Genomic DNA, 56116 nt, shown 5'->3' on the forward strand with positions numbered 1-56116 from the left:
GCAGGGATTTGATAAAGCTCGATCAGGAAGGTGTCATTAGCCGCACCCATGGCGGTGTTACCCTTAACCGGTTTATTCCTTCCCAGCCCACAACGCATGAAAAAATGCAGCGCAGTCTGGCAGAAAAACACGCCATCGCCAGCGCGGCGGCAAGCTTTGTTAAAGCGGGCGACGCCATTGTTCTTGATGCTGGCACCACGATGATTGAACTCGCTCGCCAACTTACGCATCTGCCGCTTCGCGTCATCACCAGCGACTTGCACATCGCGCTGTTTCTCTCGGAATTCCGTCAGATTGAAGTGACGATAATTGGCGGGCGTATTGATGATTCAAGTCAGTCCTGCATCGGTGAGCACGGGCGCCGCTTGCTGCAGAACGTGTGGCCAGACGTGGCTTTCGTTAGCTGTAACGGATGGGATATCACCCGCGGCATTACCTCACCAACGGAAGAGAAGGCTGCCTTAAAGCGGGATCTGATTGCCAATGCAAAACGTCGCGTGCTGCTGGCGGACAGTTCCAAGTACGGAGCCTGGTCGTTGTTTAACGTGGCGCATCTTAATACCCTGACGGATATCGTCACGGACAGCAGGCTGGACGAAGCGACACAGGCCGGGTTGAGGGCGTTAGATGTCCAGTTGACGCTGGCGTCATGACATAAGTTAATACTATGAAGCACCCTGGCAGGCCTGCGCTATGTTGAAATTTAGCCTCATAAAAAAGCAAGGAGCCTGCCATGTATTCCATTACCTCTGAATCTGCACGTCACCCGGACATTCTTAGCCTGATCGCGGCGCTTGACCGCTATCAGAGCGAACTCTATCCCGCTGAAAGTAATCATCTGCTCGATCTGGCTGCGCTGCCGGAAGCCTCGCTGATCCTGATGATCATTCGCGACCAGCAGCTTCAGGCCGTTGGCTGTGGCGCTATCGTGCTCAACGGCGACGGTACGGGCGAGATGAAGCGGGTCTATATTGATCCGGCCCATCGTGGCCAGCATCTGGGAGAGACGCTGCTGGCCGCCCTGGAAGATGAAGCTCTGAGCCGTCATTGCCATACGGTACGGCTGGAGACGGGCATCAAGCAGCATGCCGCGGTGCGTCTTTATGAACAGTGCGGATACGATTTGCGCCCGGCGTTTGCCCCGTACGTTGACGACCCGCTCAGCCTGTTTATGGAGAAGGCGCTGGTTGAAGACGTTCGTTTAGCAGCGCTATAAAGGCCTCCAGCTGGCGGGTCATCGCCCCGCGTCGCCACACCAGCCAGGTGGTGAGCCAGCGCCAGTTTTCTGCCAGCGGCCAGGCTTCCACCTGATGATGCCCAGGCATACTTTCCAGCATCGAGCGCGGCATCAGCGCGATGCCCGCGCCCGCAATCACGCAGGCGAGCATGCCGTGATAGGACTCCATCTCATGAATGCGGCCGGGCGCGGCTCGGTCAGCGTGAAACCAGCTCTCCAGGTGTCGGCGATACGAGCAGTTGGCGCGAAAGGCATACACGTCGCTGCCGCTGACCTGCGCGGCGCGCGAGATTTCCGTCTGCCCGGCAGGCGTGACCAGCATCATCTCTTCCCGGTAGACCGGCATTCCTTCCAGCTCCGGGTGCGACAGCGGCCCGTCGACGAAGGCGGCGCTGAGTGTTCCCTCCAGTACGCCATCAATCATCGTTCCGGATGGCCCGGTCGAAAGGGCAAACTGAATGCGCGGATAGCGCTGGTTAAACTGTGCCAGCGTTTCAGGAATGCGCACGGCGGCAGTACTTTCCAGCGCGCCGAGGGCAAATAACCCCTGCGGCTCATCCCCCGCGACAACCATGCGCGCTTCATCTACCAGCGCGAGGATCTGCTTGCTGTAGCGCAGGAAGTTATGGCCAGCCGGGGATAAACGCAAACGCTGGTTCTCACGAATAAACAGCTCAACGCCGAGATCGGCTTCCAGCTGGCGGATGCGGGTCGTCAGGTTAGACGGCACGCGATGCACCTTTTGCGCCGCCTGGGTGATACTGCCCGTCAGCGCGACGGCGTTAAACATCTCAAGCTGGGTTAGATCCATAATGTTCTCGTTTCGTGAATAAGGTGGTTAGTATTATTCATTTTTAAGAAATAGCAGAGTGGGCCACAATTAATCAACCGAAAAACGTGGAGAACACCATGACTTATTCCTCTGCAACACATGCCTTCTCAGTCAACCCGGCCACGGGTGAAACCCTCGCCGCGTATCCGTGGGCGACGCCGGAACAGGTTGAACGCGCGATTTCTCAGTCCGACGCGGGCTATCGCCAGTGGCGTCGCGAAAGCGTCTCCCACCGGGCGCAAAAGCTGCGCGATCTTGGTGCCGCGCTGCGTCTTCGCGCTGAAGAGATGGCGCAGACGATCTCCCGTGAAATGGGCAAACCTATTCAGCAGGCGCGGGCCGAAGTGGCGAAATCCGCTGGCCTGTGCGACTGGTACGCCGAGCACGGCCCGGCGATGCTGCGTGCGGAACCCACGCAGGTGGAAAACCAGAACGCGGTTATTGAATACCGTCCGCTGGGACCGATCCTCGCGGTAATGCCGTGGAACTTCCCGCTCTGGCAGGTGCTGCGCGGCGCGGTGCCGATTCTGCTGGCAGGGAACAGCTATCTGCTCAAACACGCGCCCAACGTGCTCGGCTCGGCGGATCTTATCGCGCAGATTTTTGCGGATGCGGGTTTCCCTGAAGGCGTGTTCGGCTGGGTGAATGCCACCAACGACGGTGTCAGCCAGGCGATTAACGATCGTCGTATTGCGGCGGTGACCGTCACCGGCAGCGTGCGTGCCGGGGCAGCCATTGGTGCTCAGGCGGGGGCCGCGCTGAAGAAATGCGTTCTTGAACTGGGCGGCTCAGACCCGTTCATCGTTCTCAACGATGCCGACCTGGATCTTGCCGTGAAGGCGGCGGTAGCAGGCCGCTACCAGAATACCGGACAGGTGTGCGCGGCGGCCAAACGCTTCATTGTGGAAGAAGGTATTGCGGGCACCTTTACCCAACGCTTTGTCGATGCGGTTGCGGCCCTGAAGGTGGGTGCGCCGGACCAGGAAGAAAACTACCTGGGCCCGATGGCGCGTTTTGATCTGCGCGATGAACTGCATCAGCAGGTACAGGCGACGCTGGCAGAAGGGGCAACGTTGCTGCTGGGCGGTGAGAAAATCAGCGGCGAGGGGAATTATTATGCGCCAACCGTGCTGGCGAATGTCACCCCGTCGATGACGGCGTTCCGTCAGGAGCTGTTTGGTCCGGTCGCGGCCATTACGGTCGCGAAAGACGCGGAGCACGCCCTGATGCTGGCCAACGACAGCGATTTTGGTCTGTCAGCCACGGTCTTTACCGCCAGTGATGCTCTGGCAGAGACCTTCTCCCGCGAGCTGGAGTGCGGTGGGGTGTTTATCAACGGCTTTAGCGCCAGCGATGCGCGCGTAGCCTTTGGCGGCGTGAAGAAAAGCGGCTTTGGCCGCGAGCTTTCCCACTTTGGCTTGCACGAGTTCTGTAATGCGCAGACGGTGTGGAAGGATCGCGTGTAATCCTTATTTTCGGCCCTCATCACGAGGGCCGTTGTCACTATTCTGCAATGGTTCTGTCATTTTCATTTCGTAGACTCGCTCGCGTCTAACGCCTTGTAAATGAAGCTAATTATGAACCTAACGCAAATTTTCCGCCGTATTGCGCAGCGTCTCACCCCCCGTCACTTTGGCCTGCTGACGGGTATCTTTTGCATCATTGGCCTTTTCTCCGCGCTGCAGCTCTCCTCGTCACTCCTGCTTAATGCCTCCCTGAACGAAGCCCAGCGCAACGAGCAGCACAACCTGCTGGCCTGGCAGCAGCAGAGCAAGCTGGATTTGGCTCGCGTCTCTCTGCTGGCCGCAAGCGATCTCCTCAACCGCTCCGGCGTCTGGTTTATGCAGGATAAAGAGACCGGCTCCGACGGAAGCTGGCATAGCCTGATGGATGACGCGCAAAAGGCGCTGACGGTTTCGCAGCAGGCATGGAAGGCCTGGCTGGCGCTGAATCCGCCGAAAGACGACGCGCTGGTGAACAGCTATCAACTTTTCTACGGTGCGATCAAAGAGCAGGCGGAAGGTCTGGTCAAAACCAACACCATCGACGCTTTTTTTGCCGTCCCGGCGCAGGCGTTTCAGACGGATTTTAACGACAACTATGCGCGCTATCAGCAGGCAAGCGAGAAGCAGGCGATGCAGGGGCGTCAGAGCCTCATGGCGCAGCTCTCAGACCTGCAAACGTTATTCCTGTTTGCGCCGGTGCTGTTAGTCGCCATCGCCGCTGTCGTCTGGTTCGGTATGTCCCGATGGGTGATTACACCGCTGCGTCGGCTCATCGCGCATATCAACCGGCTGGCAGCAGGGGATCTCGCCGGCACGCCGCCGAACGTTATGCGCTTCAATCGCGAGATTGGGCAGCTTAGCGACAGTATTGCCACGATGCAGCTTGGCCTGCAGCAGCTGGTGACGCAGGTCAGCTATGCCACGGCGACCATGGTTGAGAACATTGATGCCCTGGCACAGGGTAACCAGAAGCTGTATCAGCAGTCGGCACGTCAGGCGAAAGAGCTTGAGGATGTGACGGCGCATATCGCGGCGCTGGAAAGCCACGTTGAAGGCAACACCGGGTATGCCAGACTCGCCAGCGCCCGGGCCGATGAAGCGCGCCAGGCAGCCGTGGGGGGAGACCAGATGATGTCGACCGTAAACGCGTCCATGCAGGCGATCGTCGACCGATCGTCAGAGATGCGCGGGATCGTGGCGATGATCGACAGCGTGGCGTTTCAGACGAACATCCTGGCGCTGAATGCCGCTATTGAGGCGGCCCATGCCGGAAATCAGGGGCGCGGATTTGCCGTCGTTGCCCGGGAGGTTGGATTGCTGGCCAGAAAGAGCAGCCACTCGACGCAGACCATTCAGGAGCTTATCAACCGCTCGGTGCAGGGGATTGAAGACGGTTCTCGAGCCGTCACCCTGATGGAAGAGAATCTGCAGCAGGTCACCGGTCTGGTAGGCAATTTAAGCAGTTTGCTTAATGAGATCTCCACCGCCACGCTCAGCCAGGGAGACAGTATTCACCAGATGACGGGTCAGCTTCAGACGCTGAACCAGGTCTCCCGTCAGACGGATTTGCTGGTCTCTGACGCCTCGGATGCTTCTGAACGTCTGCAAAAGCAATCCGATCTTTTATTGCAGGCCGTTTCGCGTTTTCGTCTTAGCGCCTGACGCAATACATAAGCCTCTGTTATACTCGCAGCCCGTTTTAGCCTGAGGGCAAGGAGCAAAGTGTGGCTGCGGTCATCCATAATGAGATGTTGGACGAGATTCTGGCGCAGGTTCGTCCGTTAATTGGAAAGGGGAAGGTGGCCGACTATATTCCGGCCCTTGCCTCGGTCAGCGGGAATAAGCTGGGCATTGCTATCTGTACCATCGACGGACAGCGATACCAGGCAGGTGATGCAACAGAACGTTTTTCCATTCAGTCCATTTCGAAAGTGCTCAGTCTGGTTGCGGCGATGCGCCAGTATGAAGAAGACGAGATCTGGCAGCGGGTGGGCAAAGATCCGTCCGGCCAGCCTTTTAACTCGCTGCTTCAGCTCGAGATAGAACAGGGTAAACCGCGAAATCCCTTTATCAACGCCGGGGCGCTGGTGGTCTGCGATATGCTGCAAAGCCGCCTCAGCGCGCCGCGTCAGCGAATGCTGGAGATCGTGCGCCAGCTTTCGGGCGTCGACGACATTGCCTACGATCCGGTGGTGGCCCGCTCGGAATTCGAACATTCCGCCCGTAACGCGGCCATCGCGTGGCTGATGAAATCCTTCGGCAATTTCCATAACGACGTGGCGACCGTCCTGCAAAACTACTTCCATTACTGCGCCCTGAAGATGAGCTGCGTTGAGCTGGCTCAGACGTTCTTGTTCCTGGCGCATCAGGGGCACGCGCCGCATCTCGATCAGGAGGTGGTTTCACCTCTGCAGGCTCGTCAGATTAACGCGCTGATGGCGACCAGCGGGATGTATCAAAACGCCGGCGAGTTTGCCTGGCGCGTTGGTCTCCCGGCTAAATCGGGCGTCGGTGGCGGAGTCGTGGCTATTGTGCCGCATGAAATGGCGATTGCGGTCTGGAGCCCGGAGCTGGATGAAACCGGAAATTCGCTTGCTGGTGTGGCGGTTCTGGAGAAACTGACCCAGCGTATGGGACGTTCAGTCTACTGATGTCTGACCTGGATCCTCTTTTTTCCCGTCTGGCGCGATCGACGTTTCGCTCGCGCTTTCGCTTAGGCGATAAGGAACGGCAGTACTGCTGGGACAAAGGCCCGGATACCATTGACCAGCATGCCGCGGATTTTGTCGAAAAGCGTCTTGCTCCTGCACAACCTGCAAACGACGGGAAACAGACGCCCATGCGCGGTCACCCGGTGTTTATCGCCCAGCATGCTACCGCCACCTGTTGTCGGGGCTGCCTGGCAAAATGGCATAATATCCCACACGCTGTTCAGCTCACCGCGCAGCAGCAGCAGTATATCGTCAGCGTTATTCACCACTGGCTGGTACTGCAGATGAACGCCTAAATTTGACGAGTTATGATCCCGCTGTATTTGTGTTATAGATGCATCTTAAGTGAGCTCCGATCGTGCTGACGACCGCAATAATTGCCATAAGCTTTCATATGGAATGATATTTAATGCGTTCTGCTTTTACCGCTTTCAGACCGTTCCAGCCTGACACGCCGCTGCGAAATGCATCGACGATCTTTATCCTCACCACCTTGTTCTATTTTGTGGGCGCGGAATTACGTCTCGTGGAGGCCTTGTCGCTGTTCTGGCCACTCAATGGCGTGATGGCGGGGATCTTTGCTCGTTATGTTTTCCTGAATCGCCTGCATTACTATGCGGTATCCTATGTCGCGATGCTGTTGTACGACGCGGTCACGACCAGCTGGGGGATGGCCTCCGTGGTGATCAATCTTTCTAACATGGTCTTTATCGTCGTTGTGGCCGTGCTGGTTCAGCGTGACAAGCGGCTGATGAAGAAAACCCCCGATCCGCTTAACGCATTACGCCTGTTCAACTACTGTCTGATCGCCGCGCTGCTGTGCGCGTTGCTCGGCGCGGTAGGTTCGGTCGGGATTGACAGTCACACCTTCTGGCCGTTGTTTGCCGACTGGTTTAGCGAGCAGTTCTCAACCGGCGTGCTTGTTGTGCCGTGTATGCTCACGCTGGGCATGCCCGTGCGCGAATTCAGGTTGCGTCTGGAGCAACTGTTACCGGTTATTGCGCTAATTGTCTCGGTGGTCGCGTCGGTGGTGATTGGCGGAGCGGGGAGCCTCTCTTTTCCTCTGCCTGCGCTTATCTGGTGTGCCGTACGCTACCCATTGCCTGTGACCTGCTTGCTGACGTTTGTGACGGGCGCCATTGAAATTATTCTGGTCGCCAACTCGGTGATTAATATTGCCGTGGCGACGCCGTTTACCACCCCAATGATGTTTTCTGCCCGGCTGGGTATTGCCACGATGGCGATCTGTCCGGTGATGGTCTCCGTCAGCATGGCTGCCATTAATTCCCTGATCCGTCAGGTTTCCCTGCGGGCGGATTATGACTTCTTAACGCATGTTTACTCGCGTTCCGGGCTTTATGAGGCGTTAAAACACGAAGAGACACACCGGCACTCGCGTTTTCTGACCGTCATGCTGCTGGATATCGATTACTTTAAAAGCATTAATGATAACTATGGTCACGAGTGTGGTGACCGCGTGCTGGCGTCATTTGCCAGACAGGTTCAACAGGTTGTCGGCGAAGAAGGTATGGTTGCGCGAATGGGCGGGGAAGAGTTCGCGGTGGTGGTAAACTCTGGTAATGCGCAAAACGGTTATGAACTGGCGGAGCGTATCAGAACCACCGTCGCCAGCCATCCTTTTACATGGCGCCACCAGACGCTCTACCTGACGGTCAGTATTGGCCTCGGAAGCGGAAAGTCTGAGTCATGGCAGTTGACCGAGGTCTTCAACACGTTGATGGCCGAAGCGGACGATCATCTTTATCGTTCAAAAAAAGCGGGTCGAAATCGTACCAGTGCCCGGATGTCGGACGAGCAGGTTGCCGCGACCTCCGGGTGTGAAATATAGCTGCGTTAATCGTCATAAGGCATTGACGTGAATAGCAAGCGGCTTAACAGGATGTTCGAACACTGACAATGTCTCTGTTTAAGCTACGCTTTTAGTAACGCTTTACGTCAGGAGACATTATGAAAGCACCTGCAACCCCTGAAAATGAAACAGACAGACTGAACTCGCTGCGCGAATCCGGTTTGCTTGAGATAGACAGCTCCCCGGCGTTTGACCGGTTAACACGTCTGGCAAAGCGCTTCTTCCAGGTGCCGCTGGCGATGGTCAATCTGATTGATGAGCATTCACTTATTGTGAAGTCGGCCGACGGGCAGGCACCCAATTCCGTACCGCGTAACATTTCGTTTTGTGGCCATACGATCCTCACCGAAGCACCGCTGGTGGTGGGAGACATGCTGCAGGACGATCGTTTTGCGGATAATCCGCTGGTGGCCGGTGAACCTCGCGTGCGTTTTTACGCGGGCTTCCCGCTGCGCCTGCGTGACGGCGCGAGTGTGGGTTCGCTCTGCCTGATTGACTACGCGCCCAGGGAGTTTTCAGCGGCCGATCTCGCCGTGCTGGGGGATCTTGGCGCGCTGGCTGAAGATGAGTTTGCCGCTATCAGCGCGGCGACAACGGATGAATTAACGGGTTTATTCAACCGTCGGGGCTTTAATCAGCTGGTGCGGTTCACGCTTTCTGTTGCCCGACGCCGGGCTGAACCGCTCACGCTCGGCTGGCTGGATTTGGATCGCTTTAAGGAGATTAACGATCGCTACGGGCATGAAGAGGGCGATAAGGCGCTGAAAGCCATGGCGCAACTGATGCGTGCTTCTTTCCGTGAAGCGGATCTGCTGGTGCGTTTTGGCGGGGATGAGTTCGCGGTGCTGTTCGCGGATACCGACGAGCAGGGTGCCTGGATTGCCATGCAGTATCTCGCTGAGCAGGTGGAACACTATAACGCCCGCAAGCTGCATCCCTGGTCGCTTCATTTCTCATGGGGTCTTAGCGAATTCGATCATAACGGCAACGACCTGCAGCAGTGGTTAAAAGATGCCGATGAAAAGATGTACGCCATGAAACAGCAGCGCCAGCGCGCCCGGTGACATAACAAAAGCCTATGTCCGATCTGCTTGCGTTAATAAGTTGTTAAATACAAAGTGAGTGTATTCAACGTAAGGAAAAACAATGAATACCTCACTGCAAATCAAAAATCTCACCCGGGAAGAGATCCTCACCCATCTTGATGCGCTGGCCGGGATCCTCGAAAACTGCGTAAACGGCGGGGCATCCGTCAGCTTTATGCTTCCTTATGGCCTGGATAAGGCCCGTATTTTCTGGCGCGGTATTGCCGAAAGCGTCGCGCGTGGCGAGCGGCTGGTGCTTGCCTGCGTCGATGCGCAGGACGGCGTCATCGGAACGGTGCAGCTGATCACAGATCAGCCGGAAAACCAGCCGCATCGCGCCGATGTGGCGAAGCTGCTGGTTCACGAGAAAGCGCGCCGGAAAGGGGCCGCGATGGCATTGATGGAAGCGCTGGAAGCTGAAGCCAGAGCCAGAGAGATTTCGGTGCTGGTGCTCGATACCTCCACCGGCAGCGGGGCCGAGACCTTCTACCAGCGTGCTGGCTGGCAAAAGGTTGGTGAGATCCCGCGCTATGCCCTGATGCCGGACGGTGCCATGACATCCACGTCCGTGTTTTATAAGTTCTTATAATTTTTCTGCACAACTACGCGACGTATTGATCAAAACAGGGTTTCTGGTCGTTAAGTTTTGATAAGTTATCGCACCAATCTTATCAGGCTGTATGACTAATCATAAAAGGAACCTCTTGTGAACACGCTCAACCGTCGCGATTTTCCCGGTGCTCTGTATCCCGAACGCATCATTCAGTTTGGTGAAGGCAATTTCCTGCGCGCGTTTGTCGACTGGCAAATTGACCTGTTAAACGAACATACCGATCTTAACGCCGGCGTGGTTATCGTCCGTCCGATTCAGAGCGACTTCCCGCCGTCACTGAATACGCAGGACGGTCTCTATACCACCCTCATTCGCGGTCTGAATGAGAAGGGTGAGGCGGTGAGCGCGAGCCGGCTTATCCGCTCCGTTAACCGGGAAATCGACGTCTACGACCAGTATGATGCGTTCCTGAAGCTGGCACACAATCCGGATATGCGCTTTGTTTTCTCGAATACCACCGAAGCGGGTATCAGCTACCACGAGGGTGACCGGTTCGACGATGCCCCTGCGGTGAGCTATCCGGCGAAGCTGACGCGTCTGCTGTTTGAGCGCTTTAGCCACTTCAACGGTGCGGCTGACAAGGGCTGGATCATCATTCCCTGCGAGTTGATTGACTACAACGGTGACGCACTGCGTGAACTCGTCTTGCGCTATGCGCAGGAGTGGGCGCTGCCCGCCGCCTTTATTCAGTGGCTCAACGACGCCAACAGTTTCTGCTCGACGCTGGTTGACCGTATCGTGACGGGGTATCCACGTGACGAAGCGGCTGCGCTTGAAGCTGAGCTGGGTTATCACGATGGGTTCCTGGACACGGCCGAACACTTCTATCTGTTTGTTATTCAGGGACCTGCATCTCTTGCCCGCGAACTTCGTCTGGATAAGTACCCGCTAAATGTACGGATTGTCGACGACATCAGGCCCTACAAAGAACGCAAAGTTGCCATTCTGAATGGGGCGCATACGGCGCTGGTGCCGGTCGCATTCCAGGCCGGGCTGGATACGGTAGGCGAGGCGATGAATGATGCGGAGATCTGCGCGTTCGTCGAAAAAGCAATTTATCAGGAGATCATTCCGGTCCTCGATTTGCCGCGTAACGAGCTGGAATCTTTCGCCAGTGCGGTGACAGGACGTTTTCGTAACCCTTACATCAGACACCAGCTGCTATCCATTGCGCTTAACGGTATGACCAAATACCGTACCCGCATCCTGCCGCAGCTGCTGGCAGGGCAGAAGGCAACGGGGCAATTACCGGCACGTCTGACGTTTGCCTTAGCCGCGTTGATCGCGTTCTACCGCGCGGAGCGTAACGGGGAGAGCTATCCGGTGCAGGATGATGCGTGCTGGCTGGAATGCTATCAGCAGCTCTGGGCGCAGCACCGCGATCGGCAGTTGAGCACCCGTGAGCTGGTGCAGTCGGTGCTCAGCGCACGCGAACACTGGGAGCAGGACTTGACGCAGGTAAGCGGTCTTGTCGACCAGGTCACGCTGGACCTGGATGCTATTCTGCTGAAGGGCATGCGCGCTGCGGTTAAACCGCTTTGCTAATGCGTTCACCCGGCTTCGGCCGGGTTTGAATACGATCTATTTAGTTACAACATACTATTGGCTTTGTTTTTAAAAAGCACATGCAGCACCGTGCGGATTTCGCTAATCAGGGGAGAAAATGCAATGTCCCGTTAACAAGCTTGCAACGGTGACAGGGATCTCGTTTAATAGCCTCGCTCTTTTCTTTCCTGAAACTCACTATGATCGTTCGTCCTAAACAGCACTGGCTACAACTGATTTTTGTCTGGCACGGTTCGGTACTGCCTAAGATCTATACCCGATTGCTGCTCAATTTCCTGCTTTCTATTGCCGTTATTCTGATGTTGCCGTGGTATACCTCGCTGGGCATCAAATTTACCGTGGCACCATTCAGCATTCTCGGCGTGGCGATCGCTATCTTTTTGGGTTTTCGAAACAACGCCTGTTATTCACGCTACGTTGAGGCTCGCCTGCTCTGGGGGCAGTTGATGATAGCGGCACGCTCGCTGTTTCGCGAGGTAAAAAACACCTTGCCTGACGATAAGCACCTTGGCGAATTCGTGCGACTGCAGATTGCTTTTGCCAACTGCCTGCGGATGACCCTGCGCCGGGAGCTGAACGCAGAGCAACTCTCTCGCTATCTTTCTCCGGATGATTTACGTCAGGTGATGAACGCCAGCGCGCCCGCGAACCGTATTTTACTGATCATGGGGGAGTGGCTGGCCGTGCGGCGACGTAACGGGCAACTCTCAGACATCCTGTTTCACAGCCTGAATAACCGTCTGAACGACATGTCCATCGTCCTGTCCGGCTGCGAGCGCATTGCGACCACGCCAGTACCGTTTGCCTACACGCTGATTTTGCACCGTACGGTCTATCTGTTCTGCATCATGCTGCCGTTTGCGCTGGTTGTGGATCTGCACTACATGACGCCCTTTGTCTCGGCGCTGATTTCATACACCTTTATCTCGCTGGACACCCTGGCGGAAGAGCTGGAAGACCCGTTTGGCACCGAAGATAACGACCTGCCGCTGGACGCCATCTGCAACATGATGGAACGCGATCTGCTGCAGATGAACGACGAAGAGAATATTCCGGAAAGGCTGGTGCCGGATAAGCACTATCAGCTGACCTGACGGGCGTTCCACTCGTCGCGGGTGATCTCCCACAGCTCGGAGTCCAGCATCCCGCTGACGTAGGCTTTCTTCTCCTTTCTGATAAGCCGCATGCCGCTACTGTCTGAAATACGACGGGAGCGGCTGTTAGCAGCGGCCTTCGGGGCCCGCAAAACGAATTTGTTTAGCGTGTTGAACCAGTAATCCGTCGCGGCAATGCTGGCTTCGCGCATATATCCCTGCCCCTGGAACTCCGGCGCGAGCCAGAACCCGCGGTTGTTATCCTCGACGTCGTACAGGCAAATAATGCCCATCAATTCATCCGGCACCTCACGTCGCCGGATGCTCCAGAACCAGGCAATCCCTTTCGCCATATCCGGCAGCGCCACGTTGTTGACATAGTTTTCCGCGCCGTTGTCCGGATAGGGCCAGGGCACGGAAGAGACCATATAGCGGACAATCTCCCAGCGCGGATACAGCGTTTGTATCTGGACGGCATCTTCCGCAACCAGCGGTTTCAGCAGTAAACGTTCTGTCGTGAGCGTCGGTATCGTCATGCGCGGATCTCCCTATTTAGGCGTTATGCTTTTGTTTGCGTTCTGGTATTTTCATCTCTATCACATTCTGTTGAGACGTGCTGTGGTTATTCACTACCAAAGATGGGTTGCATCTCTAATGGCGAAATTTTAATGGAATTTTTGTCTCTTTTAGTTGGACGCGTATTCCAGAATCTCTTGCAGCATGGCAGAGAGATAGAGGAAGCTGTTACCCGTGGGGATACCCGACCCACTCCCGAGCTGGAACGGTATTTTTCGCGCCCCCTCAGCGAGCTTCCGCATCAAAATCCTTATCCGGTAGCTATGCTGTTACCTCTGTTTTTAGTGGCGTTTGCGTTAAACCTTTTGCCTTTTCTCAGCACGTTGCAGGGTTTGTCTCCTTTACATCATGCATTGAGCTTTTTCTTACCATCATTGACGATGACAGGCGCGCTCATTGTGACAAGCGCACTACTGGCTCGTGGTAAGACGTCGGGATTGTCGGGCTTTATGGCGTTATTCATCATCCTGCTGATAACGACCCTCGTTCAGGTTCTACATATCCTGCTTTCTCATGATGGAAGCCTCTGGCCACTCGTCATTGCATCTTTCGCGCTGTTACTTTGTCGGGTGGTGATGAACAGCAGCGGCTTTGTGCTGTTTACGCTCTATTGTCGTACTCAGCGTCTTGCCAGATCGGCACGGGAAATGCGGCTAAAAAGCCGTTAAAGGGGGAGCTTATGACATTACGAAAAGCCAGGCCACAGGAAGCCGAAACACTCTGGAATATTCGTAACCAGGCGATTCGTCACGGCTGTAAAACCAGTTACGACGCAGAGGTCATTGCGCGCTGGACGCCCGATCTGATGCCCGAACGCTATCGGCAGATGGTCATTGAATACCCTTTTTACGTGGTTGAAGATGAAAAGGGCGATGTTGCGGCAAGCGGCTATCTCGATCTGGATACCCATTGCCTGGAGGCGATTTTCACCTTGCCCGCAGCCTTCGGTAAAGGCATGGCGACCCGGATTATTGAGGCACTCAAACACGAGGCTCGCAGCCGGGGGATGACCCGCCTGACGCTCGATGCGACGCCTAACGCCCAGTCGTTTTATCAGAAGCTTGGGTTTGTTACGCTGAGAGAACATAATCATCATTCGCGTATGGCGGGGGCTGATTTACGCTGTTTTGAAATGGCAATTGACCTGTAATGTGAGGAAAACATGGCAGTTACGGTAAGACCTTTACGCGCAGAGGACTATTCCCAATGGCGACCGCTGTGGGATGGTTACACCCATTTTTATGATTGCTTCCTCGAGGAATCCGTCACCGCAGCGACGTGGGAAAGGGCGCTCTCAGCGCATTCATCGATGTTCTGCCGGGTCGTGGAGAAGGACGAAAAGGTCATCGGTTTCGCAATGTGTGTTCTGCATGAAGGCACCTGGTCAACCGCGCCCATCTGCTACCTGGAAGATCTGTTTGTTGATGCTGCCGAACGCGGGGCGGGAGCCGGTAAGGCGCTCATGGACGCTCTGATTGACGAAGGCAAGCGCGAAGGGTGGTCGAAACTGTACTGGGTCACCCGGGAAAACAACCCGGCGCGTAAACTCTATGACAAATATGGTGAAGCTGACGATTACGTCCGCTATCGTCTCTCCCTCTAAAACTTCAGCGCCTGTGTTTGTATCACACTGTATCAGCGTCCCGGATACATACACAGGCTTGCAATAAACCCGCTTTCGCACATATCCGCTATACATTGAGGTGTTGTGATATCCCCGTGAATTGTACTCAACCGGAGATACCAACATGTTCAGCAAACTTGCTTACTCAACCCTCGCACTGACCGTTTCGCTTGGCACCGTGATGTCCTGTCAGGCCGAAGTCACCGGCACAAACGTCGCCGCAGCCTTTGATCATCCTCAGCAAATTAATGCCGGCGATCTGAATGTCGGTTATGTCGACATTGGCCCGAAAGACGGTCAGCCGGTTATTTTACTGCATGGCTGGCCCTACGATATTCACAGCTATGCCGAGGTTGCACCCGCACTGGCGGCAAAAGGGTACCGGGTCATTGTGCCGTCTCTGCGCGGCTACGGTACCACGCGTTTCCTGTCAGCAAACACACCGCGCAACGGCCAGCCCTCGGCGATGGCGAAAGATATCGTTAATCTGATGGATGCCCTGAATATCAGGCAGGCGGTATTTGCCGGATATGACTGGGGCGCCCGGACGGCGGATATCGTCGCGGCGCTGTGGCCTGAGCGCGTAAAATCACTGGTGTCGGTGAGCGGGTATCTCATCAGCAGCCAGCAGATTGGCAAACAGCCGCTGCCGCCAAAAGCAGAGCAGCAGTGGTGGTATCAGTTCTATTTCGCCACCGCGCGCGGTGCTGAAGGCTATGCCAAAAACACGCATGACTTTGCACGCTTAATCTGGTCGCAGGCCTCGCCTGACTGGAAATTTAGCGATGCGGTCTTTAACGCCAGCGCCAAATCCCTCGATAATCCGGACCACGTCGCGGTGACGCTCAGTAATTATCGCTGGCGTTTAGGGCTGGAAAAAGGCGAGCGTAAATACGACCGCTACGAGCAAAAACTGGCCACGCTGCCGAATATCACCGTCCCAACGATCACCATCGAAGGCGGCAACAACGGCGCGCCGCATCCGGCACCGCAGGCCTATGCAGCTAAATTTACCGGCAAATATGAGCACCGCACCTTCGGCGCAACCGTGGGGCATAACCCGCCTCAGGAAGATCCACAGGATTTCGTCAAGGCAGTTATCGACGCGGATAAGCTGTGAAATGTGCTATTTTCAGTACGTTACCCTTCGGTCTGGAGAGTTCGGTGGAACATATTGACCACATCCTTGTCGTCGATGACGACAGGGATATTCGTGAACTGATTGTCGATTATCTTGGTAAGTCTGGCTATCGCGCGACGGGCGCGGCCAACGGCAAAGAGATGCGTAGCGTACTGGATAAACAGCATATCGACCTGGTGGTGCTGGACGTCATGATGCCTGGCGATGACGGTCTCACGCTATGCCGGCAGCTACGCAGCGGCAAACATAAAGATCTGCCCATCCTGATGCTGACGGCGCGCAATGAGGAGACGGACAGGATCCTGGGTCTGGAGATGGGGGCGGATGACTACGTGGTGAAGCCGTTTGTCGCCCGTGAGCTTCTGGCACGCATCAAAGCGATTTTACGGCGTTTTCGCACGATGCCGCCCAATTTACAGGTGACAGAAGCAGGGCGGCTGGTGATGTTCGGTGAATGGCAGCTCGATACCGTTGCTCGCCACTTAATCGACCCGGAAGGGGTGATTGTGGCACTCAGTGGGGCGGAGTATCGTCTGCTGCGCGTTTTCCTGGACCATCCGCAACGCGTGCTGACCCGTGACCAATTGCTCAATCTGACGCAGGGGCGTGACGCCGAACTGTTTGAACGTTCTGTCGATCTGCTGGTAAGCCGGGTTCGCCAGCGTCTCAATGAAGATGCCCGCACGCCCGCCTATATCAAAACCGTGCGCAGCGAAGGCTACGTCTTTACGATGCCGGTGACCATCAAAGAGGTTAACGAATGACACTCTGGCCACGCTCTCTGTTGGCCCGTTTGCTGATCGTCGTACTGTCCGGTTTGCTTCTGGCTAACGCCATGAGCCTGACGCTGGTCATGACTGAACGCATGCACAGCGCGCGCACGGTGATGCTCGGTAATCTGGAAAACGATGTCGCAACCAGCGTCGCCATTTTAGACCGCTTACCGGCCAGCGAACGCGCCGCCTGGCTGCCTCGACTTGAACGAGGTAACTATCGTTATATTCTGGGCACAGGAGAACCCGGCGCAGCGCCGACGGATAAGCGTTCGCAAGATGCTATCCGAACCTTAAAAGCGACGCTTGCCGCGCATTACCCGCTTAGCTTTACCGCGGTTCCCGGCGCCATTTCACATATTCAGGCCCATCTTACGTTACGCGATGGCGCGCCGCTGACCATTGACCTGATCCCGCGCATGCCGCCCGTCGCCAGCTGGCTCCCGATCGTTCTCGTTTTGCAGCTGCTGGTTGTGGCCGTCTGCGCCTGGGTCGCCGTGCGGCAGGTGGTACGGCCTTTTTCACACTTTACCCGCGCGGTGGATGCGCTGGATCCGGCGGCCAGCACGCCAATGACGGAAAAGGGGCCGCTTGAGGTGCAGCGGGCAGCGCATGCCTTCAACGCCATGCAGGCGCGCATTCAGTCTTATCTCCGGGAACGCGCGCAGATCCTGGCCTCGATTTCCCACGATCTCCAGACGCCCATTACTCGCATGAAGCTGCGCGTCGAAATGGCCGGGGAGCCGGAACTACGCGACAAGCTCCTCAATGATCTTGATAACATGTCTCGTCTGGTGCGGGAGGGTATTGCGTATGCCCGGTCATCAGAATCACTGGAAGAAACGTCGCTGAAGCTGGAGCTGAATGCCTGGGTCAACAGCATCGCCAGCGATTATCAGGACATTGGTAAAAACGTGCAGTTTCAGGCAAACAATGTTCGTTTGCCGATCGTCACGCGTCCACAGGCGCTTCGTAGAGTGATGACTAACCTGCTGGATAATGCGCTTAAGTTCGGCGGCGGTGCCGTTATTGCCATTGATATTTCGTCTGCCGAAGAGGTGGTGATTCACATTGTGGACGACGGGCCGGGAATACCCGAAGCCGAACTGGAGGCGGTTCTGCAGCCGTTTTATCGGGTTGAAACCTCGCGTAATCGCGATACCGGCGGGACAGGACTCGGCCTGGCGATTGCCGCGCAGCTGACCGCACAGCTGGAAGGAAAACTCAGGCTGGCGAACCGCGCCGGAGGCGGACTGGATGTCGCCATTACGCTACCGCGTCGTTCGTAAAATTGTACGGCTTTGTATCTCCCGGCCTGAGTGATACAGAGCCAGACAAAAACCGCGCGTTTACACATATCCTGAACACATCAGGACGATGAAATAGCCTCACTGCAGTGTCGCAGGACGTGTAATGTGAGGTCATTATGTTTCTGTTAATCGCTTTTCTGGGTGGGATGATAAGCCTGCTCAGCCCATGTACGCTCCCGGTTATTCCACTCCTGTTTGCCGGTTTTCAGGGGCAACGACGACATATTTTGGCCCTGCTCGCAGGGCTGGTCGTGATGTTCACCCTGGTGGCGATGGTCGTCACCGTCGCCAGCGAGTGGATAACAGAGGCGACCATTGTCGGGCGCTGGATCGCGCTCGTCATTGTGGCCACCGCCGCGCTGGCCTTAATTTTCCCGTCTTTCGCCCAGCGTATTGCCGGTCCGGCCGTCAGCGCGGGAAATGTCCTCAACACCCGAAGCGGGCAAACGCGCGGAATGGCATCGGCTTTTCTGGCCGGGCTTGCGGTAGGACTGCTCTGGTCTCCCTGCGCGGGCCCCATCCTGGGAGCGATCTTCAGCATTAACATTGCGGGGCATTCCGCCATTACTACCGGCGCACTGCTGGCTGCCTATGGCAGCGGATGCGCGCTGATGCTGGGATTACTCGTCACTGGAGGCCGCACGCTAATGACCCCGCTGAAAGCAAAATCGGCACTCATGGCGAAGCTGCGTCAGGGGGCGGGGGTGGCGATGTTAGCGGCAGTCGTCCTGAATGCGACGGGGATGACCTCGTTGCTGAAAGGCGCTAACGGCGTCGCAGACCGTCTTGAGACCGCGCTCTTAAACCTGGCAAAACCCACAACCGCGACGGTGAAGCTCCAGCCGGTGGCAATCGCTGAGCCCAGCAGCCAGCTTCCCCAGCTAAGTGGTGGAACAGGATGGATTAACGGTGACCCTGTCACGTCTGAATCCTTGCGAGGGAAGGTTGTTCTGATTGATTTCTGGACCTGGGACTGCATTAATTGCCAGCATACGCTCCCACATGTGCGGGAGTGGGCTACAAAGTATCAATCGCAGGGTCTGGTGGTGATTGGGGTTCACACCCCGGAATACCCCTGGGAAAAACCGCTTTCGTCGGTTAAAAATGCTGTGAAAAAGTGGCAACTGCCGTATCGGGTCGTGACGGATAACAACTATCAAATCTGGAATGCGTTCGGCAACCAGTACTGGCCAGCGCATTACTACTTTGATGCCAAAGGGCAGCTGCGCTATACCGCCTTTGGCGAGGGGGATTATGCGCAGCAGGAAAAGGTTATCCAGCAGTTGCTCAAAGAAGCCCGCCTGTAATCGGATCAGGGCTGGCGTTGAGCCACGATAAACAACCGAGGAAAAGCCAGCAGTATCTGCCCGTTTTCCTGAAGCGGATACTGCTCTTCCAGCAGTTCATGGTAGCGTTTCAGGAAACGTTTCTGTTCGCTCTCATTCAGTTCCTGGAGCCAGGGCCGCAGGCCGGTGGCGCTTACCCAGTCAATAATGGCCTGATGAGAGCTCATTTTGTGATAATAGGTTGTCCGCCAGATATCCACGTCACAGCCAGCCTCCGACAGAATATCGTAATAAGCATGTACGCCCGGCAGAGGTTCGCGGCCCCGGTCTGGGTAGTCTTGCTCCAGCGCCACTTCACGCATCGCCACATGAGTAGGTTCCAGCCAGTTGTCGGGCATCTGGATCGCCAGCACGCCATTTAACTTAAGCAGGGAGACAAGATGCGGCAGGAGATCGTAATGGTCCGGAACCCATTGCAGCGACGCGTTGGCATAAATCAGGCTCAGCGGCTGACCAGGCTTGTACTGCCGGATATCGGCCTCAACAAAGTGGCAGTCAGGTAAGGCGGCGCGTGCTTCCTCAAGCATAGCAGGGGAGTTATCGACCCCGGTGATGTATGCAGAAGGCCAGCGATGCTTCAACAGCGCCGTGCTGTTGCCTGGACCGCAGCCCAGATCGGCGATAGTCGTAGCCTCATCCAGAGGAATTCTGGCGAGCAATTCGGCGGCTGGACGCGTTCTTTCTGCGCCAAATTGCAGGTAAAGAGAAGGGTTCCAGTCGGCCATCATCAATTCTCCGTCTTACATGATTCAGCAAGAATAGCACAGGCAGATGTCTGTAAAGCGGTACCGACGAGGGTTTTGGGCAGATGAAATCAGCAGAGTCAGTAAAACGAAGGGAAGGTAGAAAAAATAAGCAAACGGAAATATTACCCCTTAAAAGATTAAGGGGCAATGTTTTTATTGTAATTATTTTGTGATTATTGTTTTTTAATATTTTATCGGCAAAGTGCTTCTTATGCTCTGTACCCGAAACTTTAAATATTAGATAATCATCGATGGGTATATCCCTGGTGTTTCGTAGGTCTTTGACCTCCTGACCGCTTAGTTTTGCGAGAACTTCGTGGTCAGGTACTTTTTAAGTATAGGGAATATGCGGCACAATGAAAGCTGTCCTTAAAGACAGGTGATAATAGTTTCAGGTGTTATTATCAGGAACAAGAGCATGAATTCTGTCATTGAATTTTTTTTACACGACTACGATGATTTACCACCAGCATTAGCACACGAACTCTACCGACTCAGAAGAAAAACTTTTCGGGACCGACTCGACTGGAAAGTGGAATGCATCGAAGGTATGGAAAAGGATCAGTTTGATTCCCATAACACGACATACTTGCTGGGGATGTATGATGGACAGCTGTTATGCGGCGCGCGATTTATTAACGCAACGCAGCCGACAATGATAAGCGAAATCTTTCACAACTATTTCGATAATCCCATTGTTTTTCCAGCAGATGTTCCCTGCTGTGAAGTGAGTCGTTTATTTTTAGATAAAGAAACACGAGACTCTGCAAGTCTGCAGGGCGTGCCCGCCAGTAAAGCATTGTTTCTTGCAATGAATATTTATTGCCTAAAGAAAAAATATCACGGGATGTACGCAGTAGCCAGTCGTGGGATGTATGCCATATTTCGCCATGCGAACTGGAAAGTAGAAGTAATTCAGCGCGGTGTCTCTGAAAAAGGGGAGGTTATTTATTATATTTATATGCCTGCCAGCCCCAGCATTATTGAAGACATTATTAGCAAAGATAAATCCAGTCACTGGCTTCGCGAAATGCTCGAGCATTTACGCCATTTATAACCAGTGGCTGAGGCTCAGTCCTCCAGTAACCGGAGTTCCGTTCCAAGTTTTATTGCGTGTCTGGCATTATTTACACCGAGTTTTTTCATTATATTGCCCATGTGAAATTTAACGGTGCGCTCAGCAATAGACAAAATAACCGCAATTTCTGCGTACGTTTTCCCGGCGCTGACCCATTTAAGGATTTGGCGCTCGCGTGGCGATAAGAAAACATTCTTTTTCTGCTGATGCTGACTATAAAGATTGAGTGTCTTCTGATGTAACTGAACAAGGAAGCGTAGAAATTGCGGTCGATATTTCTCTATGTCAATGCCAGAATGCTTAGGACTGATGACGGATAAGACCACAAGATTATTCAGATAGTCATGCAGAGGAAAGGTCTGTCCCTGGTAAATATCATACTGGACACTTTCGTCGAAAATGCGTGTCAGGTTGTAACCATCCGACAGGACGACATCACTTTCCCAGAAAAAATCTTCAACACAGCGCAAAGCCCGAATAATGACAGGGTCAATGAACTGATATTTTCTTTCAAGATAGATATTAAACCACTCGGGGCTATTATTGAGTATCCTCATCTGCGAAGGATCTTTCTTGTTCATAATAGCGTAGGCGAAGACGATCCCTTTGAAATCTTCAAAAAACGCGTCCAGCTCACTCTGAATTTGCGTGTTGATCGTTATGTCGTTGTAATATGTATCCTTCACGTGAGTTGCTGCCTCCTGTTCGAGTGGAGGACCAAGTATAATATGCTTCGTTATCTGTAGCGAGTCGCATTTTAATCCAGACAACCGATAAGACAGGCTACCTCAGCAGGCAGCCTCGTGAACGTTTGGCATTTTTGAATGATAAATGCAGGTGACTCAGGGAATAGTTGATGATTTTATCGAATTTCGGAATCGCTCACTAATTATAGTAGGCTGCAAAATTTAGGAGGTTTTCCGCTTTTCATCCGGGTAGCGCACAAGCGTACCGATTTCATGCGCCTTCAAATCAGGATGTAAACCAGTAGGTTACAGAATACCTTTCAGGGCAACATGATAAAGCAGCATGATGGTCTTACCGTCGACAATCTTGCCCGTTTCAATGCTGCGTAAAGCCTCTTCAAGCGTCATTTCCAGCACAACGATATCTTCCCCCTCAGCCTTGATCCCACCGCCTGCGCCGGTTCTGTCATCTGGCTGGTACTCGGCAAGATAAAAATAGAGTTTTTCCGTGACGGAACCTGGGCTCATATAGGCTTCAAAGATTTTCTGCACGCGCGAAACGTGAAATCCGGTCTCTTCTTCCGCTTCTGCTTTTATGCGGCTTTCGGGATCCATGTTGTCCAGCAATCCCGCGGCAGCTTCAATTAAATCGTCCTGGTGGCCGTTGATAAAGACAGGGAAGCGGAACTGACGCGTCAGGATCACCGTCTTTTTCTCACGGTTATAGAGAAGAATCGTCGCGCCGTTGCCACGGTCATAGACTTCCCGATGCTGCCGTTGCCATTCGCCATCACGTCGCTGGAGGTCAAAGGTATATTTTTTAAGGATGTACCAGTTGTCAGAAAGGGTTTCACTGTCGATGATGCGCACATCTGCACGTTTTGATTGCACGATTGTTCCTCCTTACGTAGAGTAATGATCATAAACAGCAATATCATGCATGTTCAAGGTAAAACATGCAACATCAGGAATTCATGATGCTCACCAGTCAGCGAAAACAATTGATCCTTGAAAAGCTAGGTGCCGAAGGCCAGGTCCAGTCAAAAGCGCTCAGCATTCTCTTTGACGTCTCTGAAGATACCATCCGGCGCGATCTGCGCGAGCTGGCGGCAGAAGGGCGTTTGCAGCGTGTTCATGGCGGCGCGCTGCCGTCATCTTCCGCTATAGCTCCGTTTGCAGAACGGCAATCCGTGAAGATGGATGCGAAAAAAAGGGTGGCCCGGAAAGGAGCACAGCTGATTTCATCAGGCCAGGTGGTGATTGTCGACGGTGGCACGACTACCTCGGAGCTGATTACATTTTTCCCTCCTGACTTACGTATCACCGTGGTGACGCATAGCCCAAGTATTGCTCTGGGGCTCGTTGATCATCCTTCCATTGAGGTGATTTTAATCGGCGGACGCTTGTATAAACACTCGATTGTTGCGGTTGGCGCTGCGGCCATCGAAGGCATAGAGAATATACATGCAGACCTGTTCTTTATGGGAGTGACCGGTATTCATCCCGATGCGGGGCTGACAACCGGTGATTTCGAAGAGGCATGCATCAAACGTGCATTTTCCGGCAGAGCCGCGGAAACGGTCGTTCTGGCGTCTCCGGAAAAGATCAACACCGCGTCGTCGTTTTTGATTGGCGATGTATCTTCAGTGAATACCATCGTCGTTGAAGACGGTACGGATAAGGCGTGGATCCGCGCGGTATCGGAAAAGGGGGTATCCGTCGTGCTGACCTCAGATCGTGACCGCCTCTGACAGCCAGCCTTTAACGTCAGGCTGGCTGGCGTCCAGGCTTACGCTTCTGGAATGTTCTCAAGCGCGGTATACACGCTGAGACCATATTTTCTGGCTACCTCAATGTCCATATCGGCACCTTTAGACGCACCGGCAATACGATAAATCGCATCGCATTTTGCGATGAGCCGGTGAGCAACGGGGTACAGCATCGCTTCGCTGATTTCATCACCCACCGTTTTTGAGCCTGCGGCTTTTGCCAGCGGCAGCGCAAGCCATTCACCAATGACCGGGATGTGGCCACGCTGGTAAACGGCTAATGCTGCGTTTTCGAGACGCGCCAGATTCTCATCAATTCGCGCCTGAACACCATCGGTTCCGCTGCGATAGGGACCGGCAATTAAAATCAACTGTTGTGTCATTAATACCTCTGTCAGCGTTATTGCATGAAACTGCACATTTACAGAGGATACCTTACGCCATTACCGGCCTGAAATACAACTCCTCGTGCAACATCGTGCACAAAGTCGCATGAGCATTTTGACAAAGGCGTTGTGCTACCGGCTCTCCGGTGCATGGCACACGGCCTCGATGTTATGACCATCAGGTGAGATGACAAAAGCGGCATAATAATTTTCACCGTACGGTCGCAATCCCGGCCCGCCGTTATCACGTCCGCCAACGCGCAGCGCGGCGTGGTAAAAATCATCAACCTGCTGACGTGTAGTAGCCACAAACGCCAGATGCAGAGGCGCAGGTTTATCATTTGTCTGGAAAAGGCAAAGTGAAACGTCGCCAGCGCTCATTTCAACACCGTAATCTGGCGCGCCTTCATCAATGAGTTCCACACCAAGCGGGCGAAGCGCCTCAAGGAAGAAGGTTTTACTTTTTTCATAATCACTGACGCCGAATTTAACATGGTCAAACATTATCGACTCCTCAAAAGAGATAGAGAAATGAAGAGTATAGAAGGTGAGAGGAGTCGAATATGATCAAGGGCGTGCCTATGTGACAGATGTCTCGCTACTGAGTCGACCGTTTCCGTCCAACAAATGTCCAGCGCAGGTAGTCGTAGAGCCAGTTAAACAGCATCGTGTACGGCAGGAAAAACAGTACAAGACCGATCTCTACAAAAAAAGCCTCCGTCACCGTTAAATTCAGCATCACCATTGCCACAGGAATTAACGTGATGATAAGGCCAACTTCAAAACAGGCCGCATGGAGCGCGCGGACCAGAAATGTTCTTTCAAATCGGTATGTTTTCTGAAGAGAGTCAAAGAGTTTGTTAAACACAAAATTCCAGGCCGTGGCGGTTAGCGCGGATATCACGGACAGCGAGCCTGACTGGAGTACCGACACGTTCATCAGCCAGGCAAGCGACAGCGCGATGATAACGTTGGCCGTCACTTCAAAAATAACCGCGTGGAAAATCCTTTCTCTGACACTTTTATCTAATTCAATTTCCATAAGTTTACGGCAGCAGTGGTCAAAGGCTGAAGTATATCAAACGTCTTTCAACCATGTGTAAACGCAGAGGTTGGGTTGTGTGGGTATCATGACAGCATGAACGCGTGAAAAGGCGACTGCACGAGCTCTGAATGGTCCAGGACAATTACGACCGAATAAATCCAGATTTTGAGGAATCATACTTTGATGCGCATAATGTATATTATGTTAAATTGGCTTCATAGGTCTATTCTCCATAGTGCTCTCATGCAGCAACAGAAATCAGGACATTGGTGTCCTCCCTTCTTGATAAAATCCACCGTCGATAACAAACCATTTGTGAGAAAAACTCACAGCACCATTCGATAGCAGATGCTGGTCCCCTTCATACCAGTGCAATAACCTGTCGCATACAGAATTGCTGGTAATAAAAGAAGGAACACCGAATGAAGTATGTGAATCTGGGTCGTAGCGGTTTGAAAGTCTCCCGTCTTTGTCTCGGTTGTATGAGCTATGGTGACCCCGAACGTTTGCCTCAACCCTGGTCCCTGGATGAAAAAGCGTCACGTCCGCTCATTCGTCAGGCGCTTGAAGCTGGCATTAATTTTTTTGATACCGCAAATATCTACTCGGGCGGAAGTTCTGAAGAGATCACAGGAAAAGCGCTGAGAGAAATGGCCAGACGCGACGAGATCGTTGTGGCGACAAAGACCTTCTTTCCATGGCGCAACTCACCCAATACCGGGTTTCTTTCCCGCAAGGCCATTTTTCAGTCTATTGACGATAGCCTGATGCGCTTAGGTATGGATTATGTGGATCTCTTTCAAATTCACCGCTTTGACCACTCCACGCCTGTTGAAGAGACCATGGAGGCTCTGCATGACCTCGTTAAATCAGGAAAAGTACGTTACATCGGCGCATCATCTATGGAAGCCTGGCGCTTTGCAAAAATGCAGCATACTGCAGAGCGTAACGGCTGGTCCCGATTTATTACGATGCAACCGCAATACAACCTGCTTTACCGGGAAGAAGAGCGCGAGATGCTGCCCTGTGTGAAGACCAGGGCGTTGGTGTGATCCCCTGGAGTCCGATGGCACGCGGCAGGCTCACGCGCGACTGGAGTGTCACGTCCCAACGAACGCAAAACGATGCCTTTGCGTTAAAAATGTATGAGAACGCAGCCCTGCTGGATAAGCCCGTTGTTGATGTTGTTGCCAGAATTGCTGAAAAGCACGATGTGCCAAGAGCCCATGTTGCAATTGCCTGGTTGCTATCAAAAACGGTCATCACAGCACCGATCATCGGCGCGACGAAACCAGAACATCTTTCCACGGCTATCAGCGCGCTGGACTTTTCACTTAGCGATGCAGAAATCACGGAACTCGAGGCACACTATCTGCCGCACCCCGTCGACGGGATCATCCCCCCACTTCCGGATACGCCACCTTCACTCACGCCGCCTTCAGCAATACAGGACTGTTAATGCCCTACCCTCGCCCGGCGTTGCCGGGTCCCCCAGTAAAGGTTTAACTTTTATCAAACTGACTCTCGGTTAACGGGTCTGCGCGACCACCCTACATACGGTAATTACCAGGCATAAGCCTGGGGCGCTTCTCCCCCGGGTCCGGGCCAGATTTCGTCGAGACAGCTCATGGTGTCGTCTGATAGCGTGATTGTCGTTGCGTGAAGCGCCTGATGGAGTTGTTCGACCGTACGAGGCCCGATAAGTGGAGCAGTAACGACAGGATTCTGCAGGAGCCACGCAAGCGCCACATCGGAAGGGGTTTCGCCGAGGTCCTCACATAATCCTTCGTAGGCTTCTAGCTGAGGACGGTGTTGTTCAATTAGACGGGCAAACGCGGGCCTTGCACGGCGCCCGCTTGCCATCTTTTTCAGTGCGCCGCCAAGCAACCCTCCGGCAAGTGGGCTCCAGGGGATCAATCCCATGCCAAAATGGCGGCATGCGGGAATGACCTCCAGCTCAATAGTTCGGGCTGTCAGATTGTAGAGACTTTGCTCGGCGACAAGGCCCAGGAAATGACGGGCCATAGCAACTGACTGCGCAGTCGCAATGTCCCAGCCCGCGAAATTGCTGCTACCGATATAAAGCACTTTTCCCTGCTGAACAAGGAGTTCCATGGCCTGCCAGATCTCTTCCCATGGCGTATAGCGATCGATGTGATGCATCTGATAGACGTCAATATGGTCGGTCTTAAGCCGTCGCAAACTGTCCTCGCAGGCCTTGCGAATATGGTAAGCAGAAAGACGGCGATCGTTCGGACCCGGTCCCATTGGCTGATAGACTTTCGTCGCCAGAACGATACGGTCACGGCGTCCACCCTGCTGGATCCAGCGACCAATAATCTCTTCGGACAGCCCCGAGCCTTGCTGGATATCGGGTGATTGTTCGGTGCCATACACGTCTGCTGTATCAATGAAATTGATACCCGCCTCAAACGCTTCATCCAGAATGCGGGCGCTGGTTTTCTCGTCGGTGACGTCACCAAAATTCATGGTTCCGAGACAAAGGCGGCTGACTTTCAGGCCGGTGCGGCCAAGATGCGTATAGTTCATACACGGCTCCGTTAGGTGAATGTTCCGCCCTGACCGACGGCCAGAGCGCATAATTTTCAAGAATAACGAAGCACAACGTGTTCAGTGAGAGGCGATGAGTGGATGGACTTGTGAAATAAATTCAGCAACGGATTAGCGCTAATCGGTCTATGGTGTATATCATTTCCGTATCAATACATTCGGGCCTTAACGCACAAGGAAAACGATTCTGTATGCAAATAAGCAGAGCGGATGTCGCCGATCTCATTTATTTCATGGCTATTGCACGTCATCGCAGTTTCAGCCGTGCGGCGATTGAATTAGGTGTCAGTGCATCAGCGCTTAGTCATGCCCTGAAGGGACTGGAAACCCGGCTCGGGGTTCGCCTCCTTAATCGCACGACCAAGAGCGTTACACCTACGGCTGCAGGTGAAGAACTGGTTCAGTCTGTCCTTCAGCCTTTCGACAAGATAGAAGGCGCGCTTGAATCGCTTAACCGGTATCGTAATACCCCTACCGGACGTATCCGCATCAATGCTGCCGTTGAAGCGGCCAATCTTTTGCTTGCGCCAGTTATGCCCGCGTTTATGGATCGCTATCCCGATATTGAAATCGATATTGTGGCCAGCAACCGTATGGTTGACGTCACTGATGCGGGCTTCGATGCCGGTATCCGCTATGGTGGCACCGTCCCGGAAGACATGGTTGCCCGGCGTTTATCTGCCGATATTCGCTGGGTTATCGCAGCATCCCCCGACTACCTTGAACGCTACGGAACGCCTGAACATCCTGATGATTTATTACACCATCGCTGTATAAGCAATCGTCTCGGCGACGATCGGATTTATCGCTGGGAACTTGAGCGAGACGGCGAAACGTACCAAATCACTGTGCCAGGCTCTGTGACGGTCAATCAGGCTGAAACGGGCCTTGTGGCCGTATTGGGCGGAGCCGGCCTGATGTATTTTCCGGAGCCTCTTGTTGCACCCTATGTGAAGGATGGCCGGCTCCGCCTGGTGCTTACGGAGTGGTCACCGCTGGAGGAAGGTTTTCATATCTATTATTCAAGCCGCCGGCAATTGCCGACCGGGCTTCGCCTTCTGATAGAGTTCATACAGGAGGCCAGGCCGCTGGGGTTGTGAAATAGCGCTTCCATACTGAACGAGGCGTTATCGTCCCGTAGCGGATATCAGAAAATCAATCAGGGCCTTCACTCTTTTCGTTTTACCCGCGTTTTTGGGGTAATAGAGATACACTGGCGGGTAGGTTTTCCAGTAGCTCTCCATCACGGGTATAAAGCGCTCCCTGTCCGGCTGTAACTGCAAGATGGGTTCAAACAAACGTCCGATTCCCAGGCCGTTACGGATCCCGTCTGCCATAACGTCAATATCGTTGCTGATTAACTGCCCGGGCATCTCAACCGTCAACTGCTCTCCGCGATCGTTCAGAATCAACGGAAGGATGCGGTTGTTAGTAATAAAACGGTAGCCAATGAGCTTGTGTTGACTGAGGTCAGCCGGCACCTCGGGCATTCCATGCTCGCTGATATAAGCTGAGGATGCATATAACCCTTCACGAAAGGGTTTCATTAACGGCCGCGCCACCACCCCACCTTCGAGGATATCGCCAAAACGGATCCCAAGATCAAAACGCTCTTCGATAACATTCACGGTACCGTCGTAAACCGAAATTTCAAGCTGTATACCCGGATATTGCTGACAGAATTTCGCCATTGCAGGCTTAAGAATTAACAGATAGGCAAAACGCGAGAGCGTGATTCGCACGATACCAGAGGGCTCCTGATTCTGGTCGCGAATGCTTTCAAGCGAATGTTCCAGCGACTCCACCGCCGCAGCGGTCTGTTCCAGCAACAGCTGCCCAGTTTCCGTCAGCTCAATACGGCGGGTCGTACGCACAAAAAGCGGATGGCCAATATGATCTTCCAGCAGCTTAAGCGCATTGCTGACGGAGGGAGGCGTAATTTCCAGTTTTCTTGCGGCTGCCGAAATATTGCCCTCACGTGCAATGCTCTGAAAGATCCGTATCTGGTTATACAGGGCGTTATTCATAATGTTTTCCTAAAGCAATCTCCGCCTGATTATTAAGTACAGTCTAAAGATGCTTAAGTCAATGCTCCTCTAATCTTCATGAAATTCGCCTCTTATACTTTTATCTCTTTCTACAACGACCTGAGTTCAGGAGACTATGGTGCGAATTTTATGTCTGGATATCCCCGCACCTGGAGCATCGCTGGAAAAATATGCTCCACACCTTAACGCTGAAGCGCTGCACGCCTGGGGATTGTATAAATCCGGCTTCATCCGCGACATCTACTTCCGTCAGGACAGACCTGGCGTCGCTATTTTTCTTGAATGTGACTCTGTCGATGAAGCGATGAACGTAATGGCCGAATTCCCGCTGGCAAAAGCTGGCTTATTAAGCTTTGAGTGCATTCCGCTTGGCTCCTTTATTAACTGGGAAAATCTCTTTGCCGCTGAATACAAAAATAAATAGTGAGGCCCGATATGAAACCTGCAGATAAACCCGTGCTGTGTGTCGTTTCCAGCCATCCGATTAAAGGCGCATCCGGTGTACCAACCGGTTTTTTCCTGGCCGAGCTGACCCATCCGCTGAAAGTACTGGAAGATGCCGGACTAAAAACGATGATCGCCAGCATTCGCGGGGGACAGCCGCCGGTGGATGGATTTGACCTCAGTGATCCTGTCAACGCCTGGTACTGGAACGAAACCGATTTTCAGCAGCGCCTGGCAACAACACCAGCGTTATCCGAGCTAAACGGTACCGATTACAGCGCCGTTTTCTTTGCAGGCGGCCATGGAACCATGTGGGATTTCCGCGACAGCCAGGATGCCCAGCGTATTATCCGCGAAGTATATGAAAGTGATGGCATTGTCTCAGCCGTCTGCCACGGACCTGCGGCACTGGTTGACGCAAAGCTCAGTAGCGGCGAATACCTGGTGAATGGCAAAAACGTGGCGGCCTTTACCAACAAGGAAGAGGAAGAAGTTCACACTACAGATGTGGTTCCCTTCCTGCTTGAGACTGCACTTCGCGAGCATGGCGCGCTTCATCATGAAGCCCCGAACTGGTCTGAAAACGTGGTTACCGACGGTCGCCTTATCACGGGGCAGAATCCCGCTTCAGCGCACGGTGTCGGTGTGGCGCTGTTAAATGCCCTCCGTCAGTCAGCTTAATCCATTCATCTCTTTTTCACCGTTACTCACCCTCTTTGGCCGGTTTCCGTCAGCAACGTTCCGGCCTTTTTACAGGAGCTGAATATGAAAACACTACCTCCCGTCGCGCTGGGCACATGGTCCTGGGGCACAGGTTTCGCCGGTGGCGACTCCGTCTTCGGCAATCATCTTTCTGATATTCAGATGGCAGACGTGTTCACCACGGCCATGAGTAAGGGCCTCAATCTCTGGGATACCGCAGCAGTATATGGCATGGGGAGTTCCGAGGCAGCGCTGGGAGCATTAGTCCGTCAGTTCCCCCGCGAGGATATGACTTTATCCACCAAATTTACGCCGCAGATTGCGAACGAACAGTCAGCGCAGCCTGTCAGCGATATGCTTGAGGCCAGCCTCGGACGCCTGGGCGTGGACGCGATTGATATCTACTGGATCCATAATCCCCTCGACGTTGAGAAATGGACGCCAGGACTAATCCCACTTTTACAAAGCGGTAAGGTAAAACGCGTAGGAGTTTCCAACCATAATCTGGCACAAATCAGACGCGCCAACGAAATCCTTAACGCTTCCGGTTATTCCCTCAGTGCAGTACAAAATCACTACAGCCTGCTCTATCGCGCTTCTGAAGAGGCCGGAATCCTTGATTATTGCCGACAAAATATCATCACGTTCTTTGCTTACATGGTCCTGGAGCAAGGCGCGCTCAGTGGTCGTTATGATTCAAATCATCCCATGCCTGCCGGGAGTGACCGGGCCGAAAGTTATAACGCGGTACTGCCGCAGATAGAAAGATTGACCGCCGCCATGAAAAAAATGGGAGCCGAAAGGAATGCCAGCGTTGCACAGATAGCCATCGCATGGGCTATTGCAAAAGGTACCCTTCCCCTCGTTGGTGCGACTAAAGTCCATCACGTTCTGGACGCCGCCTGCGCTTCAGACATCCAGTTACGCGATGAGGAAATCATCATGCTGGAACAACTCGCCGCAGAGACCAGAGTGGATACACGAGGCGCCTGGGAAAAACCGATGGTGTAAGGTCCATCCGGAACAGACTGTCATGAATCACATTCACGTATGGACAGTTCCGGGCGATCCTAATCTCTATCACTTTTACTGCTTTGTATGAAGGGTGAGAATATGAAAATCATTTGCCTTGAAGAACATTATCTCGACAGCGAGTTAGGCCGAGCGTGTATGCCTGTTGCGCTTGAGCAGGCGCCTTTCCTTGGCGACTGGGGGAAAACCGTCGCTGATGGTCATAATCCTGACCGAAGCCGGCCGCAGATAGAAAAGAATGCGCTGATAAACGCGAAAGGCGCTGATTTGGGAAGCCGCCGCCTCAGGGATATGGATGAGGCTGGAATTACCCTTCAGATCCTTTCTGTGGGCGGATTCCCCCAGCTGGCACCTAAGGATGAAGCGGTAACATTAAATACCGCGGCAAACGACCGCCTTGCCGGGGCGGTAAGAAATCATCCGGATCGCTTCGCGGCATTTGCCACTCTTCCCTGGGCACAGCCGGAAGAGGCTGAAAAAGAGCTTGTCCGCGCAGTTGAAGAACTAGGGTTTAAGGGGGCACTTCTGAATGGCCGACCCTCTTCATGCTTTCTCGATAATCCTGACTATGACTCCCTGCTTTCCCGCTTTAATAAACTGAATGTGCCACTCTATCTTCATCCCGGATTACCGTTTAACAGCGTGCAACAGGCCTACTTCACGGGCTTCAGCGCAGAGGTCAACGCCCGGCTCTCTATGTTTGGCTGGGGCTGGCATCACGAAGCCGGGATCCATTTGTTACGGCTGATGTTATCGGGCGTATTTGATAAATATCCCCACTTGCAGGTAATCAGTGGCCACTGGGGGGAGATGCTGCCCTTCTGGCTGCAGCGTCTTGATGACAGCCTTCCACTGGCTGCAACGGGTCTGTCACGCACGCTAACGAGAACCTTCCAGGAGCACGTTTACGTTACCCCGTCAGGTATGCTGTCGCTGCCGCACTTCCAGTTTATCTACGCGTTAATGGGGGCAGAAAGGATCCTGTTCTCCGTCGATTATCCCTATCAGACCCTGGACGGTGTAAAAACCTTTATCGACAGTCTGCCCGTCAACAAGGCTGAAAAAGAGGCCATCGCATTTCGCAATGCAGAACGTTTACTGGGCATCACGGCGTAGTTCACGGGTTCGTGATGACCGGTACAATGAGAACAGTCGACCATTATTAGTTTTTGTCTAAAAGTGAATGAGTCTTTACTGCTCTAAAAAAAATAATGGTGTCACTCTATACTGGGTTAAACATTCATCAAATATATTTAACTCATTGAAATGAAAAATATCCTTATTGTTTCAGGCCATCCTGAGCTTACCCATTCCGTCGCCAATGCCACGATCCTTGATGAAGTGGCGACCGCCCTTCCCGAGGCTGAAATTCGTCGTCTGGACTGGCTCTATCCGGACGGAAAATTTAATATCGCTGCGGAGCAGGAAAGCCTGCTCAGGGCCGATGTGATTGTCTGGCAGTTTCCTTTTTCATGGTATGGGCTGCCCGGGTTAATGAAACAATGGCTGGACGAGGTCTTTGTCCACGGCTTCGCGCATGGCTCAACGGCGAAACTGGGCGGTAAAAAGCTGATCCTCTCCTTCACTACAGGGGCGCCGCAGGTGCTCTATACCGCTGACGGTTTCTTTGGCCATGCCATAGAAGAGTATCTTATTCCATTCGAGACCACGGCAAGGCTGTGCAATCTTGAGCTGCTGGCGCCGGTTTATACCTGCGGTATCAGCTATGCCGACCGGGATGCCGACAAAATCGCGCAGCAAAAAACGCTTGCCCGGGAACACGCTTCAAGGCTTGTCGATCTGCTCAATTCCGTCGTGAATAATCCAGAGGGAGAATAACGATGCAGTATACCCGGCTCGGTAAAAGTGACTTACTGGTCTCCCGCATCTGTATGGGATGTATGGGGTTTGGCGACCCGTTAACGGGCCAGCATCGCTGGACGCTGGACGAAACAGCAAGCCGGGACATCATCCGCTACGGTCTCGAAAAGGGTATCAATTTTTACGATACCGCCCTCGCCTATCAGAACGGCTCCAGCGAGCGATACGTTGGCCGGGCGCTGCGGGAGATGGCAAAACGCGAGGACGTGGTGCTGGCCACCAAGTTTCTGCCACGAACCGCCGCGCAAATTGCCGCGGGGATCGGCGGAAAAGAGGCAATAGCCCGATCACTCGACCAGAGCCTGCAGAATCTGGGGATGGACTACATCGACCTCTACATTTACCACATCTGGGATTACAACACGCCAGTTATTGAGGTGCTTGAAGCGCTTCATGCCGCCGTTACTGAGGGCAAAGTGCGCGCTATTGGTATATCCAATTGCTATGCCTGGCAGCTTGCGAAAGCGAACGCCCTTGCCGAACGCGAAGGGCTGACGGGCTTTGTTTCCATGCAAAGCCACTACAACCTGATTATGCGTGAAGATGAACGAGAGCTCTTCGGTCTGTGCGCTGAAGATGATATCGCCATGACCCCCTATAGCGCGCTGGCCAGCGGTCGTCTCTCCCGGAAAGAAGGCCACACGCGGCGAGCCTCCGAGGATGCCTATGCCCGCGGAAAATATGACAGCACGGCTGAACAGGATCGGAGCATTATCGAGCGCGTCGCCGAGCTTGCTGAACGACATCAGGTGTCCATGACGGAAATATCTCTCACCTGGCTGCTGACAAAAGTCACGTCACCTGTCGTAGGGGCCACAAAAAAAGATCACGTCGATGGCGCGGTAAACGCCGTAAATCTTCAACTGAGCCCGGAGGAAATCCGGTTTCTGGAAGAAACCTACCAGCCGCACGTTCTGACGGGGATCATGGCGCAAAACACGCCGCAAACGAAAGACGTTAATCAGGTCTGGACGCGGTAGCAAACAGTAATTTCAGTAAAAGGATCATCGTGAAAAAGCCCCTTATGCTTTTAATTTGTATGCTCATAAGCAGCCCTGTCTTTGCAACAAAACTGGACGCGCCGGATAAGCGAGTGATGAATCTCTTTGAGCTCGGCGTCAGGCCCGATCGGGACAAAGATTTTGCAGACGTAGCCAGACAGACGATTTCCGCTTCGGTTGATCATGAAGCAGGTACGCTGGCGATGTACGCCCTGCACCGCAGCGACAATCCACGTCAGGCATTCATGGTCGAACTTTATGAAAACGAAAGTGCTTACCGCAAACATCTGAATGCCGAACCATATAAGGCATTCGCTGCCCGGGCACCTGACATTATCGATCGGAAAAATAAAATCACCCTGGAGCCCCAATTTCTGGGGGACAAACACATCATACCGGATGAGCGAACCATTAATAATCTGGTGATCGTCGAGGTAAAGCCTGAATTTCAGACCGAGTTTAAAAACATCGTCCTGCCCGAAATGGCGGAATCGCTCAAAGTAGAGAAAGGCGTATTAGCGATGTATGCCGCTACAGATTCACAGACTCCGAACCGCTGGTATTTCTATGAGATTTACGCCAGTGAGGAAGCGTATCAACTGCACCGACAAACGCCACACTTCCGTGACTATCTCAGGCAAACGGCGCATATGAGCACCAGTAAGGACGCTATCCCGGTAAAACCGGTATTTCTTCGTAACAAAGGCGGAATCAAACAGGATCCGCACCGTTGACCAGTGAGGATTAACATGAAAAGCGTAATTGCAGCAGCGGCCATGTCGCTTGTTATTTCTGATTTTGCTACTGCTGAGGAAACAAAAGGTAAAGCGATGATGAAAATTGAACCTTCAGCGATTTCTGAAGCTGATATTCGTTCCGTCTCACCGGCTCTTGCGCGCTTTGGTCGAGAAGCCATTACTGAAGATCTGTGGACACGCGATGCCCTCTCGCCCAGGGATCGTAGTATGGTGACCGTCGCCATGCTAATTGCCAGAAACCAGCCTGGCGACCTTAAGCACTATATAGACATTGCCCTTGATGACGGCGTTACGCCAGCGGAGTTGTCAGAAATCATTACCCATCTGGCGTTCTACTCAGGTTGGTCAAATGCCATGTCAGCCGTCAGCGTGACCAAAGCAGTATTTGAAACTCGTGGCGTCACGGCAGATGTACTTCCTGAAGCTTCTCCGGACCTGCTTCCTCTCAATCAGGAAGCAGAAAAGCAGCGTTCAGAGACAGTGGAAAAAAATGTTGGCCCAATATCTCCGGGCCTGGTTAAATTCACTACAGATCCACTGTTCCTGGATCTCTGGCAAAGACCCGCGCTGAAACCCCGCGACAGAAGTATGATTACGGTCAGCGCGTTAATCGCATCCGGACAGAGCGCGCAGATTGGCTATCACCTCAATAGAGCAATGGATAATGGACTTTCTGTTGAGGAAGCTGGTGAGATCGTTACCCAGGCCGCGTTCTACGCTGGCTGGCCAAACGCATTTACTGCTGCTCCGGTTGTCGGAGAGGTGCTAAACAATCGATCATCGAGTAAAAGGTAATATTACTGAACACTAAAACCTGACGCACATCACAAAATTAGAACGAACAGTTCATGAACCAACAGGCGTGACATCGAGTGATTTATGGACAGCGTTTAACACAGTTATGAACCAAAACTGAGTTCATAACTGTGAGTTTGAATCGCCATTTGATTAATATGCATTTAAAACAGTTTGTTATACTGTTTCTGGTGCTGTCGTAAATTATGTATATTCCTCAAACCCAGAATAGTTAAATACGATATGCCAATAACCATTCTCTACGTGATAACCCGGCCTTCCCACTAACAAACGCCCCTTTTTTTAAGGAGCGTATGAGTAACGTCAATAATCACTGAGAGGCTTCGCAGCCGATTAATTCTCAGTCATCTGGCGACGATGCTGTTCAGCCTGCTGCTGATGGCTAGCCGAAGACTGGCCGTTATTCGCCGTCTCGTGTGCAATCGCCGCTTTCTCGTGTTCATTCACCGCAGAAAACGACGTCGCAGTTTCGTTAGTACTGCATGGACCGTTTTTGATCATCTCCTTATGCATGTCAGCCATGCTCTGGTGTGCAGCTTCTGTGTTGTTTTGCATCATGTCATGAGACATTGCTGCCTGTTCGTTGTTGTTTGTCTCTGCAGCCCAGCTGGATGCAGAAACCGCCAGGATGGCAATAACAGATAAAAGGAACTTTTTCATGGTTGTATCTCCGAAATTAAAGTGCTCAACAGTTGGTGGCCTTCTTTATAATGAATTATAAAAACCGGCCGCTGTTTATCGCATGACTGGCGAGTGACATTTCTGTCACTCCAGGGGCTTAATCCCTACCCTGATCCAGGACTCAAGGAGTGAGAGGGGCAAAACTTTGATTATTCAAATAATTAGAAGAGCATCCCGTCGCCTGCAACACTGTAACGAGGTGGCTACCAGCATAAGCAATACCTCCCCGACACAGCTGCAACAGCTAAAGACTCAGTTGGCTGAAGAAATGGGCAAACCTGTGGGTCTACACACCATGGGTATTCCGGCGGCAATCAGTACTCTCGGGGTAATTGTCAGCTTCGCGATTCCTCAGCTGTGGTTGGGCTATAGCGTACTCGCCGCACTCGGCCAGCCAGCCGAACGCGTATTCGTGTGGGTTGTGCTGATCGCCCTACTGTTCGCAGGCATCAACGGCGTGACGATGTTTATGATTGGCAAAGGCAGCATGCGCGCCGTGCGGTTACATCTTACGCTGGCGGTGATGAGTCTGGTATTAACGGCAGCCTATCTGCTGGCCGCGCTGAGCGGTAGCGCTGCTCCGGGCGTCAGTCTGACCGCTGCGATGGTGAGTACTGTCATGCTGGGGCTTAGCGGCAGCTGCATCTTCTCTACCGCTTTCTATAAGATGCTGCTATTTACTCTGCATAACAGAGCCTGGCGCAAACTGATCAGCAAGGCGCGCTAAGCATTCATCCCGTAAAAACCCGCCGCTACCGGCGGGTTTTTTTATGGCTTTTTATGTCTGCGCAACCAAATTAACTTATACGCCGCAGGAATAATAAACAGCGATAGCAGCGGTGCTGTAATCATCCCGCCGATCATGGGGGCCGCTATCCGGCTCATAACTTCTGACCCTGCGCCGGTCCCCCAGAGAATGGGCAGCAGACCCGCGATGATCACCGCGACGGTCATTGCCTTTGGCCGCACGCGCAGCACGGCACCATGATAAAGCGCCTCATCAAGCCCCTTTTCGGTGAACGTTTCCTGGCGGGACAATGCTGGATGTGCTTCTACGGCATGACGCAAATACATCAGCATGACCACCCCAAATTCTGCCGCCACCCCGGCCAGGGCGATAAACCCGGTGCCGGTTGCAACTGACATATGAAAACCCTGCCAGTAGAGGAACCATATCCCGCCGACCAGCGCGAACGGCAGGCTCATCAGGATCAGCAACGCTTCATCCACGCGACGGAACGCCAGATAGAGCAGAATGAAAATGATCATCACCGTCATCGGCACCATCAGCTTCAGTTTCTTGTTGGCGTGTTCGAGCAGTTCAAACTGTCCGGAGAATGACACGCTGGTACCCGGCCTCAGCTTCACGTTCTGACTGATGGCCGTTTTAATGTCGTTCACTACGGACACCATATCCCTGCCGCGGGCATCGATATAAATCCAGCTTGCAGGTCGGGCATTCTCCGTTTTTAGCATCGTGGGGCCGGAAACCACGTTGATATCCGCCACATCACCCAGCGTGATCTGCTGTTTCATCGGCGTCAGGATCGGCATCTGCCTCAACGCGTTCGGGCTGTTCCGGTAGTCCTGAGGATAACGAATATTAATCGGGTAGCGGGCCACGCCTTCCACCGTTTCCCCCACCGTCGCGCCGCCGATGGCCGAGGAGACGAACAGCTGCACGTCGCCCACCGTCATTCCATAGCGGGAGGCTTTCTCCCGGTTGATATCGACATCAATGTAGCGCCCGCCTTCCAGACGTTCAGCGAGGGCAGACACCACGCCTGGCACCGTTTTGGCGACTGCCTCTATGCGCTGCGCCGTGGCGTCGATATCAGCCAGAACGGTACCTGACACCTTGATACCAATGGGGCTTTTAATCCCGGTTGAAAGCATATCGATGCGGTTGCGGATGGGCGGAACCCAGAGATTCGCCAGGCCAGGCAAACGAACGGTCTTATCGAGCTCGTCAACGATCTTGTCAATCGTCATGCCGGGTCGCCACTGATCCTCAGGCTTAAGCTGAATGGTGGTTTCGACCATTTCGAGCGGCGCGGAATCCGTGGCCGTTTCGGCTTTACCGGTTTTACCAAACACCGACGCTACCTCAGGCACGGTTTTGATGAGTTTGTCCGTGGTCTGCAGGAGCGCCGCCGCTTCTGCCGGAGACACGCCTGGCAATGTCGAGGGCATATACAGCAGATCGCCTTCGTTGATCTTCGGTAAAAACTCGCCACCCACCTGGCTCAGGGGCCAGATCACCGTGAAGATGGATAATGCCGCAACCAGCAGGGTTGTTTTAGGCCAGTGGAGCACCCGAATCAGAAGTGGATGATAGGCGTTAATCAACAGTCTGTTCAGCGGGTTACGGGTCTCGGCAGGGATTTTACCCCGGATCCAGAATCCCATCAGAATGGGGATCACGATGATGGCCAGCGCGGCCGCGCCCGCCATGGCGTACGTTTTCGTGAAGGCCAGTGGACCAAACAGCCGCCCTTCCTGACCCTCGAGGGTAAAGATGGGAATGAACGACAAGGTGATGATCAGCAGGCTGATAAACAGGGCTGGCCCCACCTCAACGGAGGCACTGGTGATCACCTGCCAACGGGTGGCGTTGTCAATCTGTTCCCCCGGATGCTGGTGATCCCACTCTTCCAGCCGTTTATGCGCATTTTCAATCATCACGATGGCGGCATCCACCATTGCACCGACGGCAATGGCAATACCTCCGAGCGACATAATATTGGCGTTCAGCCCCTGGAAATGCATGATGATGAAGGCAATACACAGGCCAAGCGGCAGAGAGATAATCGCCACCAGCGCTGAGCGAATGTGCCAGAGGAACAGTGCACAGACGATGGCCACCACGATAAACTCTTCGAGAAGCTTGCCGCTCAGGTTATCAATGGCCCGGTCGATGAGCTGGCTGCGATCGTAGGTGGTCACAATCTCAACGCCTTCCGGCAGGCTGGCCTTCAGCGTCTCCAGCTTATCTTTCACCGCCGTGATGACCTCGCGCGCGTTTTTACCCGAACGCAGGATCACCACGCCGCCCGCCACTTCCCCCTGCCCGTTCAGCTCGGCAATACCGCGGCGCATTTCCGGCCCTGTTTGTACGCGGGCAACGTCACGCAGATAGATCGGTACGCCGTTCTCGCCGGTTTTCAGGACGATGTGATTGAAATCATCGATGGTCTGCAGATAGCCGCTGGCCCGCACCATATACTCCGCTTCCGCGATTTCTACGGACGATCCCCCTGCTTCCTGATTAGACGACTCAAGGGCCTGCTTAACCTCCGGCAGGCTGACGCCATACTGTGCCAGCTTTAACGGATCAACCTGAATCTGATACTGCTTCACCACGCCGCCGACGGAGGCCACTTCGGCCACGTTCGGGATCGTTTTCAGCTCAAACTTCAGGAACCAGTCCTGCAATGAGCGCAGCTCGGCGAGATCGTGTTTTCCGCTGCGATCCACCAGCGCATATTCAAATATCCAGCCCACGCCGGTGGCATCCGGGCCGATCTCGGAACTCACGCCAGCAGGGAGTTTGCCCTGAACCTGGTTCAGGTACTCCAGCACGCGCGAACGGGCCCAGTACAAATCAGTGCCATCTTCAAAAATGACATAGACATACGAATCACCAAACTGCGAAAAACCGCGCACGGTCTTAGCGCCGGGAACCGACAGCATGGTGGTGGTGAGTGGATAGGTCACCTGGTTTTCAACAATCTGCGGGGCCTGGCCGGGATAGCTGGTTTTGATAATCACCTGAACGTCAGACAGATCGGGCAAGGCATCAACCGGGGTGTTGATGATGGTCCATGTCCCCCAGACGCTGAGAAACAGCGCCCCCATCATAACCAGGAAACGATTAGCCACTGACCGCCGGATAATCCATTCAATCATCATCGTCTCCTTAATGGCCAGAATGGGCGTCGTCAGGGGTTTCAGCGTGGCGCATGCGCTCCAGCGCACCGGTAATATTGGCCTCCGAGTCAATCAGGAACAGACCGCTGACGACGACTGACTCCCCCTCTTCCAGCCCAATACCAATGCCGGACTGCTGCTGAGATTCATGCAGAACGTGGATCCTTTTCGGTACAAAATTCCCGTTAGCGTCAACGGTAATAACGCGCTGCTCTTTGCCGGTATCGATAACGGCCTGAGACGGAATCAGCAGCATTTCCTGACTTTGGGTATTCAGCTTCAGGTAGGCATTCATGCCAGGTTTCAGCAGCTCATCCTTGTTGGAGACCTGCAGGCGCACCTGCAGCGTACGGGTGGTTTGATCCACGCTCGGCAGAAGACTCCACTTTTCAACCGGGAAGGATTTATCCGGCCAGGCCGGTACCGAAACAGCAAACTGCGAGGTATCTTTCAGCAGATACGCAATCGATTCTGGGACCGCCGCGCCGATCCAGACCGGATCCATCCCCTGAATTTGCGCCACGACCTTATCTTTCGAAATATTCATCCCGGTGCGCAGGTCAAATGCCGTGATCACCCCGTCGATGGGCGCCCTGATGGTAAACCGGGTCTGGATAGTGCGGGTCGCACGCAGCCGCTGAATATCCTCATCCGGCATACCCGCCAGCCTAAGCCGTTCCAGAACCCCTTTAATCTGCGTGGGCGTTACACCGGTGCCGGAGAGCAGCAGGAACTCGCTCTGCGCTTCGACCCAGTCCGGAATGGTAATATCAATCAGCGGGGTGCCTTTCTTCACCTTATCGCCGATCGTCAGCGGGTAGACTTTCTCAACGAACCCATCCGCACGCGCCTGCACAATGACAAACTGATAGTCGTTATAGCTGACGTTGGCCGGGATCGTCTGGGCATAACTCAGCGTTCCGCGCGTCACTTTTTGCGTTTTTAATCCTAAATTCTGGACCTGCGTCGGATCGATACGGATACCGCCGCCGCTTTTATCGTCATTTTCGTCCGCATATTTTGGGACCAGATCCATATCCATAAACGGTGATTTACCGGGCTTGTCGAATTTCACGTCAGGCTTCATCGGGTCATACCAGAAAAGGACCTTTCTCTCCGCAACGCTATTTGCTGTTTTTACAGATGAATAAAGTGTCTGCCACGCCGTCACGGATATCAGCCCTCCGGCAATAAGGCTGCTGACTATCATGGCAGCGTATTTTATTTTTAATGAGGCCATGCCGTTTCTCGCTATTTAATGCTCTTTAGTAAAGAGATATTGCCCTGCTGAACAAATGAAAAATCAACGTGACTGCCGACCTTTAAGGCGTTGATGCTCTCATCGGCCTCAATAAAGGTGAAACGCATGGTCATCGCGGGCCAGCCAATCGCCGGGATGGCCTCATGAGAAATCGTGACTTTTTTATTGGTGAGATCAATGTCTTTCACGATACCGGTCCCGGTAATAACCTGCTCTGCGGCCCCTTCACGGGCGGCGCTCATCGCCTCGTGCTGATGAACCTCAGCCTGAAGGCCGGCAGAAAACGTCACGGCGATCGCACCGAATACCACGGCTTTAAGTGAATTACGCATTTTTAGTTTCCTCTTTAAGTACAGTTATTCGACCCAACCGCCGCCCAGGGCAGTGAAGAGCGTTATTTCATTAACCTGTCGGGCATAAATAAGGTCGAGAAGGGTCTGGCGGGTGGAGTAAAGAGAACGTTCCGCGTCCAGCACGTTGATATAACTGACCGCACCGCTGGCATATAATCCTCTGGCACGCTGGAGCGTGATCTGGAGCGAATCAAGATAACGACGCTGAGCGTCAATTTGCTGGTTAATGCTGTCCCGCAGCGCGAGCGCATCGGCGACCTGTTTGAAGGCGGCCTGTATTTTCTGTTCGTAATTCACGACCGACTGCTGCTGACGAATTTCAGCCAGCTTCAGGTTGGCCTTATTCCTGCCCGCATTAAAAATGGGAATATCGATTTTAGGGATAAAATTCCACATCCCACTGCCCGCGGTGAAGAGGCTGGATAATTCCGTGCTGCCTGTGGAAAGCCCGCTGGTCAGGGAAATCGACGGGAAAAAGGCGGCACGCGCGGCGCCGATATTCGCATCGGCCGCGTTAAGCTGATACTCCGCCTCCATAATATCCGGGCGCTGCAGTAGTATCTCTGAGGAAAGATGAGGCGGGAGTTTTACCGGCGCAATATCGCTGGCGTTCATTCCACTGTCGCCCGGCAGCGCACGGTACGTCCCGAGAAGCAACTGCAGGGCATGATTGGCCTGCGCCAGCTCCCCCTCACGTTTGGCAATCTCTGCCTGCGTGCTTTCGATCTGTCCCCGGTCCTGCTCCAGCGCGAGTACGTTCGTACTGCCCGTCACCAGCTGTTGCTCAACGAATGCATAAGACTGCCGGTAATTTTCCAGCGTTTCCCGCGCGATACGCAGCTGTTTATACGCCAGCTGCTGGTTGAAATAGCTCTGCGACACGTTAGAGACGAGCAGGATATGCACGGCGCGACGGGCCTCTTCCTGGGCATAATAGTTCTGTCGGTCAGCCTCACTCATGTTCTTCAGCCTGCCGAAAAAGTCGAGTTCGTAACTGAGCGCAAGACGCGCGTCGTACTGCTGAGAAGCCGGTTTGTCACTTTTCAGTCCCCCGCTGTACGTGATACCCGCGGATCCGTTCAGCTGCGGGTAACGGTCCGCCTCCGTCACGTTGAACTGCGCCCGCGCCTCTTCAACCTTCAGGACGGCCATTTTTATATCGCGATTATTGTTCAGGGCTTCCGTAATCAACCCGGCTACCTGCGGATCGACAAAAAAGGTGCGCCAGCCGGTGTCCTGATACCCCGCCACCGCGGGCGTCTGGCCGTTGCGTGAAAGCGAAAACTGCTGGGGGACCGGTGACGCCGGGCGCTGATAGTCGGGAGCCAGCGAGACGCAGCCTGCCAGGATAAATACCGTACTGATGCTAAGTCGTTTTATCAGGAACATAACGGTTCAAATGAAGTCCAGAGTATTTTTAGGGCTACTCTACTGAACGCTTTCTGTTTGACGGGTGACGGGATAATGACAATGTTGTCATTTTTAACGTAAGTCATTGTGAACGGTGGCGGGCGCCATAGAATGTCATCAGCAGCCATTCTGGGGAGCATAATGAAAATACTGATCGTTGAAGACGAAATGAAAACCGGTGAGTACCTCAGCAAGGGACTCACTGAAGCGGGGTTTGTCGTGGACCACGCTGATAATGGCCTGAACGGCTACCATCTCGCCATGACCGCTGAATACGATCTGCTGATTCTCGACATCATGCTGCCCGATGTGAACGGCTGGGATATTGTCCGCATGCTCCGCTCTGCCGGCAAAGGGATGCCCATACTGCTTCTGACGGCTCTCGGTACGATTGAACACCGGGTTAAAGGGCTTGAGCTGGGCGCAGATGATTATCTGATTAAGCCATTCGCCTTTGCCGAGCTGCTCGCCCGGGTAAGGACGCTGTTAAGACGCGGAAATACGGTGATCGCAGAAAGCCAGCTTCAGGTGGCTGACTTGACGGTTGACCTCGTGTCGAGAAAGGTCAGCCGGGCCGGAAGTCGGATTGTGCTCACCAGCAAGGAGTTCAGCCTGCTGGAGTTTTTCATGCGCCATCAGGGGGAAGTGTTACCCCGCTCCTTGATTGCCTCCCAGGTATGGGACATGAACTTTGACAGCGACACGAACGCGATTGACGTGGCGGTAAAGCGGCTGCGCGCAAAGATCGATAATGACTTTGAACCGAAGCTGATCCAGACGGTGCGCGGCGTGGGCTATATGCTGGAGGTACCGGATGCGCGTTAAGCCCCTCCGACGCCCGTTCTCTCTTGCGCTGCGGCTGACCTTTTTTATCAGCCTCTCCACCATACTGGCCTTCTTCGCCTTTACCTGGTTCATGCTGCACTCCGTTGAGAAGCACTTTGCCGAGCAGGATATCAGCGACCTTCAGCAGATCAGCACCGCGATGCACCGCATTCTGCACTCACCGGCAGATCCCGACCAAAAGAAAATCAGTAAGATCAAAGAGTCGATCGCCAGTTACCGCAACGTGGCCGTCCTGCTTCTGGATCCGCAGGGCAATACCCTGTTCAGCTCGACGCAAGGGGCAGCGTTGCGCCCGGCAATGAAGACGGCGGACTTTAGCGAACACCGTCGTGCACAGGATGTGTTTCTCTGGACGGTAGAAGACCCGGCCAACCCGATGCATGCCGGGTCCGACATGAAAATGGAAACGTACCGGATTATCGCCTCCTCAGGCACGGCGACGCTGCAGGGCAAAACCCAGGACTACGTCATGCTGATCGGGCTCTCCATTAATTTTCATCTCCACTATCTTGAGGCGCTGAAAAAAAACCTTCTGGCGATTGCCGCGGTTATCAGCCTGCTGATTATTCTTGTCATCCGCATCGCAGTGCGTCAGGGACATTTGCCCCTGCGTAACGTCAGCAACGCCATTAAAAACATCACCTCCGAAAACCTGGATGCACGACTGGAGCCGTCCCGCGTCCCCGTTGAACTGGAACAACTGGTCATCTCCTTTAACCAGATGATCGAGAAGATAGAAGATGTCTTTACCCGTCAGGCTAACTTTTCCGCCGATATCGCGCACGAAATCAGAACCCCTATCACCAACCTGGTGACGCAAACCGAAATCGCGCTGAGTCAGAACCGTTCTCCGAAGGAGCTGGAGGATGTGTTGTACTCCAGTCTGGAAGAGTACAACCGGATGACCCGCATGGTCAGCGACATGCTGTTCCTTGCACAGGCCGATAATAATCAGCTCATCCCGGATCGGGTGATGTTTGATTTAAGCGCCGAAGTCATGAAGGTGTTTGATTTCTTCGAGGCCTGGGCGGAAGAACGCCACATCGCGCTGACATTCAACGGGATGCCCTGCCTGATAGAAGGCGATCCGCAGATGTTCAGAAGGGCCATCAATAATCTGTTATCTAACGCCCTGCGCTATACGCCAGCGGGCAAAACGGTGACGGTCTCACTGCGAAAACAGGATAACGACGTTGAGCTGGTGACAGAAAACCCCGGTACGCCGATCCCGCAGGCGCATCTGCCGAAGCTGTTTGACCGTTTTTATCGCGTCGATCCGTCCAGGCAGCGTAAAGGTGAAGGCAGCGGCATTGGGCTTGCCATCGTGAAGTCCATCGTCACCGCACACCACGGAAAAGTCCGCGTGGAATCGGATGCGGTGTCGACGCGCTTCATCCTCACCGTGCCGGGGAAAGTGCTCTGAACGTCAGCAAACCGCGCGGCACACTTCAAGGACCTTTTCCCTGAGCCAGCGATGCGCCGGGTCCCGTTCCATGCGCGGATGCCACATCTGGGATACCGTAATAGTGCGGGTCTTAAAGGGCAGTTCAAAAACGTGCACGCGCTCGGTCATCGCCTGATTGAGCAGGTATAACGCCGGCACCATGGCAATCAGATCGGAGGCCAGCGCCACGGATAACGCCGTCGGAAAGCCGGGCACCACGCTGGCGACCTTGCGCTTCATCCCGCGCTCCGCCAGCGCCTCATCGACAAACCCGTGCAGCGATCCGTCCGGCGAGGCCACCACATGCCCCCAGGCGACATAGTCACTCAGGCTGACCTCCGGCTGCTCTGACAGCGGATGCCCCTTGCGCACCGTGCCAACAAACCGATCCTGGAAAAGCCTTTGCAGCCGTATTTCAGGCCCCATGTTGCCCTGCACGCCAATCTCCAGATCGACAAGTCCCTCCCGCAAGTAGCGCGACGTTTTTTCCGGTTTCGGTGAGAAGCGGATGCACACCCCGGGCGCAACGCTCGCCACCGCAGCAATGAGCAGAGGCCCAAACGCCACCACAAAACCGTCGTTGGCCCGGATGGTGAACAGCCGTTCGAGGTTTTCCACCTTCAGCGCGTCGGTGGAGGGCTGCAGCACCGCCCTCGCCTCGTGCACGGCGCTTCTGGCGCGGTCCCGGGTAGCTTCGGCCCAGGGCGTCAGCACCATGTGACGACCGGCCCGCACCAGGATCGGATCGCCGGTCACCTCCCGCAGCCGGCTCAGGGTGCGGCTCATGGCGGAGGTGCTCAGGTTCAAACGTCGCGCCGCGCCCGCCACGCTGGCTTCTGCCAGCAACAAGTCGAGCGCAACCAGAAGGTTAAAATCAGGATCGGACACGATGGCTCCTCAGATATGGCGTTACGTGCAATCATTAAGTGCAAATGCTGCGTCTTCCGCCCTGTATACCGCATGATTATAGTTTCGTCATCACGATTCTTATTCGGAGTAACGACGATGACGCTCTTTTCAAACCAGCCCGGCGATGAAGGTTTACCCGGACATGAACGTGCCAGGGTGATGGCCGCCGTTATGACCACCACGCTGATGGGCGTTTTTGACGGTACCATGATCAACATCGCGCTCCCCTCCATGGCAAGCGCGATGCAGGTCCCCGCGAACGTTGCGGTCTGGTTCGCCAACGGTTATCTGCTGTCAGCGGCGATGACGTTGGCCATCTTCGCGGCGCTGGCGGCCCGCGTGGGCTATCGCCCAATCTTTCTGGCCGGGCTTGCCACCTTTACGCTCACCTCGCTGGGCTGCGCGCTGGCAACAACGCCGGAAATGTTAACCGGGATGCGAATTCTGCAGGGCATCGGCGGCGCGGCGACCCTGAGCATCGCCCCGGCGATCCTGCGGTCCGTTTTTCCGGGCCGACTGTTGGGCCGTATTCTGGGGCTGCACGCCTTGCTTATCGCCTCCAGCACGGCGATAGCCCCTGTACTCGGCGGAACAATACTGGATGCCCTGAGCTGGCAATGGCTGTTCGCCATTAACCTTATTCCGGGCAGCATCGCCCTGCTGCTGGCATGGCGGGCCTTGCCGCGGGAATCGGCCGTTGACCGCACTCCCTTTGACGCGCCAGGCGCCGTGCTCTCCGCCGTCCTGTTAGGTTCCGCAATCATGATGGCCGACAGCCTTCAGCACGTGACGCAACACATTAACCGGCAGGCCGTCTGCTGGGGCGTTCTCGCGCTGGTCAGCGCCTTCGCCTTTACCTGGCGTATCCGGCGCGCGCAACATCCGTTACTGCCACCGGTGATGTTCAGCAACGGGCGCTTCACCCTCGCCGCGCTGACCTCGCTGGCCTCGTTTGTGAGCCAGGGGATCACGTTTGTCGCGCTGCCGTTCCTGTTTCAGAGCGTGTATGGCTACAGCCCGGTGGTGTCGGCGCTGCTGTTTACCCCATGGCCGATTGGCATCGTGCTTATCGCGCCGCACGCGGGTCGCTGGGCGGATACGATCTCCGCGCCGCTGATCTCGACCCTCGGGCTTATCGTCTTTGTCGGTGGGTTGGTCCTGCTGGCCACGTTGCCGGAGAATCCTTCCGTGTGGAATATCTGCCTGCGCAGCCTGGTATGCGGTATTGGTTTTGGCTGCTTCCAGAGCCCCAATAACCGGGAAATGCTCGCTAACGTCGCGCGGGAATATGCCAGCTATGCTTCCGGCGTGTTATCGATTGTGAGGACATTCGGCCAGTGTCTCGGCGCCGCCGTGGTGGGGGTGCTGCTGGGAGCAGCGGCTGGATGGGACCATCAACATGCTATCCAGGTTGCACTGTGGCTAGCCGTTATCGCCTCGACGGGTTCGGTGGTATTTAGCCTGAGCAGGCTGCGCCCTGCGCGGTCTACAGGCAAGCGTTGCACAATGTAGGCCGGGTAAGCGCAGCGCCACCCGGCAAGAAAGACGGCGCGTTTGTTTACTCCAGCGCCAGCAGCGCAAAACTCGCCAGCCAGTGCCCGCCGCTATAGTGGCTGCCGACCACATGCCCGACGCTGGCGGCCAGATGTTTCGTCACCGCCTCGCGCAATGCCGGTTGCGCCGGGTGGCTGGCTGGAAGCGCTTTCGCAATGTGCTTCATACACCACGCACGGCTGAGGTTTAACCCGTCCAGATGGGCAATTTTCGGGTCGGTACGATCGCTCACTTCCGCCGGGTTCATCAGTGCCGTAACCGCGCCCACCTCCGGCAGAAACGCGTCAAACCAGGCCGGGAAATCTTCAGCCACCTTGCTCATCAGCAGCGCTTCTGTCAGCGCGCCGGAAATATACTCGTCTCCGCCGGGCTCATAATGAGCCGGATAGCGCGTGTCGGCGAGATAAAACCGCTCCGCCGCTGCCAGAATCGCCTGTTCAAGCGCCTTGTCTCCGACTGCGCGACCGTAATCGAGCGCCAGCGCGAGGGCAAACGCGGTGTTGTAGTGCGTCCCAACGCGGATCGGATAGGTGAGCTTACCGAGGTAATCTACCAGCCGGTTGCGAATATCCTGGGTGAGCGGCGCCAGCGTCTGGTACCAGCCCGCGGCCTGCGGCAGCGACGACTGCTTCAGCTCCTGAGCCAGCGCCAGCAGCCAGCCGTAGCCATACGGTCGCTCAAACGAGGCGCGGAACGGCGCGGTAAAATAGGCCAACTCCTTCGCCACGTTCTCTTCGGTCATGTGCTCGTCAAAAAGCGCGACGATCGCCTCCCGGCACGGTAATTCTGGATAGAGGCGCACGCAGCGCAGCAGCAGCCAGTAACCGTGCACCGCCGAATGCCAGTCAAAACAGCCGTAGAAAATGGGATGCAGCTCGCGCGGCGGCAGAACGTCACCATCATCATTCAGCAGGTGCATAATGTGGTTCGGGTATTCCTGGCGCAAATAGGTCAAAGGCATGCGGGCAAACGCGTCGGCCTGATGTTGCGTTAATTCCATGACAGCTCCTTAGCGAAACACGAGGAAATACATTAAGAACACGTTCACCACCAGCAGGGTTAACGCGGTCGGGATCTGGATCTTGATCACCTGATATTTGTCTTTCAGCTCCAGCAGCGCGGCGGGAACGATATTGAAGTTCGCGGCCATCGGCGTCATCAGCGTGCCGCAGTAGCCTGCATACATGCCAATCGCCAGCAGCGGCGCAGGGTTGCCGTGATGCACGTTGATCAGAAACGGCAAGGCGATACCGGCACTTAATACCGGGAAGGCCGCAAAGGCATTACCCATAATCATGGTAAACAGCGCCATACCCACGCAGTAAATCACCACCAGCATAAAGCGGCTATCCGGGTTCACAAACAGACTCACCACCTTCTGTACCGAGTCGCCCGTGTTGGCCACCACGAACACGCCGCCGAGCATGGCCAGCATCTGCGGCAGGATCACCGCCCAGCCGATGGTATCGACAAGACGACGGGACTGACGAACGGCATGCAGCGGCGTGCCTTTGGTCAGCCACCAGCCGGTGAGGATCGCCGCGACGCAGGCCACGCACAGCGCCGCCAGGGTGAGCTGCTTCTGATCGAGCAGAAACACGCCGCCGACCGAAACGCCCTTCAGGAATAACGTGCCCAGCACCGTCACCACCGGGATCATCAGCGCGGGCAGGAACAGCCAGTTTTTAAGCCGGTTTGACGACGCGACGCGCTCCTCCTCGGTCGACATTTTATAGTGCCCTTTCCCGACGAGGCCAAAGCCCGCCAGCAGCGCGATGGCGATAACCCCGCCGCCGATAATCCGGTACGCCAGCGATTTGCCGAGTTCCTGAACCATCAGATCGCCAAACAGGAAGATCCCGCCAAACAAGAACCAGAACAGCGCGGTGGTAAAGCGCTTCGGATTGGCGCGATCGCGCAGGGTCATCACAACCAGCAGCATCACGACAAAGCCAATCAGGTAGTACACGCGGTTAATGGTGATAAGCGTCATCATTGCGCGGCCTCCTGCGTACCCTGCTCTGCACGCCAGGCCATCACGTCGCGACGGATACTTGCATCGAGGCGCAGCAGGCGCGTCATATGAATAATCAATGCCGCAATCGCGGTGGGAATGGCCCACAGGCCGATATGCAGCGGTTCAATGCCCTGAATACCATTCTCTTTCAGGAACGCGTCGATCAGCAGCACCGCCCCAAAGGCAATAAAGATATCTTCCCCAAAGAAAACCGCGATGTTGTCACACGCGGCGCCGTGGGCTTTGATTTTGTCGCGAATGTGCTGCGGCAGCTCGCCATATTCGTTCAGCGCCGCCCCTTCGGCCATCGGCGCCAGCAGCGGGCGCACCGTCTGCGCGTGACCGCCCAGCGACATCAGACCCAGCGCGGCGGTGCCTTCCCGTGCGACAAAATAGAGCATCAGAATACGCGCTGAGGTGGCGCTGGCGATCTTCGCCACCCAGGCCTGGGCGCGCTCTTTAAGCCCGTAATATTCCAGCAGACCAATCACCGGCAGGATCAGGATGAAGGTGGCCAGCGATCGGCTATTGACGAACTTCTCGCCAAAGGTCTCCAGCAGCATGCCGAAATCCATCCCGACCAGCAGACCCGTCGCCAGCCCCGCCACCACGACCACCAGCAGCGGGTTGAAGCGCAGTGCAAAACCAATAACCACGATCGGTATCCCGATCAGCGGCAACAGCGTAGTACCGTCCATAACGTTTACCCTATCGAAAGTGAGCGTTGCGCGCCGACGGCTATTTTTTTAATTTGCGGCGAGCGATGTTGTGTTTTGTTGGCAGGCTTCGCAAAACCTGCGCTAAAAAGCTATATCTGAACCTCAAAAACATGTAAACAAATTATCAATAAAATGTTCTTATTTTATCGATGAGTTTACATTTCTGGCTAAGGAACGTTATGACCTCAGAAAAGAGTGCTTCACCCGATCGCGACGATATCAACGATGGCCGGATCGTCTCTTCCCGCCACCTGGTATCCGAGCGCTGCGCGGAGTTATCAGAGCTGGAATATGCGCTGATCATGACCAGCAACGCGTTCAACAAATGGATGGTGCGCTGCATGACGGCTGCCGGCGAGCCCGATATGGGCGCCTTTGACGTTTCGCTGCTGCATCACGTGAACCACCGCGACCGCAAGAAAAAGCTGGCCGATATCTGCTTCGTCCTCAACGTGGAAGATACCCACGTGGTGACCTATGCCCTGAAAAAGCTGGTCAAAGCAGGCTACGTGACGAGCGAGAAAGCGGGTAAAGAGCTTTTTTTCTCCACCACGGAGGAAGGGAAAGCGCTGTGCATGAAATACCGGGACGTGCGGGAAGCGTGTCTGATTGCGATCCACGCGGAGAGCGGCATTGCCGGGAAGTCGATTGGCGAGACCGCGCAGCTGTTACGCACGATCTCATCCCTGTATGACACCGCCGCCCGGGCGGCGGCGTCACTGTAACTAAGGACGGCGGAACAGCGTAATGCTGCGCCCGGCCAGTTCGTACTCAACGGTTTCGGTGATCGCTGTCCCGGTGGCAGCGTCATCCGCCGTAGACAGCTCCAGCACCCATCCCCCTTCGCCAAATTGCGGGATCTGGAACGGCACGGTGCCTTCAAACGGGTTGAACAGCATCAGCACGTCGTGCCAGATACCGTCCTCCTGCCGCAGATCCGGCCTGCTGATGGAGACCCCAAGCGTCGAGCCTTCATCCCACTGCTCGGCCTGCTGTGGACCGCCTCCGGCATTGAACCAGCGGATCTCCAGCCCGTCGCGCCAGCTTTCACGGCGCAGCAGCGGCTGTTGCGCGCGAAGGGCAATGAGACGACGGGTAAACTCACGCAGCGCAGCGTCGTTTTCGGAGAGTCCCTTCCAGTCGATCCACGAGATCTCACTGTCCTGGCAGTATCCATTGTTATTCCCCTTCTGCGTACGGCCAAACTCATCCCCCGCCAGCAGCATCGGCGTGCCGTGGGAGAACAGCAGCGTGGTCAGGAAATTACGTTTCTGCCGTTCGCGGGTAGCAATAATATCCGGGTTCTCGGTTGGCCCTTCCTCGCCGTAGTTGTACGAGCGGTTATCGTTATGCCCGTCGTTATTGTCCTCACCGTTGTCGGCGTTGTGCTTTTCGTTGTACGACACCAGGTCATTCAGCGTAAAGCCGTCATGGGCGGTGATGAAATTGACGCTGGCCCACGGACGGCGTCCGCGCAGATCGTACAGATCGCCGGAACCGAGAAGCCGCGCGGCAAAGTCCGTGGAGACGTTGTCCCCCTTCCAGTACTCGCGAACGGTGTCGCGGTATTTGTCGTTCCACTCCCCCCAGCCTGGCGGGAATCCGCCCACCTGATAGCCGCCGGGACCGATATCCCAGGGTTCACCAATCAGCTTCAGTCGGGATAAGACCGGATCCTGAGTCATGGCGTCAAAAAAACCGCCGCGCGGGTCAAACCCTTCGGGCTCGCGGCCCAGGATCGTCCCGAGGTCGAAACGAAAACCGTCAATGTGCATCGATTCCGCCCAGTAGCGCAGGGAATCCATCACCATCTGCAGCACGCGCGGATGCGAGGTGTTGACCGTGTTTCCCGTCCCGGTGTCGTTGATATAGTACCGGTGCTGGTCCGGGAGCGTGCGGTAATAGCTGTAGTTATCAATTCCCTTAAACGAGAGCGTCGGGCCAAGCTCGTTCCCTTCCGCCGTGTGGTTGTACACCACGTCCAGAATCACCTCGATGCCTGCGTCATGATAGGCGCGCACCATGTCGCGAAAACCCTGGATCCCCGCCGGGCCGTAGTAGCGCGACGCCGGAGCAAAAAAGCCCAGCGTGTTATAGCCCCAGAAGTTCTTCAGACCGCGGTCGAGCAGATGCTGGTCGTCCGGGAACCAGTGAACTGGCAGCAGCTCCACCGAGGTAATGCCCAGGCTTTTGATATAGTCGACCGAGGCTTTATGCCCCATGCCTTCAAACGTGCCGCGCAGCTCGGGTGGTATGGCCGGGTTCATCTGGGTAAAGCCTTTCACGTGGCTCTCATAAACAACGGTATGCGGCCAGGGCACGTTCGGCCGGTTGTTGTCCTGCCAGTCAAAGGCGTTCGGGTCGATGACCCTGCCTTTCGGCGTGAACGGCGCGCTGTCCCGCGTGTCAAAGCTCAAATCCAGCTCGTCATGCCCCAGCTCATAGCCGAAATGGGCATCGTTCCAGTCGATGTCACCCACCAGTTCGCGAGCGTAGGGGTCGATAAGCAGCTTATGCGGGTTGAAGCGATGACCGTTTTCCGGGTCGTAGGGGCCGTAGACGCGATAGCCATACAGTGTCCCCGGCTTCAGGTCAGGCACATAGCCGTGCCAGACCTCATGGGTATACTCGGGCAGCTCCAGCCGGGCGATTTCCGTTTTCCCGGACGGGTCAAACAGACAGAGTTCCACCCGTTCAGCGTGAGCGGAGAACAGCGCGAAGTTAACGCCCTTCCCGTCATAATTCGCCCCCAACTGCTGGCCATGACCGGCCCGAATTTCAAACGTTGTATCCTTTGCCATTTTCGTTCTCCACGATTATTCGCAGGTAAGCAGAACCAGTACACATCCCTTTTCTGGCGTTAACGCCAGCGTTTCTTGCAGCATGCGGCTTTCGCCGCTGAACAGATCCCGATAGCGCTTCCCGGCCAGTTCGTCGGGTAACGCGACCGTGGTATTGACCCACAGCTGATGATTATCGGTGACGTCAAAAACCAGACGCGGCACGGCGACAATCAGCGCCTCGTCGTCCTTAACGCGCGCATAGACAATCAGGTTCTCCTCGCGATCGCCGCTGACCTTAAGCGGCAGCCAGTCGCCGTAGCGGAAAAGCGCGTCGTAGTGCGGTCGAAGCCGCAGCAGCGTGGCGGTAACAAACTGCTTCACCCTGCCGTCCCGCCAGCATGCCGGGTTGTCAAACACCCCGGCATCCGCCGCACTGAGGCTCTGCACCAGGGCCGGAAAGTCCGGCTCGCGTCGGTTATCCGGGTCGACAAGGCTGAAGTTAAGCGCCTCGCTGCCCTGATAAATATCCGGCACGCCGGGCGCCGTCAGCTTGATCACCGTCTGGCTGAGGCTGTTCATCAGCCCGGCGCGGATAAAGGGCTGCATCGCCTCGCTGAAATCGTGCAGGAACAGGCTATTGTCCGGTGAAAGCAGGTGCCGCGCGTAGCTCAACACCACGCTCTCATAGCTCTCGTTACTGTCAATCCAGTCGGTGCGCTGTTTCGCCTCGCGCAGCGCTTTTTCGAGGAAGCCGAGAAAACGTTCTTGCAGTGATGCCAGCCCGTCTGCGTCGTCCGGTGACAGCGTGGCGGGCCAGACGCCCGCCAGCGCCTGGTAGATCATCCACGTATCGGCGGCGTTCGGCGCGGTACCGTCATTGAGAAAACGCACCTGGGTCTGGTTCATCTGCCGCCAGCGGGCCAGATTTTCCCCCCAGCGTTCCGGGGCTTCCGTCAGGGTATAAAGGCGCGCCCGGGCATCTTCCCCGCGCTTGGTATCGTGCGTGGAGGTGCCCAGCAGCGCGTCGGGCTGACGGGCCAGACGAATGCGCATCTCCTGGTGAAAGCGGGATAAGGAAAACGCGCGCGGGGTCGGGTCGGCACCGACTTCATTGAGCGCAAGCTCGAGGTTGTGGCGAAAGAAAAGCGTGTCTTCAACGGACTTCGCCATCAGCGGCCCGGTAAGCTGCTGGAAGCGGGTCCTGAACAGCGCGGCGCTCTCGCGGCAATCTTCCGGCAGGTCGCCGGTAAGAATGCGCACGATCAGGCTGAGCGCGGCTTCCGACGTCTCCACGCTGGCAACTACGCGGTTAAGCAGCGCCACGTCCGGCGGGGTTAACCCCTCGCGAGTGCCATAGGTGCGGTAGACCGGAAACGCAATAAGCAGTTCGCGCAGCGCGTGGCGGATTTCCTCGCGTGGCAGCGCAACCTCATTGCGGCGTGCCAGATCCTCAGCAAGGTTTAGCAGCGTAGTGAATTCACCCTCAAAATTACGATCGGCCATCAGGCCTTTGGCATCGCGCAGTTCCGCGTGGCGATCGACCGTGATGCCCAGCGTCTCGTCATGGATTTTCTCAAGACGTCCCAGGCTATCGTCGTCGACCAGCACTTCCGCCAGCGAGGCGATAAACTCGTAGCCGGTGGTACCGGATACCGGCCAGTCAGCGGGGAGCTGTTCCCCTTTGGCGAGAATCTTTTCGACCGTAATGTAGCAGTCGGGCCCGGTGGCCTGCCGCAGGCGCTGCAGATAGCTCAGCGGATCCGCCAGGCCGTCGACATGGTCAATGCGCAGACCATCCACCACACCCGCGTGGACCAGCTCAAGGATCAACCGATGCGTGTCGTCGAAGACTGCATCATCTTCAACCCGAACGCCGACCAGCCCGGTGATCTCAAAGAAGCGCCGCCACGAGAGCTGCTTTGGCGCCTCCCGCCAGGACATCAGCCGCCAGCTTTGCGCGTTG

The 56116-nt window shown here is 54.9% G+C and carries 55 protein-coding genes and 1 pseudogene (2 of these 56 running past the window's edge); 35 read left to right on the forward strand and 21 right to left on the reverse strand.

Annotated elements, in window-relative coordinates; genetic code table 11:
* On the forward strand, positions 1-653 hold the 3' portion of the coding sequence (locus ACMGGU_RS09300; RefSeq protein WP_023311787.1) for a DeoR/GlpR family DNA-binding transcription regulator. 109 nt of this gene lie to the left of the window's left edge; 653 of the gene's 762 nt are visible here — the last part of the coding sequence; its start codon lies off the left edge, out of view; its stop codon occupies positions 651-653.
* A gap of 80 nt (positions 654-733) precedes the next feature.
* A complete protein-coding gene (locus tag ACMGGU_RS09305; protein WP_024908460.1) occupies positions 734-1216 on the forward strand; it encodes a GNAT family N-acetyltransferase in 483 nt (160 codons plus the stop codon).
* Here the strand turns inward: ACMGGU_RS09305 and ptrR are convergent.
* On the reverse strand, positions 1170-2048 hold the full coding sequence (ptrR, locus tag ACMGGU_RS09310; RefSeq protein ID WP_047741852.1) for a putrescine utilization regulator PtrR: 879 nt from the start codon (positions 2046-2048) through the stop codon (positions 1170-1172). The genes ACMGGU_RS09305 and ptrR overlap by 47 nt on opposite strands.
* A gap of 98 nt (positions 2049-2146) precedes the next feature.
* Here ptrR and sad point away from each other — a divergent pair, with 98 nt between their 5' ends.
* The 9 genes from sad to ACMGGU_RS09355 all read left to right on the forward strand — a co-directional run bounded on the left by sad (position 2147) and on the right by ACMGGU_RS09355 (position 12513).
* Entirely contained in the window at positions 2147-3535 is a 1389-nt protein-coding gene (gene sad / locus ACMGGU_RS09315; protein WP_420300467.1) for a succinate-semialdehyde dehydrogenase, read from the forward strand.
* 111 nt (positions 3536-3646) lie between these two features.
* Complete coding sequence (locus ACMGGU_RS09320) at positions 3647-5236, forward strand: methyl-accepting chemotaxis protein (RefSeq protein ID WP_420300468.1); 1590 nt, start codon at positions 3647-3649, stop codon at positions 5234-5236.
* 62 nt (positions 5237-5298) lie between these two features.
* The gene (gene glsB, locus ACMGGU_RS09325) at positions 5299-6225 is read left to right on the forward strand and encodes a glutaminase B (protein ID WP_420300469.1); all 927 of its coding nucleotides are present in this window, start codon (positions 5299-5301) and stop codon (positions 6223-6225) included.
* Positions 6225-6581 (forward strand): DUF4186 domain-containing protein, encoded by a 357-nt coding sequence (locus ACMGGU_RS09330; RefSeq protein WP_420300470.1) that lies wholly within the window; start codon positions 6225-6227, stop codon positions 6579-6581. Before glsB ends, ACMGGU_RS09330 begins: the two co-directional genes overlap by 1 nt.
* A gap of 113 nt (positions 6582-6694) precedes the next feature.
* The gene (locus tag ACMGGU_RS09335; protein WP_420300471.1) at positions 6695-8134 is read left to right on the forward strand and encodes a GGDEF domain-containing protein; all 1440 of its coding nucleotides are present in this window, start codon (positions 6695-6697) and stop codon (positions 8132-8134) included.
* Between the two features lie 119 nt (positions 8135-8253).
* Positions 8254-9219, forward strand: a complete 966-nt coding sequence (locus tag ACMGGU_RS09340; RefSeq protein WP_048030475.1) for a sensor domain-containing diguanylate cyclase — start codon at positions 8254-8256, stop codon at positions 9217-9219.
* Between the two features lie 82 nt (positions 9220-9301).
* Positions 9302-9829: a GNAT family N-acetyltransferase gene (locus ACMGGU_RS09345; protein ID WP_048030473.1), complete on the forward strand. Its 528-nt coding sequence runs from the start codon at positions 9302-9304 to the stop codon at positions 9827-9829.
* Positions 9830-9946: 117 nt separating this feature from the next.
* On the forward strand, positions 9947-11398 hold the full coding sequence (locus ACMGGU_RS09350) for a tagaturonate reductase (RefSeq protein WP_325841382.1): 1452 nt from the start codon (positions 9947-9949) through the stop codon (positions 11396-11398).
* A gap of 200 nt (positions 11399-11598) precedes the next feature.
* On the forward strand, positions 11599-12513 hold the full coding sequence (locus tag ACMGGU_RS09355; RefSeq protein WP_048223212.1) for a bestrophin family protein: 915 nt from the start codon (positions 11599-11601) through the stop codon (positions 12511-12513).
* On the opposite strand, the gene ACMGGU_RS09360 is transcribed toward ACMGGU_RS09355, so the two are convergent.
* Complete coding sequence (locus tag ACMGGU_RS09360) at positions 12501-13049, reverse strand: GNAT family N-acetyltransferase (protein WP_325841381.1); 549 nt, start codon at positions 13047-13049, stop codon at positions 12501-12503. The genes ACMGGU_RS09355 and ACMGGU_RS09360 overlap by 13 nt on opposite strands.
* A gap of 132 nt (positions 13050-13181) precedes the next feature.
* Here ACMGGU_RS09360 and ACMGGU_RS09365 point away from each other — a divergent pair, with 132 nt between their 5' ends.
* The 7 genes from ACMGGU_RS09365 (at position 13182) to ACMGGU_RS09395 (ending at position 19244) form a co-directional block, all read left to right on the forward strand.
* Positions 13182-13757, forward strand: a complete 576-nt coding sequence (locus tag ACMGGU_RS09365; RefSeq protein ID WP_420300472.1) for a hypothetical protein — start codon at positions 13182-13184, stop codon at positions 13755-13757.
* Between the two features lie 11 nt (positions 13758-13768).
* On the forward strand, positions 13769-14239 hold the full coding sequence (locus ACMGGU_RS09370) for a GNAT family N-acetyltransferase (RefSeq protein ID WP_048030468.1): 471 nt from the start codon (positions 13769-13771) through the stop codon (positions 14237-14239).
* Positions 14240-14251: 12 nt separating this feature from the next.
* Positions 14252-14692 (forward strand): GNAT family N-acetyltransferase, encoded by a 441-nt coding sequence (locus ACMGGU_RS09375; protein ID WP_229225871.1) that lies wholly within the window; start codon positions 14252-14254, stop codon positions 14690-14692.
* Positions 14693-14837: 145 nt separating this feature from the next.
* The gene (locus ACMGGU_RS09380) at positions 14838-15833 is read left to right on the forward strand and encodes an alpha/beta fold hydrolase (protein WP_063621625.1); all 996 of its coding nucleotides are present in this window, start codon (positions 14838-14840) and stop codon (positions 15831-15833) included.
* Positions 15834-15877: 44 nt separating this feature from the next.
* Entirely contained in the window at positions 15878-16618 is a 741-nt protein-coding gene (locus ACMGGU_RS09385) for a response regulator (RefSeq protein WP_032647230.1), read from the forward strand.
* Complete coding sequence (locus tag ACMGGU_RS09390; protein WP_395299280.1) at positions 16615-17916, forward strand: ATP-binding protein; 1302 nt, start codon at positions 16615-16617, stop codon at positions 17914-17916. Before ACMGGU_RS09385 ends, ACMGGU_RS09390 begins: the two co-directional genes overlap by 4 nt.
* Positions 17917-18053: 137 nt before the next feature.
* A complete protein-coding gene (locus tag ACMGGU_RS09395) occupies positions 18054-19244 on the forward strand; it encodes a cytochrome c biogenesis protein/redoxin (protein ID WP_395299281.1) in 1191 nt (396 codons plus the stop codon).
* A 5-nt stretch (positions 19245-19249) separates the two neighbouring features.
* Here ACMGGU_RS09395 and tam read toward each other — a convergent pair whose 3' ends face one another.
* Positions 19250-20008, reverse strand: coding sequence for a trans-aconitate 2-methyltransferase (gene tam, locus ACMGGU_RS09400; RefSeq protein ID WP_395299991.1), 759 nt, complete (start codon positions 20006-20008; stop codon positions 19250-19252).
* Positions 20009-20447: 439 nt separating this feature from the next.
* Here tam and ACMGGU_RS09405 point away from each other — a divergent pair, with 439 nt between their 5' ends.
* On the forward strand, positions 20448-21086 hold the full coding sequence (locus tag ACMGGU_RS09405) for an acyl-homoserine-lactone synthase (RefSeq protein WP_048223222.1): 639 nt from the start codon (positions 20448-20450) through the stop codon (positions 21084-21086).
* Between the two features lie 14 nt (positions 21087-21100).
* Here the strand turns inward: ACMGGU_RS09405 and ACMGGU_RS09410 are convergent, their stop codons facing one another.
* Together ACMGGU_RS09410 and ACMGGU_RS09415 are read right to left on the reverse strand one after the other, a co-directional pair.
* Positions 21101-21793, reverse strand: coding sequence for a helix-turn-helix transcriptional regulator (locus tag ACMGGU_RS09410; protein WP_045910553.1), 693 nt, complete (start codon positions 21791-21793; stop codon positions 21101-21103).
* A gap of 306 nt (positions 21794-22099) precedes the next feature.
* Positions 22100-22684 (reverse strand): GDP-mannose pyrophosphatase, encoded by a 585-nt coding sequence (locus tag ACMGGU_RS09415; RefSeq protein ID WP_196346337.1) that lies wholly within the window; start codon positions 22682-22684, stop codon positions 22100-22102.
* 86 nt (positions 22685-22770) lie between these two features.
* Here ACMGGU_RS09415 and ACMGGU_RS09420 point away from each other — a divergent pair, with 86 nt between their 5' ends.
* The gene (locus tag ACMGGU_RS09420) at positions 22771-23544 is read left to right on the forward strand and encodes a DeoR/GlpR family DNA-binding transcription regulator (RefSeq protein WP_420300966.1); all 774 of its coding nucleotides are present in this window, start codon (positions 22771-22773) and stop codon (positions 23542-23544) included.
* A 38-nt stretch (positions 23545-23582) separates the two neighbouring features.
* Here the strand turns inward: ACMGGU_RS09420 and ACMGGU_RS09425 are convergent, their stop codons facing one another.
* From ACMGGU_RS09425 to ACMGGU_RS09435, 3 genes are all read right to left on the reverse strand, one after another.
* Complete coding sequence (locus ACMGGU_RS09425; RefSeq protein WP_048223225.1) at positions 23583-23945, reverse strand: DUF4406 domain-containing protein; 363 nt, start codon at positions 23943-23945, stop codon at positions 23583-23585.
* Positions 23946-24080: 135 nt separating this feature from the next.
* Positions 24081-24452, reverse strand: a complete 372-nt coding sequence (locus ACMGGU_RS09430; protein ID WP_069719226.1) for a VOC family protein — start codon at positions 24450-24452, stop codon at positions 24081-24083.
* A gap of 94 nt (positions 24453-24546) precedes the next feature.
* Positions 24547-24990 carry a PACE efflux transporter gene (locus ACMGGU_RS09435; protein ID WP_420300473.1) on the reverse strand — a complete coding sequence of 148 codons (444 nt, stop codon included), beginning with the start codon at positions 24988-24990 and terminating at the stop codon, positions 24547-24549.
* Between the two features lie 425 nt (positions 24991-25415).
* Between ACMGGU_RS09435 and ACMGGU_RS09440 the strand changes: the two are divergent.
* Positions 25416-26452, forward strand: a pseudogene (locus ACMGGU_RS09440) (aldo/keto reductase).
* A gap of 104 nt (positions 26453-26556) precedes the next feature.
* Here the strand turns inward: ACMGGU_RS09440 and ACMGGU_RS09445 are convergent.
* Positions 26557-27543: an aldo/keto reductase gene (locus tag ACMGGU_RS09445; protein ID WP_262805232.1), complete on the reverse strand. Its 987-nt coding sequence runs from the start codon at positions 27541-27543 to the stop codon at positions 26557-26559.
* A 212-nt stretch (positions 27544-27755) separates the two neighbouring features.
* On the opposite strand from ACMGGU_RS09445, the gene ACMGGU_RS09450 reads away from it, so the two are divergent.
* Complete coding sequence (locus ACMGGU_RS09450) at positions 27756-28664, forward strand: LysR family transcriptional regulator (RefSeq protein WP_015705386.1); 909 nt, start codon at positions 27756-27758, stop codon at positions 28662-28664.
* Positions 28665-28691: 27 nt separating this feature from the next.
* Here the strand turns inward: ACMGGU_RS09450 and ACMGGU_RS09455 are convergent, their stop codons facing one another.
* Positions 28692-29591, reverse strand: a complete 900-nt coding sequence (locus ACMGGU_RS09455) for a LysR family transcriptional regulator (RefSeq protein ID WP_045617329.1) — start codon at positions 29589-29591, stop codon at positions 28692-28694.
* 139 nt (positions 29592-29730) lie between these two features.
* Between ACMGGU_RS09455 and ACMGGU_RS09460 the strand changes: the two genes are divergently transcribed.
* The 8 genes from ACMGGU_RS09460 to ACMGGU_RS09495 all read left to right on the forward strand — a co-directional run bounded on the left by ACMGGU_RS09460 (position 29731) and on the right by ACMGGU_RS09495 (position 36225).
* A complete protein-coding gene (locus ACMGGU_RS09460; protein ID WP_032663513.1) occupies positions 29731-30036 on the forward strand; it encodes a hypothetical protein in 306 nt (101 codons plus the stop codon).
* A gap of 11 nt (positions 30037-30047) precedes the next feature.
* A complete protein-coding gene (locus tag ACMGGU_RS09465; protein ID WP_063621635.1) occupies positions 30048-30737 on the forward strand; it encodes a type 1 glutamine amidotransferase domain-containing protein in 690 nt (229 codons plus the stop codon).
* 84 nt (positions 30738-30821) lie between these two features.
* Complete coding sequence (locus tag ACMGGU_RS09470) at positions 30822-31769, forward strand: aldo/keto reductase (RefSeq protein WP_420300474.1); 948 nt, start codon at positions 30822-30824, stop codon at positions 31767-31769.
* A 102-nt stretch (positions 31770-31871) separates the two neighbouring features.
* On the forward strand, positions 31872-32906 hold the full coding sequence (locus ACMGGU_RS09475) for an amidohydrolase family protein (RefSeq protein WP_196364563.1): 1035 nt from the start codon (positions 31872-31874) through the stop codon (positions 32904-32906).
* Positions 32907-33056: 150 nt separating this feature from the next.
* Positions 33057-33629 (forward strand): NAD(P)H-dependent oxidoreductase, encoded by a 573-nt coding sequence (locus ACMGGU_RS09480; protein ID WP_420300475.1) that lies wholly within the window; start codon positions 33057-33059, stop codon positions 33627-33629.
* Between the two features lie 2 nt (positions 33630-33631).
* Positions 33632-34651, forward strand: coding sequence for an aldo/keto reductase (locus ACMGGU_RS09485; RefSeq protein WP_262780714.1), 1020 nt, complete (start codon positions 33632-33634; stop codon positions 34649-34651).
* A gap of 59 nt (positions 34652-34710) precedes the next feature.
* A complete protein-coding gene (locus ACMGGU_RS09490; protein ID WP_262780846.1) occupies positions 34711-35406 on the forward strand; it encodes a putative quinol monooxygenase in 696 nt (231 codons plus the stop codon).
* Between the two features lie 15 nt (positions 35407-35421).
* Positions 35422-36225 carry a carboxymuconolactone decarboxylase family protein gene (locus ACMGGU_RS09495; protein ID WP_420300476.1) on the forward strand — a complete coding sequence of 268 codons (804 nt, stop codon included), beginning with the start codon at positions 35422-35424 and terminating at the stop codon, positions 36223-36225.
* Positions 36226-36579: 354 nt separating this feature from the next.
* Here the strand turns inward: ACMGGU_RS09495 and ACMGGU_RS09500 are convergent, their stop codons facing one another.
* The gene (locus ACMGGU_RS09500; RefSeq protein WP_229225882.1) at positions 36580-36906 is read right to left on the reverse strand and encodes a Silver-binding protein; all 327 of its coding nucleotides are present in this window, start codon (positions 36904-36906) and stop codon (positions 36580-36582) included.
* Between the two features lie 301 nt (positions 36907-37207).
* Between ACMGGU_RS09500 and ACMGGU_RS09505 the strand changes: the two genes are divergently transcribed.
* Positions 37208-37654 (forward strand): hypothetical protein, encoded by a 447-nt coding sequence (locus ACMGGU_RS09505; RefSeq protein WP_420300477.1) that lies wholly within the window; start codon positions 37208-37210, stop codon positions 37652-37654.
* A 41-nt stretch (positions 37655-37695) separates the two neighbouring features.
* On the opposite strand, the gene silA is transcribed toward ACMGGU_RS09505, so the two are convergent.
* The 4 genes from silA to ACMGGU_RS09525 are packed head-to-tail and all read right to left on the reverse strand — an operon-like array spanning position 37696 to position 43860.
* Positions 37696-40836 carry a Cu(+)/Ag(+) efflux RND transporter permease subunit SilA gene (silA, locus tag ACMGGU_RS09510; RefSeq protein WP_420300478.1) on the reverse strand — a complete coding sequence of 1047 codons (3141 nt, stop codon included), beginning with the start codon at positions 40834-40836 and terminating at the stop codon, positions 37696-37698.
* Between the two features lie 10 nt (positions 40837-40846).
* Positions 40847-42097: an efflux RND transporter periplasmic adaptor subunit gene (locus ACMGGU_RS09515; protein ID WP_417929153.1), complete on the reverse strand. Its 1251-nt coding sequence runs from the start codon at positions 42095-42097 to the stop codon at positions 40847-40849.
* Positions 42098-42108: 11 nt separating this feature from the next.
* Positions 42109-42450 carry a cation efflux system protein CusF gene (gene cusF / locus ACMGGU_RS09520; protein ID WP_045910573.1) on the reverse strand — a complete coding sequence of 114 codons (342 nt, stop codon included), beginning with the start codon at positions 42448-42450 and terminating at the stop codon, positions 42109-42111.
* 24 nt (positions 42451-42474) lie between these two features.
* Positions 42475-43860, reverse strand: a complete 1386-nt coding sequence (locus ACMGGU_RS09525; RefSeq protein WP_420300479.1) for an efflux transporter outer membrane subunit — start codon at positions 43858-43860, stop codon at positions 42475-42477.
* Between the two features lie 162 nt (positions 43861-44022).
* Between ACMGGU_RS09525 and ACMGGU_RS09530 the strand changes: the two genes are divergently transcribed.
* Together ACMGGU_RS09530 and ACMGGU_RS09535 are read left to right on the forward strand one after the other, a co-directional pair.
* Positions 44023-44706, forward strand: a complete 684-nt coding sequence (locus tag ACMGGU_RS09530; RefSeq protein WP_045910575.1) for a copper/silver response regulator transcription factor — start codon at positions 44023-44025, stop codon at positions 44704-44706.
* Positions 44696-46150: a Cu(+)/Ag(+) sensor histidine kinase gene (locus ACMGGU_RS09535; RefSeq protein ID WP_262822792.1), complete on the forward strand. Its 1455-nt coding sequence runs from the start codon at positions 44696-44698 to the stop codon at positions 46148-46150. Before ACMGGU_RS09530 ends, ACMGGU_RS09535 begins: the two co-directional genes overlap by 11 nt.
* A 3-nt stretch (positions 46151-46153) precedes the next feature.
* On the opposite strand, the gene ACMGGU_RS09540 is transcribed toward ACMGGU_RS09535, so the two are convergent.
* Positions 46154-47059 carry a LysR family transcriptional regulator gene (locus ACMGGU_RS09540; RefSeq protein WP_420300480.1) on the reverse strand — a complete coding sequence of 302 codons (906 nt, stop codon included), beginning with the start codon at positions 47057-47059 and terminating at the stop codon, positions 46154-46156.
* Positions 47060-47176: 117 nt separating this feature from the next.
* Here ACMGGU_RS09540 and ACMGGU_RS09545 point away from each other — a divergent pair, with 117 nt between their 5' ends.
* A complete protein-coding gene (locus ACMGGU_RS09545) occupies positions 47177-48592 on the forward strand; it encodes an MFS transporter (protein WP_223540519.1) in 1416 nt (471 codons plus the stop codon).
* Between the two features lie 46 nt (positions 48593-48638).
* On the opposite strand, the gene ACMGGU_RS09550 is transcribed toward ACMGGU_RS09545, so the two are convergent.
* Genes ACMGGU_RS09550 through ACMGGU_RS09560 form a run of 3 tightly spaced genes read right to left on the reverse strand, consistent with a single transcriptional unit; the run spans position 48639 to position 51349 of the window.
* On the reverse strand, positions 48639-49634 hold the full coding sequence (locus ACMGGU_RS09550) for a DUF2891 domain-containing protein (RefSeq protein WP_420300481.1): 996 nt from the start codon (positions 49632-49634) through the stop codon (positions 48639-48641).
* A gap of 9 nt (positions 49635-49643) precedes the next feature.
* Positions 49644-50630 (reverse strand): DUF979 domain-containing protein, encoded by a 987-nt coding sequence (locus ACMGGU_RS09555; RefSeq protein WP_024908532.1) that lies wholly within the window; start codon positions 50628-50630, stop codon positions 49644-49646.
* Complete coding sequence (locus tag ACMGGU_RS09560) at positions 50627-51349, reverse strand: DUF969 domain-containing protein (protein WP_420300482.1); 723 nt, start codon at positions 51347-51349, stop codon at positions 50627-50629. Before ACMGGU_RS09560 ends, ACMGGU_RS09555 begins: the two co-directional genes overlap by 4 nt.
* Positions 51350-51549: 200 nt before the next feature.
* Here ACMGGU_RS09560 and ACMGGU_RS09565 point away from each other — a divergent pair, with 200 nt between their 5' ends.
* Positions 51550-52095, forward strand: a complete 546-nt coding sequence (locus ACMGGU_RS09565; RefSeq protein WP_024908533.1) for a winged helix DNA-binding protein — start codon at positions 51550-51552, stop codon at positions 52093-52095.
* Here the strand turns inward: ACMGGU_RS09565 and glgX are convergent, their stop codons facing one another.
* Positions 52096-54171, reverse strand: a complete 2076-nt coding sequence (gene glgX, locus ACMGGU_RS09570) for a glycogen debranching protein GlgX (protein ID WP_063621668.1) — start codon at positions 54169-54171, stop codon at positions 52096-52098.
* Positions 54172-54186: 15 nt separating this feature from the next.
* A protein-coding gene (treY, locus tag ACMGGU_RS09575; protein WP_420300483.1) for a malto-oligosyltrehalose synthase crosses the window boundary here: on the reverse strand, positions 54187-56116 show its 3' portion. It continues 539 nt past the right edge of the window; 1930 of the gene's 2469 nt are visible here — the last part of the coding sequence; the start codon falls outside the window, past its right edge — the gene reads right to left on this strand; its stop codon occupies positions 54187-54189.

Origin of the sequence: Enterobacter sp. BNK-8, assembly GCF_048685095.1 — a bacterium.
GTDB lineage: Bacteria > Pseudomonadota > Gammaproteobacteria > Enterobacterales > Enterobacteriaceae > Enterobacter > Enterobacter quasiroggenkampii.

What these genes read in the sequence shown, in the direction of transcription:
- ACMGGU_RS09305 (WP_024908460.1), top strand. Translation starts at nt 734, where the DNA reads ATGTATTCCATTACCTCTGAATCTGCACGTCACCCGGACATTCTTAGC.
- ptrR (WP_047741852.1), bottom strand. Translation starts at nt 2,048, where the DNA reads ATGGATCTAACCCAGCTTGAGATGTTTAACGCCGTCGCGCTGACGGGC.
- sad (WP_420300467.1), top strand. Translation starts at nt 2,147, where the DNA reads ATGACTTATTCCTCTGCAACACATGCCTTCTCAGTCAACCCGGCCACG.
- ACMGGU_RS09320 (WP_420300468.1), top strand. Translation starts at nt 3,647, where the DNA reads ATGAACCTAACGCAAATTTTCCGCCGTATTGCGCAGCGTCTCACCCCC.
- ACMGGU_RS09330 (WP_420300470.1), top strand. Translation starts at nt 6,225, where the DNA reads ATGTCTGACCTGGATCCTCTTTTTTCCCGTCTGGCGCGATCGACGTTT.
- ACMGGU_RS09335 (WP_420300471.1), top strand. Translation starts at nt 6,695, where the DNA reads ATGCGTTCTGCTTTTACCGCTTTCAGACCGTTCCAGCCTGACACGCCG.
- ACMGGU_RS09340 (WP_048030475.1), top strand. Translation starts at nt 8,254, where the DNA reads ATGAAAGCACCTGCAACCCCTGAAAATGAAACAGACAGACTGAACTCG.
- ACMGGU_RS09345 (WP_048030473.1), top strand. Translation starts at nt 9,302, where the DNA reads ATGAATACCTCACTGCAAATCAAAAATCTCACCCGGGAAGAGATCCTC.
- ACMGGU_RS09355 (WP_048223212.1), top strand. Translation starts at nt 11,599, where the DNA reads ATGATCGTTCGTCCTAAACAGCACTGGCTACAACTGATTTTTGTCTGG.
- ACMGGU_RS09360 (WP_325841381.1), bottom strand. Translation starts at nt 13,049, where the DNA reads ATGACGATACCGACGCTCACGACAGAACGTTTACTGCTGAAACCGCTG.
- ACMGGU_RS09365 (WP_420300472.1), top strand. Translation starts at nt 13,182, where the DNA reads ATGGAATTTTTGTCTCTTTTAGTTGGACGCGTATTCCAGAATCTCTTG.
- ACMGGU_RS09370 (WP_048030468.1), top strand. Translation starts at nt 13,769, where the DNA reads ATGACATTACGAAAAGCCAGGCCACAGGAAGCCGAAACACTCTGGAAT.
- ACMGGU_RS09375 (WP_229225871.1), top strand. Translation starts at nt 14,252, where the DNA reads ATGGCAGTTACGGTAAGACCTTTACGCGCAGAGGACTATTCCCAATGG.
- ACMGGU_RS09380 (WP_063621625.1), top strand. Translation starts at nt 14,838, where the DNA reads ATGTTCAGCAAACTTGCTTACTCAACCCTCGCACTGACCGTTTCGCTT.
- ACMGGU_RS09390 (WP_395299280.1), top strand. Translation starts at nt 16,615, where the DNA reads ATGACACTCTGGCCACGCTCTCTGTTGGCCCGTTTGCTGATCGTCGTA.
- ACMGGU_RS09395 (WP_395299281.1), top strand. Translation starts at nt 18,054, where the DNA reads ATGTTTCTGTTAATCGCTTTTCTGGGTGGGATGATAAGCCTGCTCAGC.
- tam (WP_395299991.1), bottom strand. Translation starts at nt 20,008, where the DNA reads ATGGCCGACTGGAACCCTTCTCTTTACCTGCAATTTGGCGCAGAAAGA.
- ACMGGU_RS09405 (WP_048223222.1), top strand. Translation starts at nt 20,448, where the DNA reads ATGAATTCTGTCATTGAATTTTTTTTACACGACTACGATGATTTACCA.
- ACMGGU_RS09420 (WP_420300966.1), top strand. Translation starts at nt 22,771, where the DNA reads ATGCTCACCAGTCAGCGAAAACAATTGATCCTTGAAAAGCTAGGTGCC.
- ACMGGU_RS09425 (WP_048223225.1), bottom strand. Translation starts at nt 23,945, where the DNA reads ATGACACAACAGTTGATTTTAATTGCCGGTCCCTATCGCAGCGGAACC.
- ACMGGU_RS09430 (WP_069719226.1), bottom strand. Translation starts at nt 24,452, where the DNA reads ATGTTTGACCATGTTAAATTCGGCGTCAGTGATTATGAAAAAAGTAAA.
- ACMGGU_RS09435 (WP_420300473.1), bottom strand. Translation starts at nt 24,990, where the DNA reads ATGGAAATTGAATTAGATAAAAGTGTCAGAGAAAGGATTTTCCACGCG.
- ACMGGU_RS09445 (WP_262805232.1), bottom strand. Translation starts at nt 27,543, where the DNA reads ATGAACTATACGCATCTTGGCCGCACCGGCCTGAAAGTCAGCCGCCTT.
- ACMGGU_RS09450 (WP_015705386.1), top strand. Translation starts at nt 27,756, where the DNA reads ATGCAAATAAGCAGAGCGGATGTCGCCGATCTCATTTATTTCATGGCT.
- ACMGGU_RS09455 (WP_045617329.1), bottom strand. Translation starts at nt 29,591, where the DNA reads ATGAATAACGCCCTGTATAACCAGATACGGATCTTTCAGAGCATTGCA.
- ACMGGU_RS09465 (WP_063621635.1), top strand. Translation starts at nt 30,048, where the DNA reads ATGAAACCTGCAGATAAACCCGTGCTGTGTGTCGTTTCCAGCCATCCG.
- ACMGGU_RS09470 (WP_420300474.1), top strand. Translation starts at nt 30,822, where the DNA reads ATGAAAACACTACCTCCCGTCGCGCTGGGCACATGGTCCTGGGGCACA.
- ACMGGU_RS09475 (WP_196364563.1), top strand. Translation starts at nt 31,872, where the DNA reads ATGAAAATCATTTGCCTTGAAGAACATTATCTCGACAGCGAGTTAGGC.
- ACMGGU_RS09480 (WP_420300475.1), top strand. Translation starts at nt 33,057, where the DNA reads ATGAAAAATATCCTTATTGTTTCAGGCCATCCTGAGCTTACCCATTCC.
- ACMGGU_RS09485 (WP_262780714.1), top strand. Translation starts at nt 33,632, where the DNA reads ATGCAGTATACCCGGCTCGGTAAAAGTGACTTACTGGTCTCCCGCATC.
- ACMGGU_RS09490 (WP_262780846.1), top strand. Translation starts at nt 34,711, where the DNA reads ATGCTCATAAGCAGCCCTGTCTTTGCAACAAAACTGGACGCGCCGGAT.
- ACMGGU_RS09495 (WP_420300476.1), top strand. Translation starts at nt 35,422, where the DNA reads ATGAAAAGCGTAATTGCAGCAGCGGCCATGTCGCTTGTTATTTCTGAT.
- ACMGGU_RS09500 (WP_229225882.1), bottom strand. Translation starts at nt 36,906, where the DNA reads ATGAAAAAGTTCCTTTTATCTGTTATTGCCATCCTGGCGGTTTCTGCA.
- silA (WP_420300478.1), bottom strand. Translation starts at nt 40,836, where the DNA reads ATGATTGAATGGATTATCCGGCGGTCAGTGGCTAATCGTTTCCTGGTT.
- ACMGGU_RS09515 (WP_417929153.1), bottom strand. Translation starts at nt 42,097, where the DNA reads ATGGCCTCATTAAAAATAAAATACGCTGCCATGATAGTCAGCAGCCTT.
- cusF (WP_045910573.1), bottom strand. Translation starts at nt 42,450, where the DNA reads ATGCGTAATTCACTTAAAGCCGTGGTATTCGGTGCGATCGCCGTGACG.
- ACMGGU_RS09525 (WP_420300479.1), bottom strand. Translation starts at nt 43,860, where the DNA reads ATGTTCCTGATAAAACGACTTAGCATCAGTACGGTATTTATCCTGGCA.
- ACMGGU_RS09530 (WP_045910575.1), top strand. Translation starts at nt 44,023, where the DNA reads ATGAAAATACTGATCGTTGAAGACGAAATGAAAACCGGTGAGTACCTC.
- ACMGGU_RS09535 (WP_262822792.1), top strand. Translation starts at nt 44,696, where the DNA reads ATGCGCGTTAAGCCCCTCCGACGCCCGTTCTCTCTTGCGCTGCGGCTG.
- ACMGGU_RS09545 (WP_223540519.1), top strand. Translation starts at nt 47,177, where the DNA reads ATGACGCTCTTTTCAAACCAGCCCGGCGATGAAGGTTTACCCGGACAT.
- ACMGGU_RS09550 (WP_420300481.1), bottom strand. Translation starts at nt 49,634, where the DNA reads ATGGAATTAACGCAACATCAGGCCGACGCGTTTGCCCGCATGCCTTTG.
- ACMGGU_RS09555 (WP_024908532.1), bottom strand. Translation starts at nt 50,630, where the DNA reads ATGATGACGCTTATCACCATTAACCGCGTGTACTACCTGATTGGCTTT.
- ACMGGU_RS09560 (WP_420300482.1), bottom strand. Translation starts at nt 51,349, where the DNA reads ATGGACGGTACTACGCTGTTGCCGCTGATCGGGATACCGATCGTGGTT.
- ACMGGU_RS09565 (WP_024908533.1), top strand. Translation starts at nt 51,550, where the DNA reads ATGACCTCAGAAAAGAGTGCTTCACCCGATCGCGACGATATCAACGAT.
- glgX (WP_063621668.1), bottom strand. Translation starts at nt 54,171, where the DNA reads ATGGCAAAGGATACAACGTTTGAAATTCGGGCCGGTCATGGCCAGCAG.